Annotated in this window: 51 protein-coding genes (1 of these 51 only partly in view); 22 read left to right on the top strand and 29 right to left on the bottom strand. The window is 71.0% G+C overall.

The genetic code is table 11. The annotated features are described in order from the left end of the window. Nucleotides 1–659: the 3' portion of an ROK family transcriptional regulator gene (locus ACFSVL_RS41040; RefSeq protein WP_378312649.1), read on the top strand. It extends 568 nt beyond the left edge of the window; the window shows 659 of its 1,227 coding nt (coding positions 569–1,227); its start codon lies beyond the left edge, outside the window; it ends in the stop codon at nt 657–659. Nucleotides 660–783: 124 nt separating this feature from the next. Further along, nucleotides 784–2,058 carry an MFS transporter gene (locus tag ACFSVL_RS41035; protein WP_378312647.1) on the top strand — a complete coding sequence of 425 codons (1,275 nt, stop codon included), beginning with the start codon at nt 784–786 and terminating at the stop codon, nt 2,056–2,058. Between the two features lie 421 nt (nt 2,059–2,479). Here the strand turns inward: ACFSVL_RS41035 and ACFSVL_RS41030 are convergent, their stop codons facing one another. Then, on the bottom strand, nt 2,480–2,737 hold the full coding sequence (locus ACFSVL_RS41030) for a hypothetical protein (protein ID WP_378312645.1): 258 nt from the start codon (nt 2,735–2,737) through the stop codon (nt 2,480–2,482). A gap of 55 nt (nt 2,738–2,792) precedes the next feature. Between ACFSVL_RS41030 and ACFSVL_RS41025 the strand changes: the two genes are divergently transcribed. Further along, the gene (locus ACFSVL_RS41025) at nt 2,793–3,557 is read left to right on the top strand and encodes a MerR family transcriptional regulator (RefSeq protein WP_378312643.1); all 765 of its coding nucleotides are present in this window, start codon (nt 2,793–2,795) and stop codon (nt 3,555–3,557) included. On the opposite strand, the gene ACFSVL_RS41020 is transcribed toward ACFSVL_RS41025, so the two are convergent. Further along, nucleotides 3,499–4,089 carry a putative quinol monooxygenase gene (locus ACFSVL_RS41020; RefSeq protein ID WP_378312642.1) on the bottom strand — a complete coding sequence of 197 codons (591 nt, stop codon included), beginning with the start codon at nt 4,087–4,089 and terminating at the stop codon, nt 3,499–3,501. The genes ACFSVL_RS41025 and ACFSVL_RS41020 overlap by 59 nt on opposite strands. A gap of 84 nt (nt 4,090–4,173) precedes the next feature. On the opposite strand from ACFSVL_RS41020, the gene ACFSVL_RS41015 reads away from it, so the two are divergent. Beyond that, entirely contained in the window at nt 4,174–5,127 is a 954-nt protein-coding gene (locus ACFSVL_RS41015) for a helix-turn-helix domain-containing protein (protein ID WP_378312640.1), read from the top strand. On the opposite strand, the gene ACFSVL_RS41010 is transcribed toward ACFSVL_RS41015, so the two are convergent. Continuing rightward, the gene (locus tag ACFSVL_RS41010; protein ID WP_378312638.1) at nt 5,072–6,391 is read right to left on the bottom strand and encodes an MFS transporter; all 1,320 of its coding nucleotides are present in this window, start codon (nt 6,389–6,391) and stop codon (nt 5,072–5,074) included. The two genes, ACFSVL_RS41015 and ACFSVL_RS41010, sit on opposite strands and share 56 nt — an antisense overlap. Before the next feature lie 95 nt (nt 6,392–6,486). Here ACFSVL_RS41010 and ACFSVL_RS41005 point away from each other — a divergent pair, with 95 nt between their 5' ends. Beyond that, complete coding sequence (locus tag ACFSVL_RS41005; RefSeq protein WP_378313189.1) at nt 6,487–7,434, top strand: Lrp/AsnC family transcriptional regulator; 948 nt, start codon at nt 6,487–6,489, stop codon at nt 7,432–7,434. On the opposite strand, the gene eccD is transcribed toward ACFSVL_RS41005, so the two are convergent. From eccD to ACFSVL_RS40975, 6 genes are read right to left on the bottom strand one after another with little or no spacing between them, the layout of a single operon-like run. Continuing rightward, a complete protein-coding gene (gene eccD, locus ACFSVL_RS41000; protein WP_378312636.1) occupies nt 7,424–8,800 on the bottom strand; it encodes a type VII secretion integral membrane protein EccD in 1,377 nt (458 codons plus the stop codon). The genes ACFSVL_RS41005 and eccD overlap by 11 nt on opposite strands. Then, on the bottom strand, nt 8,797–9,120 hold the full coding sequence (locus ACFSVL_RS40995; RefSeq protein ID WP_037809598.1) for a YbaB/EbfC family nucleoid-associated protein: 324 nt from the start codon (nt 9,118–9,120) through the stop codon (nt 8,797–8,799). Before ACFSVL_RS40995 ends, eccD begins: the two co-directional genes overlap by 4 nt. Further along, nucleotides 9,113–9,604, bottom strand: coding sequence for a hypothetical protein (locus tag ACFSVL_RS40990; protein WP_378312633.1), 492 nt, complete (start codon nt 9,602–9,604; stop codon nt 9,113–9,115). Before ACFSVL_RS40990 ends, ACFSVL_RS40995 begins: the two co-directional genes overlap by 8 nt. A gap of 5 nt (nt 9,605–9,609) precedes the next feature. Further along, the gene (locus tag ACFSVL_RS40985) at nt 9,610–10,956 is read right to left on the bottom strand and encodes a hypothetical protein (RefSeq protein ID WP_378312632.1); all 1,347 of its coding nucleotides are present in this window, start codon (nt 10,954–10,956) and stop codon (nt 9,610–9,612) included. Nucleotides 10,957–10,959: 3 nt separating this feature from the next. Beyond that, a complete protein-coding gene (locus tag ACFSVL_RS40980; RefSeq protein ID WP_378312630.1) occupies nt 10,960–12,000 on the bottom strand; it encodes a WXG100 family type VII secretion target in 1,041 nt (346 codons plus the stop codon). Between the two features lie 27 nt (nt 12,001–12,027). Further along, the gene (locus ACFSVL_RS40975) at nt 12,028–12,804 is read right to left on the bottom strand and encodes a WXG100 family type VII secretion target (RefSeq protein WP_378312628.1); all 777 of its coding nucleotides are present in this window, start codon (nt 12,802–12,804) and stop codon (nt 12,028–12,030) included. Between the two features lie 136 nt (nt 12,805–12,940). Here ACFSVL_RS40975 and eccCa point away from each other — a divergent pair, with 136 nt between their 5' ends. Next, a complete protein-coding gene (gene eccCa / locus ACFSVL_RS40970; RefSeq protein WP_378312627.1) occupies nt 12,941–16,885 on the top strand; it encodes a type VII secretion protein EccCa in 3,945 nt (1,314 codons plus the stop codon). Here eccCa and ACFSVL_RS40965 read toward each other — a convergent pair. The 3 genes from ACFSVL_RS40965 to ACFSVL_RS40955 all read right to left on the bottom strand — a co-directional run bounded on the left by ACFSVL_RS40965 (nt 16,866) and on the right by ACFSVL_RS40955 (nt 21,928). After that, on the bottom strand, nt 16,866–17,255 hold the full coding sequence (locus ACFSVL_RS40965; protein ID WP_378312625.1) for a hypothetical protein: 390 nt from the start codon (nt 17,253–17,255) through the stop codon (nt 16,866–16,868). The genes eccCa and ACFSVL_RS40965 overlap by 20 nt on opposite strands. Before the next feature lie 108 nt (nt 17,256–17,363). Continuing rightward, nucleotides 17,364–17,933, bottom strand: coding sequence for a hypothetical protein (locus ACFSVL_RS40960; protein WP_378312623.1), 570 nt, complete (start codon nt 17,931–17,933; stop codon nt 17,364–17,366). After that, nucleotides 17,933–21,928, bottom strand: coding sequence for a polymorphic toxin-type HINT domain-containing protein (locus ACFSVL_RS40955; protein WP_378312621.1), 3,996 nt, complete (start codon nt 21,926–21,928; stop codon nt 17,933–17,935). Before ACFSVL_RS40955 ends, ACFSVL_RS40960 begins: the two co-directional genes overlap by 1 nt. A gap of 378 nt (nt 21,929–22,306) precedes the next feature. Between ACFSVL_RS40955 and ACFSVL_RS40950 the strand changes: the two genes are divergently transcribed. The 3 genes from ACFSVL_RS40950 to ACFSVL_RS40940 all read left to right on the top strand — a co-directional run bounded on the left by ACFSVL_RS40950 (nt 22,307) and on the right by ACFSVL_RS40940 (nt 26,361). After that, the gene (locus ACFSVL_RS40950) at nt 22,307–22,792 is read left to right on the top strand and encodes a hypothetical protein (RefSeq protein ID WP_378312619.1); all 486 of its coding nucleotides are present in this window, start codon (nt 22,307–22,309) and stop codon (nt 22,790–22,792) included. A 107-nt stretch (nt 22,793–22,899) separates the two neighbouring features. Beyond that, entirely contained in the window at nt 22,900–24,465 is a 1,566-nt protein-coding gene (locus tag ACFSVL_RS40945; RefSeq protein WP_378312618.1) for a tachylectin-related carbohydrate-binding protein, read from the top strand. A 12-nt stretch (nt 24,466–24,477) separates the two neighbouring features. Next, nucleotides 24,478–26,361 (top strand): FG-GAP-like repeat-containing protein, encoded by a 1,884-nt coding sequence (locus ACFSVL_RS40940; protein ID WP_378312616.1) that lies wholly within the window; start codon nt 24,478–24,480, stop codon nt 26,359–26,361. A gap of 54 nt (nt 26,362–26,415) precedes the next feature. On the opposite strand, the gene ACFSVL_RS40935 is transcribed toward ACFSVL_RS40940, so the two are convergent. After that, a complete protein-coding gene (locus ACFSVL_RS40935) occupies nt 26,416–26,853 on the bottom strand; it encodes a WapI family immunity protein (RefSeq protein WP_378312614.1) in 438 nt (145 codons plus the stop codon). Between the two features lie 67 nt (nt 26,854–26,920). On the opposite strand from ACFSVL_RS40935, the gene ACFSVL_RS40930 reads away from it, so the two are divergent. The 3 genes from ACFSVL_RS40930 (at nt 26,921) to ACFSVL_RS40920 (ending at nt 28,365) form a co-directional block, all read left to right on the top strand. Beyond that, nucleotides 26,921–27,337 (top strand): hypothetical protein, encoded by a 417-nt coding sequence (locus tag ACFSVL_RS40930; RefSeq protein ID WP_378312612.1) that lies wholly within the window; start codon nt 26,921–26,923, stop codon nt 27,335–27,337. Then, nucleotides 27,286–27,597, top strand: coding sequence for a hypothetical protein (locus ACFSVL_RS40925; protein WP_378312610.1), 312 nt, complete (start codon nt 27,286–27,288; stop codon nt 27,595–27,597). The genes ACFSVL_RS40930 and ACFSVL_RS40925 overlap by 52 nt, the downstream gene beginning before the upstream one ends. Before the next feature lie 63 nt (nt 27,598–27,660). Next, nucleotides 27,661–28,365: a S1 family peptidase gene (locus ACFSVL_RS40920; protein ID WP_378312608.1), complete on the top strand. Its 705-nt coding sequence runs from the start codon at nt 27,661–27,663 to the stop codon at nt 28,363–28,365. Nucleotides 28,366–28,420: 55 nt separating this feature from the next. Here ACFSVL_RS40920 and ACFSVL_RS40915 read toward each other — a convergent pair whose 3' ends face one another. Continuing rightward, on the bottom strand, nt 28,421–29,863 hold the full coding sequence (locus ACFSVL_RS40915; protein ID WP_378312606.1) for a class I adenylate-forming enzyme family protein: 1,443 nt from the start codon (nt 29,861–29,863) through the stop codon (nt 28,421–28,423). A gap of 49 nt (nt 29,864–29,912) precedes the next feature. Beyond that, nucleotides 29,913–30,887 (bottom strand): hypothetical protein, encoded by a 975-nt coding sequence (locus tag ACFSVL_RS40910; RefSeq protein WP_378312604.1) that lies wholly within the window; start codon nt 30,885–30,887, stop codon nt 29,913–29,915. 213 nt (nt 30,888–31,100) lie between these two features. Between ACFSVL_RS40910 and ACFSVL_RS40905 the strand changes: the two genes are divergently transcribed. The 6 genes from ACFSVL_RS40905 to ACFSVL_RS40880 all read left to right on the top strand — a co-directional run bounded on the left by ACFSVL_RS40905 (nt 31,101) and on the right by ACFSVL_RS40880 (nt 35,188). Next, nucleotides 31,101–31,442, top strand: coding sequence for a WXG100 family type VII secretion target (locus ACFSVL_RS40905; RefSeq protein WP_378312602.1), 342 nt, complete (start codon nt 31,101–31,103; stop codon nt 31,440–31,442). A gap of 16 nt (nt 31,443–31,458) precedes the next feature. Further along, nucleotides 31,459–31,758: a hypothetical protein gene (locus tag ACFSVL_RS40900; RefSeq protein WP_037809581.1), complete on the top strand. Its 300-nt coding sequence runs from the start codon at nt 31,459–31,461 to the stop codon at nt 31,756–31,758. A 97-nt stretch (nt 31,759–31,855) separates the two neighbouring features. Next, nucleotides 31,856–32,239, top strand: a complete 384-nt coding sequence (locus ACFSVL_RS40895; RefSeq protein ID WP_378312600.1) for a hypothetical protein — start codon at nt 31,856–31,858, stop codon at nt 32,237–32,239. Then, the gene (locus ACFSVL_RS40890) at nt 32,236–33,540 is read left to right on the top strand and encodes a WXG100 family type VII secretion target (RefSeq protein WP_378312598.1); all 1,305 of its coding nucleotides are present in this window, start codon (nt 32,236–32,238) and stop codon (nt 33,538–33,540) included. The genes ACFSVL_RS40895 and ACFSVL_RS40890 overlap by 4 nt, the downstream gene beginning before the upstream one ends. Further along, on the top strand, nt 33,537–34,814 hold the full coding sequence (locus ACFSVL_RS40885; RefSeq protein WP_378312596.1) for an alpha/beta hydrolase: 1,278 nt from the start codon (nt 33,537–33,539) through the stop codon (nt 34,812–34,814). Before ACFSVL_RS40890 ends, ACFSVL_RS40885 begins: the two co-directional genes overlap by 4 nt. Next, nucleotides 34,811–35,188 (top strand): hypothetical protein, encoded by a 378-nt coding sequence (locus ACFSVL_RS40880; RefSeq protein ID WP_378312594.1) that lies wholly within the window; start codon nt 34,811–34,813, stop codon nt 35,186–35,188. Before ACFSVL_RS40885 ends, ACFSVL_RS40880 begins: the two co-directional genes overlap by 4 nt. A 42-nt stretch (nt 35,189–35,230) precedes the next feature. Here the strand turns inward: ACFSVL_RS40880 and ACFSVL_RS40875 are convergent, their stop codons facing one another. From ACFSVL_RS40875 to nadA, 4 genes are all read right to left on the bottom strand, one after another. Further along, complete coding sequence (locus tag ACFSVL_RS40875) at nt 35,231–36,403, bottom strand: S8 family serine peptidase (protein ID WP_378312592.1); 1,173 nt, start codon at nt 36,401–36,403, stop codon at nt 35,231–35,233. Between the two features lie 62 nt (nt 36,404–36,465). Further along, entirely contained in the window at nt 36,466–37,359 is an 894-nt protein-coding gene (gene nadC / locus ACFSVL_RS40870; RefSeq protein ID WP_378312591.1) for a carboxylating nicotinate-nucleotide diphosphorylase, read from the bottom strand. Next, nucleotides 37,356–39,008 (bottom strand): L-aspartate oxidase, encoded by a 1,653-nt coding sequence (locus tag ACFSVL_RS40865; protein ID WP_378312589.1) that lies wholly within the window; start codon nt 39,006–39,008, stop codon nt 37,356–37,358. Before ACFSVL_RS40865 ends, nadC begins: the two co-directional genes overlap by 4 nt. Then, a complete protein-coding gene (gene nadA, locus ACFSVL_RS40860; protein WP_378312587.1) occupies nt 39,005–40,015 on the bottom strand; it encodes a quinolinate synthase NadA in 1,011 nt (336 codons plus the stop codon). Before nadA ends, ACFSVL_RS40865 begins: the two co-directional genes overlap by 4 nt. A gap of 134 nt (nt 40,016–40,149) precedes the next feature. On the opposite strand from nadA, the gene ACFSVL_RS40855 reads away from it, so the two are divergent. Continuing rightward, on the top strand, nt 40,150–40,803 hold the full coding sequence (locus ACFSVL_RS40855) for an NUDIX hydrolase (RefSeq protein WP_378313187.1): 654 nt from the start codon (nt 40,150–40,152) through the stop codon (nt 40,801–40,803). Nucleotides 40,804–40,845: 42 nt separating this feature from the next. Beyond that, a complete protein-coding gene (locus ACFSVL_RS40850) occupies nt 40,846–41,562 on the top strand; it encodes an LON peptidase substrate-binding domain-containing protein (RefSeq protein ID WP_378312585.1) in 717 nt (238 codons plus the stop codon). A 336-nt stretch (nt 41,563–41,898) separates the two neighbouring features. Here the strand turns inward: ACFSVL_RS40850 and ACFSVL_RS40845 are convergent, their stop codons facing one another. The 6 genes from ACFSVL_RS40845 to ACFSVL_RS40820 all read right to left on the bottom strand — a co-directional run bounded on the left by ACFSVL_RS40845 (nt 41,899) and on the right by ACFSVL_RS40820 (nt 48,833). Further along, nucleotides 41,899–42,498 carry a DUF2567 domain-containing protein gene (locus ACFSVL_RS40845; RefSeq protein ID WP_378312583.1) on the bottom strand — a complete coding sequence of 200 codons (600 nt, stop codon included), beginning with the start codon at nt 42,496–42,498 and terminating at the stop codon, nt 41,899–41,901. Between the two features lie 221 nt (nt 42,499–42,719). Beyond that, entirely contained in the window at nt 42,720–43,445 is a 726-nt protein-coding gene (bioD, locus tag ACFSVL_RS40840; protein ID WP_378312581.1) for a dethiobiotin synthase, read from the bottom strand. Nucleotides 43,446–43,530: 85 nt separating this feature from the next. Further along, the gene (locus ACFSVL_RS40835) at nt 43,531–45,705 is read right to left on the bottom strand and encodes a bifunctional SulP family inorganic anion transporter/carbonic anhydrase (protein ID WP_378312579.1); all 2,175 of its coding nucleotides are present in this window, start codon (nt 45,703–45,705) and stop codon (nt 43,531–43,533) included. A 140-nt stretch (nt 45,706–45,845) separates the two neighbouring features. Beyond that, nucleotides 45,846–47,126, bottom strand: a complete 1,281-nt coding sequence (locus ACFSVL_RS40830) for an adenosylmethionine--8-amino-7-oxononanoate transaminase (protein WP_378312577.1) — start codon at nt 47,124–47,126, stop codon at nt 45,846–45,848. A gap of 45 nt (nt 47,127–47,171) precedes the next feature. After that, the gene (locus tag ACFSVL_RS40825) at nt 47,172–48,401 is read right to left on the bottom strand and encodes a cytochrome P450 family protein (RefSeq protein WP_378312575.1); all 1,230 of its coding nucleotides are present in this window, start codon (nt 48,399–48,401) and stop codon (nt 47,172–47,174) included. A gap of 24 nt (nt 48,402–48,425) precedes the next feature. Continuing rightward, nucleotides 48,426–48,833, bottom strand: a complete 408-nt coding sequence (locus ACFSVL_RS40820; RefSeq protein ID WP_378312573.1) for an SRPBCC domain-containing protein — start codon at nt 48,831–48,833, stop codon at nt 48,426–48,428. Between the two features lie 53 nt (nt 48,834–48,886). Here ACFSVL_RS40820 and ACFSVL_RS40815 point away from each other — a divergent pair, with 53 nt between their 5' ends. Continuing rightward, nucleotides 48,887–49,501 carry a uridine kinase gene (locus tag ACFSVL_RS40815; RefSeq protein ID WP_378312571.1) on the top strand — a complete coding sequence of 205 codons (615 nt, stop codon included), beginning with the start codon at nt 48,887–48,889 and terminating at the stop codon, nt 49,499–49,501. A gap of 22 nt (nt 49,502–49,523) precedes the next feature. Here the strand turns inward: ACFSVL_RS40815 and ACFSVL_RS40810 are convergent, their stop codons facing one another. From ACFSVL_RS40810 to ACFSVL_RS40795, 4 genes are all read right to left on the bottom strand, one after another. Then, entirely contained in the window at nt 49,524–50,681 is a 1,158-nt protein-coding gene (locus ACFSVL_RS40810; RefSeq protein WP_378312569.1) for a glycosyltransferase family 4 protein, read from the bottom strand. A gap of 245 nt (nt 50,682–50,926) precedes the next feature. Next, a complete protein-coding gene (locus tag ACFSVL_RS40805; RefSeq protein WP_378312567.1) occupies nt 50,927–51,988 on the bottom strand; it encodes a C40 family peptidase in 1,062 nt (353 codons plus the stop codon). A 427-nt stretch (nt 51,989–52,415) separates the two neighbouring features. Next, nucleotides 52,416–52,637, bottom strand: coding sequence for a hypothetical protein (locus tag ACFSVL_RS40800; protein ID WP_037358162.1), 222 nt, complete (start codon nt 52,635–52,637; stop codon nt 52,416–52,418). A 780-nt stretch (nt 52,638–53,417) separates the two neighbouring features. Continuing rightward, the gene (locus ACFSVL_RS40795) at nt 53,418–54,815 is read right to left on the bottom strand and encodes an NYN domain-containing protein (RefSeq protein WP_378312565.1); all 1,398 of its coding nucleotides are present in this window, start codon (nt 54,813–54,815) and stop codon (nt 53,418–53,420) included. A 121-nt stretch (nt 54,816–54,936) separates the two neighbouring features. Here ACFSVL_RS40795 and ACFSVL_RS40790 point away from each other — a divergent pair, with 121 nt between their 5' ends. Continuing rightward, nucleotides 54,937–56,655, top strand: coding sequence for a DEDD exonuclease domain-containing protein (locus tag ACFSVL_RS40790; RefSeq protein ID WP_378312564.1), 1,719 nt, complete (start codon nt 54,937–54,939; stop codon nt 56,653–56,655). The last annotated feature ends 69 nt before the right edge of the window (nt 56,656–56,724 follow it).

Raw genomic sequence — 56,724 nt, 5'->3', positions numbered from 1 at the left:
GCGAACGGCTTTCCTGCGCCGTGCTCGTCGACAACGACGTGAACCTGATGGCGCTCGGCGAGGCACGGGCGCGGCCCGCCGAGGCGAATCCGTTGCTGTTCCTCAAGATCGGCACCGGGATCGGCGGCGGCCTTGTCCTCGCGGACGGGCGCATCCACCGCGGCTCCGACGGCGCGGCCGGGGACATCGGGCACGTGCGCGTCCCCGGCGACGACCACACCGTCTGCCAATGCGGCAACGTCGGCTGCGTCGAAGCCGTGGCGTCGGCCGGAGCGGTGCTCCGCCTCGTCCGGGACGAACTGCCCGCGCTGGAGTCCATTGAGGACCTCGCCCGCGCGCTCCGCGACGGGGAACCGACGGTGGTGCGGCACGTCCGCACCGCGGCCGAAACGATCGGCGAGGTCGTCGCGATGCTGGTGCACTTCTACAATCCGCGGACGATCGCGCTCGGCGGCCTGATCACCGCGGCGGGAGACGACGTGCTCGCCGGGATCCGCAGCGTCGTCTACCGCCGCGCGCTGCCGCTGGCCACCCGGAACCTGGTGCTGACGCACAGCGAACTCGGCAGGCACGCGGGCGTCGCGGGCGGGATCGTCTCAGCGGTGGAACACACGCTTTCGCCGGCCGGAATCCGGTCGCTGAAGGGAATCCGGGCTTGACAGCACGCTTCGCCGAGGCGAACATCCTTGCTGTCTCACGCCCGAGAACGTCGGAACCGCCACCACGGGTGGCGTCTGCGTCGCCCCGGCGACCCGCGGAACCGATCCCCTCTCGGAGAAAGCCATGACGCACACGGTCAGTGCAGACCGGTCCGTTCGCACCGCAGGCCCGAAGTTCGTCGTCGCCTACATCGCGGCGCTGCTCGGTTGTTACTTCGCGCTCATCACGCCGGCGTCGGTCACCGTCGCCCTCCGGCTCCAGCAGATCGACCCCGAGCACAAGGTCGGGGCCCTCGCGCTCGCGCTCGGCCTCGGCGCACTGCTCGCCGTCGTCGCCAACCCGCTCTTCGGCCACCTGTCCGACCGCACCGCGTCCCGGTTCGGGATGCGCAAACCCTGGCTGATCGTGGGCATCTTCGGCGGCACGGCGGGGCTGCTGGTCGTCGCGTTCGCCACCACCACGACGACGGTCGTGCTCGGCTGGTGCCTGACCCAGGTCCTGTTCAACGCCGGACTCGCCGCGATGGTGGCGCTGCTGCCCGACCAGATCCCGGCTGAACGGCGCGGCGTGGTGAGCGCGCTGATGGGCGTCTGCTTCCCGATCGCGATGATCGGCGGCAGCTTCGTCGCGCAGGCCGTCGCCGGGCTGCCGCCGTTCTGGATGTTCCTGCTTCCCGCGATCGCCGCGCCGATCACCGTCGTCATCCTGTGCGCCGTCCTGAAAGACCGGCGCCTCGACCCGGCCGACCGGCTCCCCTTCGGGGTGCGCGACCTCGCCCGGATGTTCTCGTTCCGGCCCCGGCACAACCCGCCGTTTGCCTGGGCCTGTCTGATGGTTTTCCTGCTGTCGACCGGGTTCTCGACCTTCACCACCTACCTGGTCTATTACCTGTCCGACGTGCTGGGCGTCGGCGGCGGCGAAGTCGCGCACGCCGCGTTCGTCGTGAACCTGATCGCCTTCGGCATCGCCCTGCCCGCGAGCCTGGCCGGCGGCTGGATCACCGACCGGTTCGGCCGGCGCGGGCTGATGATGCTCTCGTCGGCGGTCATGCTGGCGCTGGCTCTGGCGGTCATGATCGTCGCGAGGAGCGTCCCGATGCTGTACCTCAGCGCCGCGATCGCCGGGGTCGGCCTCGGCGGGTACTTCTGCGGGCATTTCGCGGTGCCGGCCGCGTTGCTGTCCGGGGACGGGGAGGCCGCTCGGGAGATGGGGGTGGTGAATATCGCCCTTACGCTGCCCAGTTCGCTGGTTCCGGTTTACGGTCCGGTGCTGTTGTCCGTGGGTTCCGGGACGAGCCCGAATTACCCGGTGTTGTTCGGGTCGGGGGTGGTGGCTTGCCTGCTGGCGATTCCGGTGATGCGGAAGATCCGCGGGCTCAACCGGAGGTCAGCGGGGTAGGCGGCTCACCTGACGTCCTGGGGTGGCGGAACGTCCGTGAGGGGAACCCTGGCGGACACTGATTCCGCGAGGGGAACCCTCACGACCCGCGCGTCCGACGCCGGGGACTTAAGCCGCGCGACCTCAGCCTGGCGACCATCCACAAAGGACGCCCACGCCGCCGAAATGACCGGTTTAATCCCGCATGACCATATTCGGAGGTCCGTGAGGGGAACCCTGAGGGAATCAGAGTCCCTCAGGGTTCCCCTCACGGACGGCCAAACCCCGCGCGAGCCAGCCCGCCAGCCCGCCAAGAGCGGCACCGGCCCTGACCAGCTCCTTCGGCCTGGACAAGACGAGCCTCAACGGCACCCACAGCGCCGCCTCAAGTCCCTGGCGTTGGAATCAGGGTCTGTGAAGGTTCCCCTCACGGACGTTGGCCCTAATCCGCGCGCAGCAGCCGCTCCAGCTCCGTCTCCGCCTCGCTACTCCCCGCATCCGACAACCGCTGCAGCTCCCGCAGGTCGCGGTTCGCCACCGCCCGGCGGGTCAGCAGGCGGCCGGCCTGTTCGCTGCCCTCGTCCAGCAAGTCGGACAGTTCGGCCAGGTCGCCGCGGCCGTCGGCGAGGTCGGCGAGGCGGTCCAGTGCGGTCTCGTTCCCCTCGTCGGCGAGTGCGCGCAGGGTGTCGTAATCGTGCATGCCGCCGAGTCTCCAACCTTGCCCCAGGGACAAGGTCAAGCGCGATACTGGAGGCATGCTCACCATCGGGCAGCTCGCCCGCCAAGCCGGGGTTTCGGCGAAGGCCGTCCGCGTCTACCACGCCAAAGGGCTGCTGCCCGAGCCCGAACGCGACGCCTCCGGCTACCGGCGCTACGACGCGCAGGCGGTCATCGACCTGGCCCGTATCGTCACGCTCGCCAAGGCTGGGGTCCCACTGGCCCGCATCCCGGACGTGCTGCGGGGAAGCACGGGCCAGATCGAGCAGATCGACGCCGAGTTGCGCGACCGGATCCGGCAGCTCGAACAGCGCCGCGTCCGGTTGCGGCATCTCGATCAGCCGGACCGGCTCTGCCTGCCGCCCGAAGCCGTCTCGTTCATGGAGCGGCTCCGGCCGATCGGGCTGTCCGAGCGCCACGAGCACGCGATCCGCGACGGCTGGATTCTCGCCTGTGCGCTGGCCCCGGAAATCAGCCGCGCGATTCTCGCCAGCCGCAGTGCGTTGCTGGACGATCCGGAGTATGTCGCCGTTCTCCGCGCGTATGACGAGGCGATCGATTGGCCGCCGGACGATCCTCGGCTGGAAGGGGTCGCGGAGAAGGCCGCCGCGCTCGGGCGGCGGATGACGTTGCCTTCTGATCTGCCGGACTTCCGGAAGGTCCCCCATCAGGTCGTCGAGTTGCTCACCGGGCATCTCGACAGCCCGGCTTGGCATCGGCTCGACCAGCTCGTCGCCCAGCGGCTCAGCGAAGCGCCGAACGTGACGTCGGGGTCAGGCGAAGCCGCTGTGTCTGGTTTGTAGGCAACCCGCGTTCGAAAGCCTGCCGCGCGGCCAGGTCAGGGAAAACCCAGACTCCCACCCGGACGTTCTCCCCTTCCCGCACCGGCAGCGCGCGGAAGGTGTTCTCCGCTGGTTCGGTCACGAAAGAAGCGAAAGGCTCGACGAAGTCGCTGGAAGCCGGGCCGATGAGCACCAGGATCCGGGAGGGCGAGGAGACAGAATCGAGCGGCCGGGACAGCGGTGGAAAGTCAGCTTCGGGGCGGAGCAGCAGGACGTTGTCGCTGTCGAGCATGGTGGCGTTGGCGGCGTCGCGGTGTTTCCGCCAGGCCTCGCCTTCGAGGTAGAACGCGGTCAGCGCGGCGTGCCGAGCCTCCATATCCGGGAAGGAGCGGAACCACACGAAGCGGTCCGGGTCGTCCTCGTCGCGGAATTGGCCGACGACGGCGCAGCCCGCGGCTTCCTGCGGTTCCAGCAGCTCCCGGTCGAACAGGTCGATCAGGACGTCCCGTTGCCCGGGCCGGAGGGTGTACTGGCGAAGCTCCACAACGGTCACGCAGGCGAATCTGCCACCGCGCCGACGACGGAGCGAGTGGCAGGACTGACTGCTTCCGCAAAATTCCTGCCGTATCCTCGGACCATGCGAACCGTCGCGGTCGCGCTGGTCGACGACATGCCGCTGTTCGAGCTGGCCATCGCGGCGGAGGTGTTCGGACCGGCCAGGACCGACCTCGCCGATCCCTGGTACGAGCTGCGGTTCTGCGCGGCGAAGCCGGAAACCCGCACCGAGTTCGGCTTCCGGCACCACGCCGGGCACGGGCTCGACGCGCTCAAGGACGCGGACACCGTGCTGGTGCCCGCCTTGCCGTACGCGTGTGTCCAAAATGGACAACCAGTCCCTGCGCACCTGGTCGACGCCATCCGCGAAGCGGCGGACCAAGGCGCGCGGATCGTTTCGCTGTGCACCGGCGCGTTCGCGCTCGCGGCGGCGGGGCTGCTCGACGGACGGCGCGCGGCGACGCATTGGATGTACGCGGCCACGCTCGCCATGCTTCATCCGCAGGTTCAGGTGGACGCGTCGGTGCTGTACGTGGACGACGGGCCGGTGCTCACCAGCGCCGGCCGCAGCGCGGGCATCGACCTCTGCCTGCACGTCGTGCGCAGCGACCTCGGCGCGCATGTCGCCAACGAGGTCGCCCGCCGGATGGTGCTGCCCGCGCACCGCAGCGGCGGGCAGGCGCAATACGTGTCCGCGACGGTGCCGGAGACCGACGACGCCGGGCTCGGTCCGGTGCTGCATTGGGCGACGCGCCACCTCGACCAGCCGCTGACCGTCGAGCAGCTGGCTCGCCAGGCCGGGGTCAGCCCGCGCACGTTCGTCCGCCGGTTCCACGAGGCCACCGGCACCACGCCGCTGCAGTGGCTGCTCGGCCAGCGCGTCCTGCACGCCCGCAGCCTGCTGGAAACCACCGACCTGCCGATTGAGCTGATCGGCGAACGCAGCGGGCTCGGTTCGGCGGCCAACCTCCGCCGCCATTTCACACTCCGGCTGGGGACGGCTCCGACGGACTATCGGCGCGCGTTCCGCGGATGAGCCCAAGCGCGGTCACTCCGGCCGCCGCAGTGAGCCCGACCGCGGTCCAGCACGCGACCGTCACGTCGGTGGCGAGGAAAACCGTGGTCAGCACAGAGACTCCGACGGTTCCGCCGAGTTGCTGCACCGCGTTCAGCAGCCCGGCCGCCGAACCGGTTTCCGCAGGGCGGACGAGCGCCAGCGCAGCGGTGAAGAACGGCACGGTGAACAGTCCGGTCCCGGTTCCGGCGATGGCCAGCGAGAGCAGCAGCGGCCAGCCCAGCGCGATACCGGCAATGCCCAGAGCCAGGAAAGCCACGCCAGCGAAGAGAATCCGCGAGCCGTAGCGCGGGACGAGCCAGCGTCCGGCCACAAAGGACGATACGGCCAGCCCGCACGACCATGGCAGCAACGAGAGTCCGGCGGTGCGGGCATCGGCGTGCTGGGTCAGTTGCAGGAACAACACGACGACCTGGGTCAGGCCGCTCATCACGGCGAAGAACAGCAGTGACGTCACCAGCCCGGCGGGAAAGCCAAGGCCGCGGAACAGGCTGCGTTCGACCAGGTTGCCGTGAAACCGTTGCTGCAGAACGAAAACGACGAGAACCGCGATCCCGGCGGCGACGAGGTAGCCGTTCCAGTGCGTCAGGAGCGGATAGACCACGAGCCCGGCGCCGACGACGACCAGGCCGGTCCCGAGCAGGTCGAGCCGGGGCCGGGTGGCCGACCGGTCCTCCGCGAGCAGTCCGGACGCGGCGAGCACGGCGAGCCCGAGCGGGACGTTCACCAGGAACACCGACCGCCACGACCAGGCGTCGGTGAGCAGTCCGCCGAGCACCGGACCGCTCACCGCGGCCAGTCCCATCACCGGGCCGATCATGCCGAGCGCCCGCGCCCGGGCCGCGCCGTCGAACAGGACGCGGATCAGCCCGATCGTCTGCGGGATGATCAAGGCCGCCGAAGCTCCTTCCAGCGCGCGGAAAATCAGCAGGAACGCCGGGTTGGTCGCGGCCGCGCACAGGGCCGAGGCGAGCACGAAACCGGCCACGCCGAGCTGGAAGGTGCGGCGACGACCGAGCACGTCGCCGAGGCGGCCGCCGGTGATCAGCAGGAGCGCGAAGGGCAGCGTGTAACCGGCGGTGTAGAAGGAGATCGTGCTGGGCGCGCCGCCCAGTTCGGCGTGCACCGCGGGAGCGGCGACCTGGACGATGGTGGTGTCGAGGAGGTTCATCGCCTCCGCGACGAGCAGGACCGCCAGCGCGGCCCAGCGGCGGGAATCGTTCATGCCGCCAGCCTGGACAGTGGTCGCGAAGGATTCCAGTCACCAGCGTGAACGAACAGAAATCTTCCATCAAGGCCAGCATGGTGCAGAATCAAGCCATGCTCGACGACCTCGACCATGCCCTCGTCCACGCGCTCCAGATCGACGGCCGCGCCCCGTTCGCGCGGATCGGCACCGTCCTGGGCGTCTCGACGCAAACCGTCGCGCGCCGTTACCGGAAGCTGTGCGCCGAGGCTGGGCTGCGCGTCGTCGGGCTGGCCGCGCCGCATCGCGCCGGGCAGACGCAGTGGCTCGTGCGGCTCACGGTCGTCCCGGCGGTCGCGCAACGGGTGGCCGACGCACTCGTCCGGCGCACCGACACGACCTGGGTCAAACTCGCCGGCGGCGGGACGGAGATCTGCGTCATCGTCCACACCCCCGACGGCTCCGGGCACGGCCTGCTGCTGCACGACATCCCGCGCACCAACGGCATCACCGCCGTCTCCGCGCACCAGCTGCTGCACCTCTACCACGGCGGCCCCACCGCCTGGCTGGGCCGCGCCGAAGTCCTGACCGACGCCCAGCGCCGCCAGCTGGAACCGGAAACCCGCGCCACGAACGCCGAAGCGACGCCCGCCGACGAACCGCTGCTCACCGCGTTGCAACGCGACGGCCGCCTCGGCCAGACCGAGCTGGCGAGCGTCACCGGCTGGTCCGCCGCGACCGTCGCACGCCGGATCGCCGACCTGCGCGCGGCGGAAACTCTTTATTTCGACGTGGAAATCGACGCCCGGCTCTTCGGCGCGACCACGCAGGCACTGCTGTGGATGGCCGTGGCCCCAGCCGATCTCGACGCCGTCGCCACCGAGTTGGCCACCCACCGCGAGCTAGCCGTGGTAGCCGCGACCACCGGACCGACGAACCTGCTCGCGCACGCCCTCTGCGCCGATCCCCCTGCCCTGCACCGCTACCTCACCCACCGGCTCGGCGCACTGCCCGGCATTCGCTCCTGCGAAACCGCACCGGTCCTGCGCACGTTGAAAGCCGCGAGTCCGCTCAGCCGCTGACCGCCTCATACACCCCGGCGATCAACGCCACGAACGGCACCAGCGAGAGCAGCACCAGGAACTCCGAAATATCCAGCAGCCGCGACCAATACGGCGACCGCACCCCGCGCGCGACCCGCGTCGCGTAGAACAGCGACACCACCGCGGCCAGCACCAGCGTCAGCCCGACGGCGAGCAGCGCGATCCGCTGGTTGCCCGCGATCAGCCAGAACCCCGCGGCCAGCAGCGTCACGAGGCCGAAGGCGACCAGCACCAGCCGCTGCGTGCGTCCGGCGTAAGCGCGCGAACGCTGGATCCACGCGACTCCGAGTAGCCCGGCCAGCCCGGCTTCCCACGCCCCGCCGGTGGCGAGCACGACCGAAGAACCGACGACCACCAGCCCGAGCGCCACCAGCAGGCTGGTGAGCAACGCCTGCGCATACGTGGTCCGGCCGGCCATTTCCGCGCCGAGCGACGGCTGTTCGTTGGCGCGGAAGGATTCCATGTCGTCCGGCACGCGCGGCAGCGGCATCCGGCCCAGCCGCAGCGCGAGCATCGGCGCGACGGCCGCCAACGCGGTCGCCAGCACTGCCGCGACGGCCGCGGCGGCGACCGGCTTCGCACCGGTCAGCAGCACCACGCCGGTCGCGATCGCGCCGATCCCGGCCGAACCGACGACAGCCACGAAGAACGGCAACCGGTCAGCCACCGAAACCGCGGCCAGCACGCCGTAAACGGTCACCGCGGCCAGCCCGGCGGCGAGCGGCCCGGCAGAAAGCGAGAACACCGAATGCGGTGGCAGCAAAGACATCCCGGACAGGAACGCCACGCCGACCCCGGCCAGCGCACCGGCCGCGCCCGCGCCCGAATCGCCGTACGCCCGGCTCAGCGCGCCGCCGGCGAGCAGCAGCACGATCGCGAGCAGCCCGGTCCCGATCGGCGCGAGCACGCTGCCCGCGAGCGACGCCTGAATCAGCAGCCCGCCCATGAACAACAGCACCGCGGCCGCCGTGATCCCGGCCCGCCGGGCGATCTTCGGCCCCCAGGTGGTGGACGCGGATTCGCCGACGCTCGCGATCGAATCGACCACGTCGTCGAACAGCAACGGACCCCGCGGCCGTTCGCGCGGGGTCAGGTGCAGCACTTCGCCGTCGCGCACCTGCGCGGCGGCCACGGTGAGGCCGAGTGCGAGCGGGGCGCCGCCGAGCCGCGAAAGCACCCAGCCCGGATGCTCGGCCGACGCCTGCCCTGCCGCCCCGGCGAGCCGGACCAGCTGCGGCACCAGCTCGGCGAACGTGCTCTGCTGCGGCAGCGCGACGTCCACCCTGGCGCGCGGGGTGACGATCGTGACGCGCCGGGTCGACCCGGCGACGGCCGGCGCGCTCACTGCTGGGACCTGGACGCCTCGATCACCGGGGCGAACTTCGCGCTGCTCGCCTCGGCGAGCTTCTGCAGACCGGCGTTCACCGCTTCGAGGACGATCTCCGACAGCGTGCGCGCGTCGTACTCGCGGATCGCCCGCTGGTCGATGTCGACCGAGGTGAACCGGCCGTCGCCGCGCAGCGTCACGGTCACCTCGTTCTGCCGCGAGGCGGCCTTGACCTCCATCGCCTCGACCGTGCGCTGGATCCGCTGCACCTCTTCGGTCTGCTTGCGGACCTGCGCGAGCAGCTCGTCCATGTCCGGCACGGCATACGGTTCAGTCACCGTCGTTCTCCTTCTCCTGCGGGGTTTCCCGGCGGACGTGCACGCTGGCGACGAACTTCCGGAAATCGGGGACGAGCGTGCGCGCGTCCTGCGGATCGGCCGTGCACACCAGCTCCAGCACGACCCGCCCGGCCGGACCGGGCACGGTCAGGAACACCTGGATCTGCAGCAGATCCTGGCCTTCGCCGGTGCGCAGCCGCAACGTCTGGGTGCAGCCCGGCGCGGCGGGGCTGCCGACGTCCTGGCGGTCGAGCACGTCCAGCAGCGCCATCGTGCGGCCGAGCCGTTCGACGGATTCGTCGGCGATCTCCTTCAGCGGCAACGAATCCTCGCGCTGCTGGATGCCGAGGGTGATGTTCGGCGTGAAGTCCGCCTTCGGCTTCGGGTGCACCGCGACGAAGACCAGGCCGGGCGCGATCGGCGGCACCGGCGTCCAGCCCTCCGGGACGTCGAAGCCCAGCGGGAGCGTCACCAGATCGGCCATGGCGCTCACCACGAACCCACATACTGCGCGGCGTCGTCCCAAGCCCCGCCCAGCGCGTTGGCCGCCTCGCTCGCCGCGTCGCCGACCGCGTCGACCGCCGCGCCGCCGTATTCGGTGACCGCCGCGCCGACCTTCGGCAGGTCGATGTCGATCTTCGCGCCGAGCCCCGCGCCGAGGCCCAGCGCGGCACCGGCCTTGAAGTTCATCTTCAGATGCCCGTTGTCATAGACGAACTGACCGTCGAGCTGCGCCCCGATTCCATATTGGACACTCCCGCTCGCGCCGACGCCGACCCCGGCGACGTCCGCCGCGACCTGGCCCTCCAGCTTGCCGCCCGCGAACGCGTTGGCGTGCACGCCAAGCCCGTGCACGCCGAGCTGTGCCGAACCGCTGACCTCGCCGCCGGCGAACGCGGAACCGCGAGCGCTGCCGTGCGCGACGCCGTAGCTTCCGCTGGTCCCGACGTCCTCGCGGAACCCGAGTTCGGCATGGCCGGACGCCTTCGCGTCCCAGCCCTGCGAGGAGATTTTCCCGTCGTACTCCGGAATGAAGCCGTCTTGTTCGTGCGCTGTCTTGTAGTAGGTGATCTCGGTGCCGCGGGCGATCGCGCTCTTCGGCTTCGGCTGTCCGAACGGAGTGTCAGCCTTCTTCGGTGCGCGAGTGCCTTCCAGCCCGTTCCAGGTCAGCTTCTTCCAGCCGGAATTGCCGAACCACGACGGCGCCGAACGCGGCCGCTTCCGTCCGTCGAGCGTGTCGCCGTTGACCCAGGACAACGGGCCGTAGCCGCGTTTGCCCAGCTTGCCCGGCTTGCTCATCGGGCCGGCCCACGGCGCGGGGAACAACTCGGCCAGCGCGTCCGACAGCTCATCCGCGACCTGCCCGGCCGCCGCAACCGCTTGCTCGCCCAAATCCCTTGCGGCAGCGATAAAAGCGCCCACCGCATTCGGGTCCGCCGCCCGCGCTTGGTTGGTGAGCTGCGCGCCGTACTGATCGAACTGCGAAAGCACCGAGTCGACGCCAGAACGCGCCCAGCGCAATAGCTGTCCGGCCATCGACAGCCGCTTGCCCTGATCAGCCAGCTTCGTGCCGTCTTCGGTCAAGGCGTGCGCGACGTCGGACGCTGCTGTCGCGTACGCGGTGTACGCAGCGCCGTCCCAGTCAGCGTGCAGTGCCGTGGCAGCGTCCGCGATTTCGGTGGCCTTGCCGGTCATCGTGGACGCGTTGGTGCCACAGCGGTTCGCGGCCGCCTCCAGCGCCGCCGGGTCGCCGGTGACCCGGCGCTGGTATTCGACCAGCACCTGCCGGTAGTCCGACAGCACCGAGCTGACGACTCCGGACGCGTCCACGGCCACCGGCTACGCGCCCTTCGCGTCGATGTCGACGTGCTGCTGGAAGTGTTTGCCCTGGTAGGTGACGTCGACATCGATGTCCACGTCCTGCCCGGCCGGAGCTTCGACGGTCGACTGGCCGGTGTTCAGATCGGTGTGGATCACGACCTCGTGCGCGCCGGTCGACGGGGCGGGCACCGAAGGCGCGGGGGCGGGAGCCGGGGCCGGGTCCACCGGAATCCAGCTGTTCCCCGGGTTGGCGCCCGCTCCGGCACCGCCGCCGGACGGCCAAGCTCCCGTTCCGCTGCCCGAGGACCAGCCGCCGCCGTTGGACAGCGCGGGCGGCGTGTAGTTCGTGAACGACGGGTTGCCACCAGGCACTCCCCCGCCGCTGCCGCCGATGGCCGCCTGCCCGGACGCGCTCGCGACCGGCGCGGGCAGCTGCGGCGCGGTGACCGGAGTGCCGGACACCGCTGCGTTGCCCGCCGCACCGTTGGCGTCGGAAGAACCGTGGTGGAACAGCTTCTCGATGTCGCCGATGATCGTCGCGACCTGAGTGATCTGGTTCGCGAGGTCGCCCGCGCCGAGCGCCTTCAGCAGACCGCCCACCGCGGTGATGAATCCGCGCAGCGTCGCGCTGGTGGCGGTGGAAAGCGCGACCGCCGCCCCGTAGGTCCACCAGTTCGACATCAGCGACGCGACGGTCGGGTTCACCGCCGAGACCACCGACCGGTACGCCTCCTGCGCCGCCTTCACCAGCGTGCCCGAGACGCCCAGCAGCTCAGCGCCCTTCTCGATCACGTTGATGATCTTGGTGAGCTGTTCGAGCGAGTGGGAGATCTTCTGCAGCGCCGATTCCGACGCCCCGCCGGACCAGACCTTGCCGAGCTGGTCGGCGGCCTTGCTCAGCTCGGTGTAGAGCGAGGTCAGCTCGGCGGCCTTGTGCAGCAGGTCGAGGACGTGCTTGGCGATCTGCTCAGGCTGGCCGGTGACGATCTGCGGCAGCACGGTGATCGGGCCGCCGCTGGAGGCGGTGGCGTCCATCGCGCTGGAGTTCGGGAAGAGCATCGGACCTCACTTGGTCGGGGGTCGGGGTCAGACGGAGGCGGGCCGGTAAACGCTGACCTTGGCCAGTCCGCCGAGGCCCGGGTCGACAGGGCCGTGGTTGTAGAGGGCGCCGCCGTCGCCGGCGACGCCGATCACCGGGTTGTGGTCGGCGAGCAGCAGCGGCTCGACCACGACGACGTCGCCGCTGTGCACACCGCCGGGCACGTCGCCGAAGGTGCGCGCGGTGCCGGAGTAGACCTCGATCAGGCCGACGCGCGCCTGGTTGTCGGCGTCGCCGGCGAGCCAGTCGTTGAAGTCCGCGACGCCGTGGAACCGGGCGTCGGTCAGCGGATGCTCGGCGAGCCGGCCGAGGTCCGCGTCGCCGAGGTAGCGCAGCACATTGCCGACCGAGGACGGTTCGCCGTGCGCGCCGGTGCTGTCGGTGATCGCCGCCGCGGCCAGGTGCGCGGCGTGCGGGGTTCCCCAGATCGACGTCAGCGACCGCGCGGAGCTGCCGCCGCCACCGCCATAGCCGTCGGAAACGGCTTCGTCGGCGCTTTGGTAAGCGTCCGCGCTGTGCTTGACCAGGCCGTTGATCTCCTGCAGCAGCTGCAGCAACGAGCGCACCGCGGTCACCTGCTGCGAGTGCAGCGCCTCGTTCGCCGCCGCGACGACGCTGCCGAAGCTGGCGAACGTCGTCGGCTGCAGGACGAGTTTTTCCAGGTCTGCGACGGCGTTGATGCCGTGGGCGATGATGCCGCCCACGTTGCCGACGGTGGAGCGCATGGCCTCCGGCTCGGCCCGGTACTCGCCGGTCGTGCCCATGGCTCTCCCTCCCGGTGTCGTGCGGTCGACGCACCGGTGCGGGGCGTCTGCCCGAGAGCGTAAGTTCGCGCCGCCGGGCGAGCGGACGGCAAAAGTACCCACCGCGACCGGACAACGGACGGCCAAAATACGGGGCATGAGTTCCGCCCGCGACCGCCTTGGCCTGCTCGGCGAGCAGCCTGGGGAGATCATGCTGCAGTCCCCGCCCATGCTGCCCAAGAGCGGCTCCGGCGGAGTGATGCAGCTCATGATGTTCCTGCCGATGATGCTCGGCATGGGCGCGATGTCGTTCGTCTACATCGGACGCGACGGCGGCGTGATGACCTGGATCTTCGGCGCGCTGTTCGTGACCGCGATGGGCGGCATGATCGTGATGTCGCTCGGCCGCGGCGGCATGGCGAAGAAGGCGCAGATCAACGAGGAACGCCGTGACTACCAGCGGTATCTCGCCGGTCTTCGCACGCGCGTGCGCGCGGTGGCCGACGCGCAGCGCGCCACGCTGATCGCGCAGCAGCCGGACCCGGCGGACCTGTGGGCGTACGTCGAAACCGACCAGCACTGGGACCGCCGCCGCGGCGACCGTTCGTTCGCGATGGTGCGCGCGGCCACCGGCCCGCAGCCACTCGCGACGCCGTTGCGCGCGCCGCAGATCGCGCCGTTGGAGGAGCTGGACCCGGTTTCCTCCACCAACCTCAAGCACTTCATCCAGACCTTCTCGACCGTCGAAGGCCTGCCGGTTTCGGTGTCGCTGCGGTCGTACGCGGCCGCGACGCTGTCCGGCCGCCGTCCCGACGTGCTCGGGATGACCCGCGCGGTGCTGGCGCAACTGGTCACCTTCCACTCCCCGAACGATCTGCGGGTGGCGTTCTGCGTCGCCCCGGACCGTTCGCACGACTGGGAATGGGCGAAGTGGCTGCCGCACGCCACCGCGCCGGTGCTCGCCGACGCGACCGGCCCGCGCCGGCTGTTCGCCGACAGCGCCGCGGAACTGGCGCGGCTGCTCGGCCCTGACCTCGGCGACCGTCCGGCGTTCTCGCGGCGCGGCGGGTCGGCCGACCTGCCGCACGTCGTGCTCGTCGTCGACGGCGGCGATTCCCACGGCGAACCCCGGCTGCTGGCCGAGGAAGGCCGCCTCGGCGTGACGGTGCTGGAGGTCGGCGGCGACCAGCCGCGCGCGACGTCGACCGACCGGTTGCTGAGCCTGCACATCGCACCCGATCAGCTCGGCATGGTGGTGCTCGACGGCACCGAAGCCCGGCTCGGCTTCCTCGGTATGCCAGACCGTCTCGACCACGGCGCGGCCGAAGCGCTGGCCCGGATGCTGACGCCGCTGCACCAAGGCGGCGCGGTGGTCAGCGAACAGCCGATGTCCTCGACGTTCGGTCTGGCCGGACTGCTGGGCATCGGCGACCCGCGCGACACCGACACGACCGTCACCTGGGCCCCGCGCCCGGCGCGCGACCGGCTGCGGATTCCGCTGGGCGTCAACCCCGAAGGCCGCCCGGTCGACCTCGACCTCAAGGAGTCCGCCGAGGGCGGCATGGGCCCGCACGGGCTGGTGATCGGCGCGACCGGGTCCGGCAAGAGCGAACTGCTGCGCACCCTGGTCACCGGGCTGGCCGTCACGCATTCGTCGGAGAAGCTGAACCTCGCGCTGATCGACTTCAAGGGCGGCGCGACCTTCGCCGGCATGACCAACCTGCCGCACACCTGCGCGGTGATCACGAACCTGTCCGACGACCTCACGCTCGTCGACCGCATGGCGGACGCGCTGAACGGCGAACTGCTGCGGCGTCAGGAACTTCTGCACGCAGCCGGCAATTACGCGTCGGTGCGCGATTACGAGAAGGCGCGCGCGGACGGTACGCCGCTGCAGCCGTTGCCTTCGCTGCTGGTGATCATCGACGAGTTCTCCGAACTGCTGTCGTCGCGGCCGGAGTTCATCGACCTGTTCGTCGCGATTGGACGGCTCGGCCGCTCGCTGGGGATCCACCTGCTCCTCGCGTCGCAACGGCTGGAGGAAGGCCGCCTGCGCGGGCTCGACTCGCACCTGTCGTACCGGATCGGCCTGCGGACGTTCTCCGCCGCGGAAAGCCGTGCCGTGCTGGGTGTCGCGGACGCCTACCAGCTGCCGCCAGTGCCCGGTTCGGCGTACCTGAAGTCCGACAACGACACCCTGATCCGCCTGAAAGCCGCTTACGTGTCCGGCGAACTGCCGCCACGCAGCCGCATCGTGCGCTCGGACGGACAGCAGCTGGGCGTCCTGCCGTTCACCCTGGCCCCGGTGGAAGTGCCGGTCGCCGAACAGCCCGCCGCCGAGGATCCGGTCAAGGGCACCGGCGAAACCATCATCGGCGCGATGCTGTCCCGGTTGGAGGGACGCGGCCCGGCCGCGCACCAGATCTGGCTCCCGCCACTGGCCGAACCGCCCACTTTGGACCAGCTGCTGCCGCCGACCGGCGAAGACCCCCGCCGCGGCCTGTGCCCGCTGGGCTGGGGCGGCAACGGCAAACTGACCATCCCCGTGGCGCTGGTGGACAAGCCCTTCGAACAGCGCCGCGACATGCTGTGGGCGGATTTCTCCGGCGCGGCGGGCAACGCGGTGATCGTCGGCGCACCGCAAAGCGGCAAGTCGACATTGATGAAGGACATCGCGGCGATGCTCGCGCTCACCCACACCCCCGCCGAGGTGCAGTTCTTCATCCTGGACATGGGCGGCGGCGCACTGGCCCCGATCGCCGGCCTCCCGCACGTCTCGGGCTACGCCACCCGCCGCGACCCGCAACGCTGCCGCCGGGTCGTCGCGGAGCTGGTGACCTTGCTGGAACAGCGGGAAGAATTCTTCGCCGCACACGGAATCGAATCGATGTCCGCCTTCCGCAGCCGCCGCGGCGAGTTCACCGAAAGCAGCGACGACCGCGAGTTCGGCGACGTGTTCCTCTTCGTGGACAACTGGACCACCATCCGCTCCGAGTACGAAAAACTCGAAGAGCAAATCACCGCGCTCGCCCAGCGCGGCCTCGGCTTCGGCATCCACGTCCTGGTGTCGCTGAACCAATGGATCGGCGCCCGCGCCCAGCTCCGAGACGCCATCAGCACCCGCTTCGAACTGCGCCTGGGCGACCCGGCCGACTCGTCGATCGACCGCAAGGTGGCCCAGAACGTCCCCGCCGACCGCCCCGGCCGCGGCCTGACCGCGGACAAACTGCACTTCCTCGCCGCCCTCCCGCGCATCGACTCCGACCAACGCCCCGAAACCGTCGGCGCCGGCGGCCTGGACCTGGTTCGCCGGATCTCCGCCGCGTGGACCGGCCCGCGCGCCCCTCAAGTCCGCCTCCTGCCTCCCGAAGTCCCCTTGGACTCCTTCCCCGCCGCCCCTTCCGGCCGGATCACCCTGGGCCTGGCCGAATCCACCCTGCGCCCCGTCCACCTGGACTTCCGGACGGACCCGCACTTCCTGGCCTTCGGCGACGTCGAGTCGGGCAAGAGTTCGCTGCTGCGCGCCCTCATCACCGGCATCTGCCAAACCCACACCCCCGACGAGGCCCTAATCCTGGTCGGCGACTACCGCCGCGGCCTGCTGGGCGTAGTGGACCAGCCACACCTGCTCGGCTACGCCGGTGCCGAAAACACGCTGACGGACTTGGTAAACCAATGCGCGACCGCGATGCGCAACCGGCTCCCCGGCCCCGACGTCACCCCCGACCAGCTACGCAACCGCTCATGGTGGCGCGGCCCGGACCTGTACGTGGTCATCGACGACTACGAACTAGTCGCGACGGCGGGCCGGAACCCGGTGGCGCCGCTGCTGGAATTCCTGCCGCAGGCCCGGGATATCGGCCTGCACCTGATCCTGGCCCGCTCCTCCGGCGGCGCTGGGCGAGGGCTGTACGAGGCGGTGATCCAGCGGGTGCGAGAGCTGGGCTCGCCGGGGTTGGTGATGTCTGGCGGGAAGGAAGAAGGCGCACTGCTGAGCGATGTGAAGCCTTCGCCGCAGCCAGCCGGCCGGGGGACGCTGGTGTCGCGACGGCATGGGGCGGAGCTGGTGCAGGTGGCTTGGACTAAGCCGGTGGAGGATTGAGATTCCGGCCGTCGTCGGTTCTCGCGCGCTCCTGGAAGAAGCGGCTCGGCGGGGGTGGCGGCGGGAGGGTGAGCTGTCGCACCTCAGCCAGGAACTCCCTTACCAGCGCGAAGAATTCGCTCAGTTCGTCCGTTTCGCCTTCCCGCTTCGCCATCCTCGCGGCGACCACTTTCGCCGCCTGATTCGGCCAGGCGATGTTGGCTCCCGGGCCGCCGTTGCGAGCCAGCCATGCCCCGAACCCGCGAAAGTACGCCAGCTCGGCCGCGGCGTCGAAGCCGCCGAAGAACGAGAGGGCTTGCTCAAGGGTGTAGATCCCGTACACGCCAGGACGGTTCATCACGTCGGCCATGCGTTCGTTCCTGGTCAGCATGGTTGCCTTTCTCTGAGCAAGTTCCCTTCCACCGCAAGCCATCCGGCAGCAAAAGGAGAATGGCCTGGCGAGAACAGTCTCGCCAGGCCACACCTCCTGATCACCGGTTCACGGCAGGACCGAATACAGCGGTTCCCATCTCGACACCGCCGCCACCGCCTCCGGATCGGTGACGTAGTCCCGCAGGTCCACGGCGATCCGGACGAGCTGCTTGGCCCGGTGCAACCGCGCGATCTCCGGTTTCGGCAGCGTCGTCCACACCGGGGCGAGCCGTTCGCACTCCGCGACCCGCTCCGGCGTGAGCACGGCGACGATCCGCTGCACCGCCTCGTCCGGCGAATACCCGCTGCCCGGCAGCGAAACGGCGTGCTCGCCCATCGCCAGCGACAGCAGCAGCCGCCGGTTCAGCACGTCGTCCTCCGCGATCAGAGCATGGTCCTCCAGATAGGAATACAAGTCTCCGACCGCGCCGAGGTACCGCTTCTTTTCCGTCTCCGTCAGTGCCGGCTCGCCCTGCTCCGGCGATTCGAGCGCGGCGATCAGGCCCGGGACCAGCAGCTGCACCAGCGCGTTCCACAGCCCCGGACCTGATCCGGCGGGCAGTCGTCCGCCGCCGATCCACCATTCGAACCGTTCCCGCAGCGGCAGCCCGTCCAACGGCTCGAGTTCCGGCCACATCAGAAGTGGATGCCGATCTTCCCGAAGGCGTCCATCCCCATCCGCCGCACCGGCTCCCACAACGACTGGTCGTCGCCGACGAAGTGCCCGCTCCGGCTGTTGATCTCGAGGCCGAAGTATCCGGTCTCCCGGGAGCCGGCGATGGTCGCCTCGCCCGCGGCGCGCACGGACTGCCCTCCGCTGAGCACAGCGTGCGAGAACTCGACACGACCGACGGTGTGCGGCATGACCACGAGGCTACCGTCTTCCAGGAGCGCCCATTTGATGTGTCCTTCCAGGTCCGACCGGGCCAGCACGGCATCCAGTTCGGCGCCCTGGGCGGCCCGGACCGGAGCGACGTTGTTCCTCGCCGCCGTCGCCAGTTCCTCCTGGAGGGAACCGCCCATCCGGTTCGGCAGCGGCTTGCACATGTTGTGCACCAGCAGCCCGCGCGGCGACACCCGGTAGTCGTGGTCGGTCTCGACCTCGAAGTTGTAGACGAAGGCGGCAGTGGCTTCCCGGGTCAGGGAAGCGACCTTCGCCGGCGCGCCGTCGCCCGCGTCGAGCGCGTCCCCGGGATGCAGGTCGGCCGCCGGGGTCCAGCCGCGGCCGGCCACCCAGTAGGGATGTTCGGCGGTCGACCGGACCACCGTCGCGCCGACGTGCACCGCGACGAGGGAATCGGCCTTGCGCTTGAACGCCGCGACGACCTTCCGCAGCTGCGACCGCCCGGTCACCGGGTCCTTCGCCCACACCCGTTCGCCCGCCTTGACGGTTTCGATCGCCCTTGGCCCGGACTCGGTCTGCACGATCGTCCCCGCCGGGAAGCAGTTACCGGCCCGCGCGGCCTGGATGACCTCGTCGCCCCGGCCGAGGAGCTTGCGGGCGCGGGCGACGTCCTCGACGAATTTGCCGATCCCCGACAGCACCCGCCACAACGCCTTGCCGACCTCGAACGCCTTGGTCACCGCGAGGCCGAGGGACGCGATGTCGACCGCGCCCATGATGCAGTTGACGAGGTTGGGGTCGCTGATGCAGGCCTTGATCCCGCCGATGAACAGGTCGATGAGGATCTGGCCGCCGTTTTCGATGATCCAGTCGATGATGCTCTTTTCGGCCAGCGCCTTCGCCTGGTTGTACTCGTCCACGAGAGCCTGGCCGCCCGCGGCGCGCAGCGCGGCCTCGTCGTCCGGATTGAGCGGACCGCCGGAAGGCGCGTTCGCCTGGTTTTTCGCGTCCTCGGCGGCGCGTTTCTCGGCAGCGATCCGCTTGGCGTCCTCGGCTGCCTGCGCCGCCTCCTGCGCGTCCTTGCCCGCGGCGACGGCCGCTGCCCGCGCCTGTTCGGCGTAGGTGCTCGCGGCCGCCGCGGATTCGTTCGCCCGTACGGCCGACGCCCGAGCGCGAGCGGACGAGGCCGCTGCCGCCCGTGCGTCGTTCTGGGCGTTCTGGGCCGCGGAGCGCGCCTGCCTCGCCGACTGGGCCGCCTGATCGGCGGACTTCTGCGCGTCCTCGGCGGACTTCTGCGCCTGTGCGGCGTAGGTCTTGGCCTGGTCCGCCTGCTTGTCCGCCTCCGCGGCGGCTGCCGTTGCTTCGTCCGAGGCGTTGCGCGCCCTGGCTGCCGCGGCGGCGGCCAGCGCCGCGTTGGCCCGCGCGGTCGCGGCGATGCTCGCGGCCTCGGTCACGAAGCGGTGGACGTCCGCGGCGTGCGTGGTCGTGTCGATGTCCCGCTGTTCGGCCCGGTACTGCTCCGTCTGCAGGAACTTGCCGAGGTACGAAGCCGGACCGGACAACGCCGCCTGTGCCTCGGCCTGGACCTCCGGCCCGCCGGTGCTCAGCGTGCGGGTCACCGCGATCCGGTTGTCGTGCTCGGCGGCGACGTACTGACCGGTGCGCAGGAACTCGGCCACGTCCGCGGGGGTGCCGTTCAGCGCACGGTTGGCGGCCTCCTTCGTGGCCGGTCCGCCGTTGTTGAGCAGCAACTGCGCGGCGACCCGGTCGTCGTCGGCTTTGCCCGGGTAAGCCTTTGCCCGCAGAAACTCGGTCACCTGCGCGGAGGCCCCGGCGAACGCTTCGCTGGCGGCCTGCTTGAACCGCGGGTTGTCCGAGGTGTCGCGCAGCGCCGCGACGCTCGTCCGGTCGTCTTGCTCGGTCGCCGTCGCGAGACCCGACCTGAGGAACTGCCGCAGCCCCGCCTCGTCCCCGCCCAATGCCGCCGCGGCGGCGGCCTTCGTCCACGGGCCTCCCGACTGCAGGAGCTGGACCGATGCCTTCCGAAGGTCCAGGGTCACCGTGTCCGCAGGGGTTTCCGGCTTCGCCGCTTCGTCGAGCAGACGCTGGGTCTCCGCCGAGCGCTTCGCCGCCTCACCTGCCTTCCACTCCGCTGAAGACTGGCGGTCCGCCTCGACCCGCTTCGCTTCCTCCGCGTCCGCGACCGCCGCGTCCTTCCGGGCCTCCAAGCGGGCCACGTCCGCGTCGCGGGACGTCTTTTCCAGCTGGGCTGCCTGGTTGGCCGCCGTCGTCGCGGTGTTCGCTGACACCTGTGCCGCGTCGGCGTATTTCTTTGCTTCGGCGGCATCCTTCTTCGCCTCGTCGGCCGCCGCCGCTGCTCGGTCGGCCGCCGCGGCCGCCGCATCCGCGTGTGCTGCCGACGCGTTCGCCGCGTCGCGGGATTCACGCGCCGCCGCGGCAGCCTCGCTCGCCAGCGCTTCCGCTCGGTTCGCGGCCCGGTTCGCCCGTGCGGCAGCGGCCTTGGCCGTCGCGGCCGCCTGCTCCGCCTGGGCCGCGTTCGCTCCGGCCGACCGCGCGTAACCCGCTGCCTGGCTGGCCGCTTCCGCTGCCGCGTCCGCATTCGCGGAGGCACTCCGGGCCGCGCCCGACGCCGCACCTGATGCCTGCGCCGCCTGTCCAGCCGCATCCGCGGCAGCCGCCGCAGTACGTGCCCCAGCAGCGACATTCCGAGCGTCAACCGCCGCCTTCCGCGCCTCAGCCGCGTGCGCCCCATCAGCCGCCGCGTTCGAAGCCGCGTTATACGCCCGCGCGCAAGCCTGCTCCGCCAACGAAGCAGCAGCCGCAGCCTGCGCCGCAGCGTTCGCCGCGACACGAGACGCCCGGTTGGCCTCCGCAGCCGCCCCGATCGCGGTCTTAGCCGCCTCCGCAGCACCACGCGCCGCCGACGCCGCACGCGCGGCCGCACCAGCGGCCTGTACCGAGGAATCCTTGGCCTTCTCGGTTTCGTCGCGCGCCTGTTCAGCCGCTTCCTTGGCTCGCTGCGCGGCCTGGATAGCCCGTTCCGCGGCCTCCTGCGCCTGCTTGGTCTGCTCCGCCGCCTGCGCACCGGCATCGCGGGCGAGATCGGCGAGGTGCGCGACGGTCGTGGTCTCCTGATCCCGCTCCGCCGCGAGCGCGTACCCGGTTTCCAGGAACGCCTGGACGTCCTCGACCGTCCCGCTCAGCGCCCGGTTCGCCGCCTTCTTGACCTCCGGCCCGCCGGTCGTCAGGAGCTGGGTGACCTTGATCCGGTCGTCGGCGTTCTGCGCCTGCTGGCGGCCGGATTCGAGGAACTTGCGGATGTCCTCCTCGGTGCCGTTGAGCGCTTTCTGGCCGGCGTCCTGCACCCAGCGCCCGCCGGTCGAGATGTAGCGCGAAACCTGGGCGCGGTCGTCGTCGCGCCACGGGCCCTGCCAGCCGGTCGCGAGGAACGCCCGCACGTCCGCCGCGGTGCCGCTCAGCGCCGTCTGCGCCGCGCGCCGCAGGCCGGGCCCGGCGACGGTCAGCAGCTGGCTCGTCTTGATCCGGTCGTCGTGTTCGGCGGCGACGTCCTTGCCCTTGCCCAGAAAAGTGCGGACCTCGTCGTCCGAACCGGTGAGCGCCGCGGCCGCGGCCTGTTTCGTGGCCGGGCCGCCGTTCTGCCACAACGCGACCGCTTGGGCCCGTTCGCTCGGCCCGGCCGGTTCGGCGGCCCGTGCGGGCGCCGTCACCGCCCCTGAGGCCACTGCCGCGACCAGCGTGGTCACCATCGCGGCCCGCGCTCTTCGCGCGGCTGACTTCCAGATTCGCACCCGACCTGCCCTCCCGTGCGTACGCCGAAGCAATTGCCGGACAGGGAGCGAAAGGGCAGCGGGAAAAGAAAAGAAAGGCATGCGCCGCACCGGTCGAATCCCCCCGGAGACCGGACGAAAATTAGCAGAACGCCGATACTTCCGGTAAGGGGCAACCGGGTGTCAGCCACGCCCGCACCGTTCAGCGGGACACCGCCGCGCGCACTCGTTGACCTTCCCCCGGCGCGATCGCTAAAGTCCTGTTCGTGTCCGCTCGGGGTCGGACGCACTTCCATCACTCTTCTGCCGCAGTGCCGCGGGCTTCGCCACGTCCGCTTTCGACCTCAGGGGGAATCAATGCGCACGCGCCTGCTCGGGCTCGCCACCGCCGCCACCGCCGTCGCATCGGGAAGCGCCCTCGCGCTCGCCGGCCCGGCGCACGCCGACGACACGCCGCCGCCGATCGTCGAGGACTACGCCTACCCTGGCGCGGCGCAGATCTTCCAGGACCGCGCGATCAAGCTGATCAGCGGCGACGGGCACATCCTGCTCGCCAAGTGCGGCAGCGAGGCGAACATGGTCGAGGTGCACGCCTACAACTCGGCCGACCACGACCCGGACCCCGGCCACTACTGCTTCCGGATCACCGGGGCCGCCGGCCATCTCCGCATGGAGGTGCCCTACGCCTACCAGGCCTGGGCGGGCAGCCACACCGCGCAGGCCACCGTCGCGGCCAACGGCAAGAACACCACCGTCCCGCTGGTCAAAAACGGCTGGACCGGCATCGGCGAGGGCACCGGAACCGATCCGGCCACGCTGCTGGAACTGAACACCTCCTCCTGACGATTCGACGGCCGTTCGCTTTTTCCGAAACGAATCATCGGCTCGCTCCGGATTCGCGGGCAAACCCGTCCGCGAATCCGGTTCCGAAATCATGAGAGGTCACTTCAGTGCGCCCGAAAAAAGGCAGACCCGGCGCGGCGTCCGCAATCGCCGCGATCCTCGTGACCACCACCATCGGCACTGTAGCCACCGCCGCCCCCGCTTCCGCCGTTTCCGGCGGAACCGCCGTCCCGCTCGGTTCCCACCCCTATCTCGCCCGGGTGACCACCGCGACCAAAGCGTGTTCCGGCGTCCTGGTCGATCCCTCCTGGATCCTCACCTCCGCCACCTGCCTCACGCCCGATGACCTGGGCAAACCCACCGAACCCGCGACCGTCCTGTCCGGCGACGTCGACCTCGGCGCCGGCACCGGGAAGTCCGCCAAGGTCGCCAAGGTCGTCCGCCGGGCCGATCGCGACGTCGTGCTCGCGAAGCTCGACACTCCCGCGACCGGCGTCGCCGTGGCCACAGTGAGCAGCACCGCCCCGCAGGCCGGGGAAACCTTGCAGCTGGCCGGTTTCGGCCGCACCGCGACCGAATGGGTGCCCGCCCGGCCGAGGATCGCGCCGTTCTCCGTCGTCAGCAGCACCGGTTCGACAGTCGCGACCAAGTCCGCGGACGGGGTCGACACGTGCCTCGGCGACGCCGGCGGCCCGGCACTGCGGACGACCGGGCAGAACGTCGAAGTCGTGGCCCTGCACAGTGCTTCGTGGCAGCACGGCTGTCTCACGGTCACCGAAACCCGCCAGGGCAGCAACGAAACCCGCGTCGACGACCTCGGCGGCTGGATCCGGAAGAGCATCGTCCCGACCCCGGTGTCCTGCCCGAACGGCGCGCCCGTCTGGGCGGCCCGCGCCGACGGCACCCTCTGGCGCTACGTCCACAACGATCCGGCGGGCGGAACGGTCGCCTGGACCATGCCGAGCGCCGACATCGGACAGGGCTGGGACGGCCGCGTCCTCGCGGGCAAGGGCGGCGCGATCTGGGACATCCACCGCAACCACGGCGCGGGCGACCCGTGGGGCAACGGCATCCTCAAGCGCTGGGTGTACTCCCCGGCCACCGGATGGAGCGGCAACCTCGAGGTCGGCAGCGGCTGGGAGCGCTACCTGACGCCGGAGTACCGCAACCGGGTCACCGTCGACGAGCAGGGCCGGATCTTCATGATCGACGACCAGGCCCGGCTGAAGGTCTACGCGTGGAACGACGCGACGAACACCTGGGTCAACGGCGGCGGCGACGTCGTCGACACCGGCTGGGGCGGGTTCGACTCGATCACCGCGGCCGGCGACGGCGTGCTCTACGCGCGCAAGCCGAACGGCGACCTGTTCCGGTTCAAGTACGACTTCGCGGCCGCCAAGTGGACCCAGCGGAACAAGCCCGCCGGCGTCGGCTGGCAGATGTTCAGCGAGATCTTCTCGCCCGGCGGCGACATCATCTACGGCCGCGGCAGCTACGGCAAGAGCCCCTGGGACGGCTCCACCGGCCCGGTGCTGCGCTGGTACCGCTACTCCGACAACACCGACACCTGGGGACCGGGCGCGCCGGACGGCGGCGGCCTCAGCGTAGGCACCGGCTGGAACACCGAGATCCACGTAACCGCCGCTCCCGACTCCTGCAAGCTCGCCGGCTGACCAAGGACGATCATGAAACTGCACTCGAAAACCGCCGCGGTGGCAGCCGCCGTCGCGGTGGCCGGCCTGGCGACTGCATTGCCGGCGTCCGCCGTTTCCGCTGGCACCACAGCGAAACTCAGCTTCGCGGCCAAGCTCACCGCCGACGGACGCGCCTGCAGCGGCTCGCTCGTCGAGCCCACGCTGGTGCTCACCGCCGCCAGCTGCTTCCCGGAAAACCCGCAGGGCGGAACACCGGCCAAGCCGACCACGGTCACCGTCGGCGGGCACACCGCCAAGGTGGCCACGCTGATCTCGCGGACCGACCGCGACGTCGCGCTCGCCCGCCTCGACACCACCATCACCGACGCCGCGCCGCTGAAACTCCCTGCCGCAGCAGGGATTCCGGCGGGCGAACTGTCCCTGGCCGGCTGGGGCCGGACGTCGACCGAATGGCTTCCGGCCGACGCCAGCGTCGCGAAGTTCACCGTCTCGTCCAGCACCGCGACGTCGGTCTCGCTCACCGGAGCCAACGGCGCCGACGCCTGCAAGGGCGACGCGGGCGGCCCGGTCTACAGCCAGGACAACGTGCTCGTCGCCGTCGCGGGCGCGTCGTGGCAGCACGGCTGCCTCGGCGAAACCCAGACCCGCCAAGGCACGAACGGTGCCAGGGCCGACGACCTGACCGGCTGGATCCACGAGCAGGCCATCGTCGGCACGGCGAAGGCGGCCGGCCACGGCGTCACGGTGTCGTGGACCCCGCTGGCCGCGTCCGACAACGCGACCTACTCCGTCTACGCCAACGCGAGCGGGCCGGCCAAGGCCGTACCGGAGCAACTCGTGGGCACGACCGCCGAGACGTCGCTGGTGCATTCCGCCGCCGCGCGGCAAAACTGGTCGTATCTGGTCGTTTCTTCGACCGGCGTCGCCAGCCAGGCGTTCTCCGCGAAGACCGGAAACCGCTCGCTGACCGACTTCACCGGCGACGGCAAGGCGGACATCGCGACCTTCGTCCGGGGCAGCGCGGGCACGGTCTTCGTGGCGAACTCGGACGGCGGCCAGTTCGTCGGCCGCAGCGTCAAGTGGCACGACCGGTTCTCCATCGGCGACGAGATCCCGCTGACCGGCGACTTCAACGGCGACGGAAAGGCGGACGTCGCCACCTTCACCCGCGGCGACACCGGAGACGTCTACGTCGCCCTGTCGGACGGCACCAAGTTCAACGGCAACGGCACCCTGTGGCAGGACGACTTCGGGCACGCCGACGACCGTCTCGCCATCGGCGACTTCAATGGCGACGGCAAGGACGACGTCGTCGCCTTCACCACTCGCGGCGCGGTCTACGTCGTGCTGTCCGAAGGCACGAAGTTCGGCCCGGCACAGGTGTGGCACACCGGATTCGGCTTCGGCAGCGAGATTCCGATGGTCGGCGACTTCAACGGTGACGGCAAAGACGACATCGCCACCTTCACCCGAGGCGACACCGCGGACGTCTTCGTCGCGCTGTCCGACGGGTCGAAGTTCACTGGCACCAGCGTCAAGTGGCATGACAACTTCGCCTTCAACGACGAAATCCCCGCCATCGGCGACTTCAACGGCGACGGCAAGGACGACATCGCCGTCTTCACTCGCGGTGCGGCCGGGGATGTCTTCGTCGCACTGTCCGACGGCACGAAGTTCACCGGCACCAGCGTCAAATGGCACGACAACTTCGCCTTCAACGACGAAATCCCCGCCATCGGCGACTTCAACGGCGACGGCAAAGACGACATCGCCACCTTCACCCGAGGCGACGCCGGAGACGTCTTCGTGTCCCTGTCGGACGGCGGTCAGTTCACCGGCATCAGCGTGAAGTGGCACGACAACTTCGCGTTCAACAACGAAGTCCCCGCTCCCCGGGCGATCACCGTCCTGTAAGCACACTGTCCGTGAAGGGAACCCTGAAGGAATCTGATTCCCCCAGGGTTCCCCTCACGGACGGCCCAGCACCGGAAACTCCGTCTCGACTGCGGTCAAAGCCGCAACCGCCTCTGCCAGCTGCGAGTACGCGATCCCCTCGATGCGGAACGACAACCGGTTCCCGCTCGAATGATCAGCCACCGCAACCCCTTCCGCCTCGGCCCGCCCATCGGCGCCGACGGTCACGGTCAGGTCCAGCCAGTCCTCCAGCGACGTCAGCCGCGCGCTTCCCCCGGACTCGCCGCACGCCGCCAGCTCCGCCCGGAACGCCTGCAGTTCATTGGCCCGCAACCCGGCGGCCAGCCGCGCGGTGAACCCGCCGGACACGATCTCGATCGGGCTGACCAGCCAGTTCCCGTCCCAGAAATCGTCCGCCCCGGGATGCATCCGCCCGTGCACCGCGATCACCACCCGATCGCCGCGCGCCGACCCCAAAATCACCGTGTGCATCCCGCTCCCCGCTAGCCCCGTATTGCCGCTCTGCCAGCATATGCAGTCCATGATCGAAGGGGACGCGATGCCCGGACTGGCAGAACTGGCCTACACCACCGGCGGAGGCGTCATCGGCGCCGCGCTCACGACGTACCTCGCCAAAACCCAGGAACGCCGCCAGCTCCGCGCCGAGGTCTACCGGCAGCTGGAGGCGGCCCGCGCGGTCTCCGGCGGGGTGCACGACATCCGGATCGGCCTGCCCCCGAACACCGCGGCCAGCCGGAAATCCCTCGCCGACGCGCTCGGCATCGCCGCGGTCCTGGAAGACGGGACAGACGCCCACCGCGCCCTCCGCGAGGCGCTGTCCGAACTGCTCACCGCCGTACTGGTCGCCGGAGTCCCCCGCCGAGTCGCCGATTTCGCCGCCGGCGCCCACGAACGCGTCCTCGAATGCGCCATCGCGGCCACCGTCGCCCAGCGGCTCGGCAAGCCCCGGACCTGACCCAGCTGGCCCGAGCAGCCGGGGACTACCGCGCCGAAACCACCGGCCTCCTGCTCGCCGTCCTCTGGCGCCCGTGGCGCGCCCGGCTCCGTACTCGCGGCCGGATCCGCAAACTCCGCGCCGCCGTGCACGCACTGCACCTTCAGCAGGACGCCGCCGTCGCCACGCTCACCCGCCCGGCGCAAGCCGAAGCCCTCCGCCAGCGGCTTGACCCCGGCGGAACGCTGCGCGAAACGTGGACCGAAGACCGACTTCCGTAGGTTACCCGATTTCCACCCGCCGCCTACGGTCGGGAAATCACCACCGAGGCGGAGGGATTTTCCATGCGTTACGCGAAAGCGGCGGCCGTCGTCGCAGGGGCTGCGATGGCGTTCGGGGTCGCGGCGACCGGGGCGGCGAGCGCCGACACGTACATCATCGGCGGCGACACCGTGTCGTCCGCCCCGTGGGGCGCCCAGATCTTCTGGGACGACGTCACCGAAAACGGCGGCTTCGAATGCTCCGGCACGATCATCGCCTCGGAATGGGTGCTCACCGCGCAGCACTGCCTCAACAAGCCGGGCATGCACGTCAAGGTCGGCGACGTCGCGCTCGGCAAGGGCACCGAGGCCGCGGTCGACGAGCAGAAGGCCTCGCCCAACGGCGACATCGCGCTGCTGCACCTCAAGACCGCCGTGGACGCCACGTTCATGAAGCTCGCCGACAAGGACCCGGAAAACGGCGCCACCAACCAGATCTACGGCTGGGGCCGCGTCAAGGACCAGAGCCCGCCCTCGGACACGCTCAAGACCGCGGACGTGCAGGTCACCGGCGAGAGCACGGACGCCTTCAACGGCAAGGCGATCGCGAGCAAGGGCGTCACCGGTTCGGCGTGGCACGGCGACTCCGGCGGCCCGCAGCTGGCCGACGGCGTCCAGGTCGGCGTCTGCTCGACCGGCGAGAACTCCGGCAGCGACGAGCACGGCACGCAGAACTACGCCAGCGTCGCGAACAGCCGCGACTGGATCAAGCAGACCGCGGGCGTCTGATCCGCGCGTTCCGGCCCGCCGCCCCCGTGCGCGGCGGGCCGGAACCTCGCGGGACCTACCGGGCGAGGGCGCGCAACGCGGCCTTGTCCGGTTTTCCCGAGTCCGCGACCGGAACCTCGGCCAGCACGGCGAACGAAGCCGGAACCGCGGCCTCCCCCAATTCCGCCGCGACCGCCGTCCGCAATTCCGCCGGATCCGGCGTACGCCCCGGCGCGGCGACCACGAATGCGTGCGCCGCCTCCCCGGTCCGTTCATCCGGAACCGCGACGACATAAGCCTGATCCACATCGCGATGCGCGGCGAGCGCGCGTTCGATCGGCCCGGTGTAATGAATCACCGCGTTCACGATCACCACGTCCCGCGACCGCCCGGTCAAATACAAAAACCCGCGCTCGTCCAGCCGTCCGACGTCCTGCGTGCGCACCCACCCGTCGGCCAGCACCGTCCCGCTCTGCGCGGGATCGCGCCAGTACCCGGCGAAAGACCTTGCGGTGCGGGCGAAAACCTCCCCGGACACCCCGGCGGGCACCGCGCGGCCGGAAGCGTCCCGCACCTCCAGCGAAACCCCGTCGACCGGATATCCCACCGACGCGATCGTCTCCGGATATTTCGCGACATCCGCGGTATCCAGCACAGTCAGCTTTCCGGTCTCGGTCTGCCCATACCCTTGCCGCAACGCCGGTCCGATCCGCTCGAATCCTTCCGCGAGCAATCCCGGTTCCACCGGAGACCCGGCGACAGTAAGCGTCCGCAGCCCGGAAAGATCGACTTTTTCCTCCCGCAGCACATCGAGGATCCGATACAACCGCGGCACCGTCACCAACGCCGCCGTAATATCCAACCGCGGCAAAATCCAGGGAAAGTCCGGCAGCCCTTCCGGAATCACCGCGGTACCCCCGGCAAGCAGGCAAGCCTGCAAATGCAGCACCATCACCGCGCTGCTGAGCGTCCCGAAAAGCAGAAACCGCCGGTACTCCCCCTCCGGAACCGGCCCCCGCTGCTCAAGCCGGAACTCGGCCAGCGCGTCGAACCGGTACGTGACCCCCTTCGGCACCCCGGTGCTCCCGCTGGTGAACACCACCCAGCCCAGGTCCTCCGGCCTCCCGCACGGCACCGGTTCCTCATACGCGGCAAGGAGTTCAGGCCCGATCGGCAGCGTCGGCACCCCCGCCAGCTCCGGCCGCTCGGCGTCCGTCACCACCGCGACCAGCCCGTCCAGCACCGCGGCCAGATGCGCAGGCGGCAGCCCTTCCCGCACCCCGACCGCGCGGGCCCCCAGCGTCTGCGCCGCGATCTGCGCGGCCCACCCCTCCGGCGTCACCCCGGTCGCGATCCCGACCCCGTCCCCCGGCCGCACCCCGGCCGCCCGCAGCCCGGCGGCGAACCGTCCGATCAGGTCGAGCACCTCGCCCCGGCGCACCCGCCGGTCCCCGTGCTCGAACGCGATCGCGTCCGGCGCGCGCCGCAGCGAATCCAGCAGGTCTTGGGGAAAAGCCATCACGCCGTCCTCCCGTCGGGCCAACCCGCCAACAGGTACCGGAGAGATCTCAGAATCCCCTCAGCGCGTGCCGTTCACCGGGAACGGCCGCGCGAGGCCGCACCGACAGCACCCCGGCGAGCGCCACCACCGCGATCAGCCCGGCCGCGGCGGAGAGCGTCCAGAAGTCCGGGCGCACGATCGACTGCCCGCGCATCGCCTGCCACGCGGTGAGCGCGATGACCCCGGCGTACCCGAACGTCGCGGTCCACACCAGACGGCGGCGCACGAGTTCGCTGGCCAGCACCGGATACCGCCGGGAAAGCGCGACCAGCGCGAGCGCGATGAGCGGCAGCGCCTGGATCGCGTGGATCCCCACGAAGTGCGTGATCCGCATGTCCCCGCCGACCGTGCTCCAGCCCAGCAGCGGCAACCCCGGCCCGCCGTCCTCCAGGCCGATCGTGTGCCCGCCGATCATCGACGGCGTCCCGCCGCCGTCCAGCACCCGCTGCTGCGCCGGGCTCGCCGAAAACATCAGGAGTGCCAGCCCCATTCCGCCCGCCGCGAGCGCGGTCCCCCACCGCAGCGCGGACGTCAGCGCGCGGTCCGGCAGCTTTTGGAACAGCAGCAGGACGACCACCGCCGCGGTCGCGGTCCACGCGACGAACGCGCCGGTGGCCAGCAGGTTGCCGATCAGCACGTCGGCCGGGGTCTCGTGGTTGAAGTGCAGCGGACGGTCCTGGAGAAGCACCTGCCACACCAGCAGCGCCATGTCCGTGCCCATCCCGACCGCGAACGCCGTGCCCATCCACCAGCCGGCCCGGCGGCCGCGTTTCACGAGCGACAACAGCCACGCCAGCGTCGGCGCGTACAGCGCCACCGAAACGGCGAACTTGAACGGCTTCGCCCACAGCGGCGCGTTGACGAGCGTGCGATCATCCAGCAGCAGCCCGAACACGCTCGCGACGAGCACCAGCAGCATCGCCCCGGCCAGCACGCCCAGCGGGCGGTGCAGCCGGAACAGTCGCAATCCCCAGGAAGTCATGCGGCCAGCCTGGCCGCCCGCGGCGCCCGGAACACTGGCGTCGTCCCCCGTCTCCGGGGTAGGGCGGTCCCCACCTGTGGGTAATAGTGCCGTCAAAGAAACCGGCAGTTGTGCCGTTTGACCGCACCCGCTCTTTTTCTAGCGTGACATTCACACCGCGCGGCCCGCCGCGCACCGGGATTTTCCACGAGAGGGAAGGAGGTGGCCCGTCAGATGTCCAGTCCGGGATTCCAGGCAGATTCAGCTGCCATGACGCGCGCCGTCCAGGGCTTCGAGGAGACCGCGTCGAGCGCGAAGACGACGATGGCCAGCTTGGAGTCCGAGCTGACCGAGACGCTGCGGAACTACAAGGGCGACCAGGCCGTCGCGTTCTGGGACCTGCAGCGCAGGCTCCAGGAGAAGATGACGGCCGCCGTCCGCGAGCTCGACACCATGTCGCAGCTGGTGCACACCAGCCACACGAACTACAACGCGGGCGACTCCGACGTGCACCAGAGCTTCCAGAGCGTCAGCCACACCGTCGAGGGCAACGTCATCCCTCGCCTCAACCCCTGAGAGAGGACAAGACCCCATGGCTGACGTCGTAGAAATCAGCTTCGGCGCCCTGCAGCACAGCTCCGCGTCGCTCGCCGCCAAGGCGAAGGCGCTGACCTCCCAGCTGGAGCAGCTGCACCAGAACCTGCAGCCGATCACCCAGACCTGGTACGCCTCGGGCAGCTCCGCCGGTGAAGCGGCGCGCGCGTCCGAGACCCGGCTCCGCCAGGCGACCGCCGACATCGTCGCGATCATCGCGCAGTTCGGCACCAAGGTCGGCGACGCCCACGATCTCCAGCACCAGCTGGAGAACCGCAACCAGGGCCTGTTCGCCTGATCCGGCCCCGACGCCGGCCGTCCGGGACGGGACCACCCCCCGCCCGCTCCGGACGGCCGGCTTTCCCGCGTCCTGCCGCACGAGAGGTCACCGGCCGATGCCCGACCAGTCGTACTACGTCCACCTGGAATCGCTGACGGACTTCGTCCGGGAACTGGAAACCCAGATCCACGCGATGTCCCGGCCGAACGACTTCCTGCGCACCCTCGGCGAGCATCCGCTGCTGTTCGGGGAGTTCGGGGAAGCCGCTTCGCTCGCCGACGCCCACCGCGCGGCGGTCGCCGAGATGCAGGGCCTGCTGGAGCAGGTCCGCGGGGCGATCACCTTCGCCCAGGACGTCACCACCACCGTCGCCGACGGATACGCCCAGGCCGACCAGTCGGTCGCGGGCGACCTGCACCACTCGGGTCAGCAGACCGGTCTGCTCGACCCGCTTTTTTCGTTGCTGGGCCTTGATTCTTCAGGGGGTAAGAAGGCATGAACGGCCCTCGCACCAACTTCGCCGGCTACACCCACCAGCAGCTCTACGCGATGCTGCAGGCGGGCGACCCGACCACCGCGCGCGCCGCGGCCGAACAGTGGAGTTCGGCCGCGCGCGGGCTGCACGACCAGGCCGAGAACCTGTCGGACGAGCTCACCGACTTCTCCAGCGCGTGGACCGGCGGCGCGGCTGACCAGTACCGGCACATGATGGTCGATCTGGTCGGCGGCATCCGCAAGGTCGCGGTCACCGCGCAGGGCATGCGCGACATGCTGGAGGACGCCGCGGACGCGCTGGTCAAGGCGAAGGCCGAGATGCCGCCGCCGGTCGCGGTCCCGGACGTCTCCCCCGCCGACGTCGCGCTGGCGGTCAACCCGCCGCTGCTCCCGTCGGACTCCTCGCCCGCCACCGTCATCGCCGCGACCCAGCAGCGGCAGCAGGCGATCGCGAACGTCGAAGCGCAGCAACAGGCCGCCAACGCCGCCGGCTCCGCGCACGCGAAAGCGATCGTCGTGATGAACAACCTCGCGACGAACTACGACACCGCCGAGGACTCGATCCCGGTCTCGCCGAACGCGGCCGCCCCGCCGCCCAAGCCGGTCCCCGGCGGCGGCGCCTCCACCGGCGGCACCGGCGCGGTCGGCAACAGCCCGGACGGCGGCACGTCGGTCGGCGCCCCGGTCGACTCGCATCCGCTCCCCACCGACGGCACGCAGGTCCCCGGCTCCCAGCCAGGGCACCCGAACCAGCCGGCCGGCAGCCCGCTGTTCGGCGACATGTTCACCGCCGGTCTCGCGGCCGCGTCGGCCGCCGCGTTCGGCCGCTTCGGATCGATCATGCCGAAGGTGCCGCCGTGGGCCTCGGGCAAGGACAAGAACGGCAAGGACAAAGAGGAAGAGGCTCCGGGCACGAAGCTCGGCGGCGGCGCTGCCCCCGAGGGCGGTGGCGGCGGCGGGATCCCGGTCGGCGGCGGAGAAGCCCCGTCGATCGACGGCGGCGGCATTCCGTCCGGCGGCGGGCTCAGCGGCTCCGGGGAAGCTCCGGCCGCACACTCCGGGCTCGCCGGCAACGCGCCGTCGAACGTCCTCAGTGGACTCGCGGGCGGCGCGGCCGGTGCGGCGGGCGCGGCGGCCAAGAGCGCGATGCCGATGATGCCCATGATGCCGATGGGCATGGGCGCGGGCGCCGACATGGGCTCCGGCCGCCGGATCCCCGCGTGGCTCGTCGAAACCGAGAACGTGTGGGGCCAGCAGGCTCCCGTCGCGCCCTCGGTCATCGGGGAAGAGACCGACCAGGCATGACTGGCGGATACCGGGTCGCCCCGGCGAAACTCGCCACCGCGGCGTCCGAATTGGACGCTCGCGCGGGCGCGCTCCGGACCGTGCAGCAGGCCGTGGCGGGCGAACGAGTGCCCGCCACGGCCTTCGGCCAGGTATCCGCGTCGTCCGGCTGTGCCGCCGGGCTGGCGAAAACCCTCGAAGCCCTCGCCGCGGACGTCGACCAGCGCATCGTTCGCGCCCAGGTCCTCCGCGACGGACTCACCGCGTCGTCGGCGGGGTACCGGCGCGCCGACCAGCAGGTAGCGGCGATGTACCGCTCGCTCCTGCCGGAAGAAGCCGTTCCCTCCGCCGGAAAATCGGCCAGCAGCGGCGGCTGGGCCGGAACCATCGCGGCCAACCGCGGGAAGGTCTCCGACGCGCTCGCCGCCGAACGAACCCGCCTCGCCGGACTGTCCGACGCGGACGCGATCGCCCGCTCGAAGCGGCGAATCGCGCTGTACCAAAGCATTCTCGACGACCACCGGCAGATCCTGCGCTTCGACCCGTCGGGCAACGGCCGGATCGCCGAACTCGTCGGCTCGATCCAGCCGGGCACCCGCAACGTCGGGCTGTTCGTGCCCGGCGTGCACACCCGGATGGACACCTTCCAGTCCTACGCCGACCTCGGCCGCAGTCTCGTCGCCGCCGACCCGAGCGGCCGGACCGCGATGGTCGTGTGGGCCGACGGGGTCTTCCCGCAGAACGTCACCACCGAGGGCGCCGAAGCCGGCTACGCGCAGACAATGGCCCCGAACCTCAAGGCGTTCGGCGACGAACTGCGCGGCCAGGTCGACTCCCAGACCGGCGGCGCGGCCACGATCACCGCGATCGGCCACAGCTACGGCGGCGCCACCGTCGGGCTCGCTGACCAGCAAGGCTTGCCAGTGGACCGGGTGCTGCACGTAGAGTCGGCGGGCATGGGACACGGCGTATGGAGCCCAGCGGACCTGCCGCCCAGCCAAGCCGGCGTGCAACGGTACTCGATGACCGCCCCGCTGGACCCGATCATCCTCGCCCAGGGCAACGCCGGGGTACTCGAATGGACCGGCATCGGCCACGGCGCCGACCCGGACACCTTCCCCGGCGTCACCGAACTCACCACCGGCCGCGACGCCGACGGCGACGTGCAGTGGGGCCTCTCCTCGCACAGCGGCGTGCTCAAGCCGGGCTCGGATTCGTGGGAGAACATCTACGGCGTGCTCACCGGCGGCCACGTCACCGAGGCCCCCGTGCCGGTCCCGGCGGTGCTGCCGTGATCACGCGCGAACTGGAAGATCTGGCCGCCGAGCTGACGAACGTGATCGACAGCGTCGCCGCGGCGTTCGGCTCCCGCGCACTGCCCACAGTGGACGGTGAACTGGACTGCGATCCCGCGCGGCCGGGGCAGCTGGTGTGCTGGCAGTACGGAGTCCGGCTGGAGGACAGCGCCGCCGCCCTGCGGGTGCTGGCCGAAGCGGTGCGGCCGACGCTCGAAGAAGCGGGCTGGGAATCGTATGACCGCAGCACCTACCGGGAAGTGATCGCCCGCTTTTCCCGCGAGGGCGCGGACTTCAGCGTGCACCTCGCCCGCGACGGCCGCGGCGTGGCCATCATCGGCTCCACCCGCCTCGTCAGCGTCAACCCTGAGTAGCGCCTCGTGAGTGCTAATCCCGGTTCTAACCGGGATTGCCACTCACGAGGCCCGAAACCGAGACGGCCGCCACCCACGCCGCCGCCCCCGCCGAAACGCCGCCACCCCAACCCCCGCCGCAGCAGCCACCACAACCCCGCCCACCGCAACAACCCCCGCCGCCACATCCGACGTCGGCCGAGCTTCCGCCGCCGCCGGAACCACCGCAGGCAGCTGAGTCCGCACCGCCGCCGCCCCAGGCCCCGGCGCATCAGCGGGCAACGTCGACGACACCGCCGCGTAAGCGTCGACCATCCCCCAGCCCCGGCGCGGATCGTGCGCCCCCGACGGCGGCCGGGAAGCGGTCAGCATCAACCGGTTCACGACCTGCTCGCCCTTCAGCTCCGGATGCGCCGACCGAACGAGCGCCGCCACCCCGGCCACATACGCCGCGGCCAAACTCGGGTCGGTAATCGGCCACCGATGCGCCACCGCACCCCCGCCACCCGCCGACGTGCTCACCAAATTCGCCCCAGGCGCGGCAATCCCGAGATAATCCCCGCCCTCAGTCTGCACCGGCGCCCCGGATTCGTCCGTCGACCCGACCGCCAGCACCCCCGCCGAAGCCGTCGGATAGGTATGCGCCCCTTGCTGAGTAGCCGCCGCAGCCGAAACCACGACCGCCCCGCGCGACTTCGCGTGTTCGAGCGCCGCACCGAGCGCCGGACTGTCCGACCCCGCCGGAACCGCCACGAGAATCACTCCCGCGCCACGGTCGACCGCCGTGTCGATCGCCCCCGCCAGCGCGCCCGGATCGCCGCCGCCGTCCGAGGACGAACCGTTGCTTTCGGTGTACCGCAAGGGAAGCAGCTTCACCCCGGGCGCGACACCGGTGAAGGTGGTCTGGTTCGCCGGCTGCGCGCCGACGATGCCCGCGGCGATCGTGCCGCGTCCGTCGCAATCGGAATCCGCGGTGCCCGCCCCGCCGAGCACCTGTCCCGGCCCGAACTGCGCGTTCTGCTTGTCGACCCCGGTGCCGATCACCGCGACGGTCTGGCCCTCGCCCCTGGTCAACGCCCACAGCCGCGGCGGGTTCACCAGCCGCTGCCCCCAGGACACCGCCCCGGGGTACGGGCCGGACGGGTTCGCGCACGCGGCCGCCCCGGCCGAGGTCGCCGTAATGGGCAGGCCGAGCGCCACGAGCGCGGCCACCGCTCCGGCGGAAACTCCCCGCACCGCGGCCCCCTCCCCTTGTCGGACAAGGAGATTCTAGTGGAGAGCGGGCCGCGGCGACAGGGTTAACGCAGGTCCATCCCGAGGTCGAGAGCGGGCGAGGAATGCGTGAGCCCGCCGACGGAGAGATAGTCCACACCGGACTCGGCGTACGGCCGCGCACGCTCGAGCGTCAGCCCGCCGGACGACTCCAGCCGCGTCTTCGGCGACACTTCATCCCGCCGCGCGACCGCCTTCACGCACTCCTCCGGCGTGAAGTTGTCCAGCAGCACCTCGTCCGCCGCCGCGGCCAGCGCCTCGTCCAGCTGAGCCAGATCGTCCACCTCGACCTCGCACGGCAGCTGCGGCGCGTGCTCCCGGGCCGCCGCCAGCGCCGCGGTGACCGAACCGGCCGCGACCACGTGATTGTCCTTGATCAGCACCGCGTCGCCGAGCCCCATCCGGTGGTTCACGCCGCCGCCGCACCGCACGGCGTACTTCTGCAGCAGCCGCAACCCCGGCGTCGTCTTGCGCGAATCCCTTACCGCGGCACCGGTTCCCTCGATCGCGGACACCCACGCCGCGGTCGCCGTCGCCACTCCGGACAGCAGGCACAGCAGGTTCAACGCCGTGCGCTCCGCGGTCAGCAAGCCGCGCACCGGACCGCGCAGCACGAGCACCGGCTCCCCCGGGACGGCAGGCGAACCGTCCTCGCGGATCGAGACCACCTCGTAGTCCTCGCCGAGCACCTCGTCGAACACCGCCAGCGCCACCGGAATCCCGGCCACGACACCCGCGACGCGCGGCGTCAGCTCCGCCACCGCCCGCGCGTCCGCCGGGACCGTGGCCGCCGTCGTCGCGTCCGGCCCGTACCGCAGATCCTCTTCCAGCGCGGTGGTCACGACCCGCCGCACGTCCGCGACGTCCAGCCCGTCCACCACCAGCGACCGCACGACCGCTTCGGAGAATTCCCCGCTCATGCCACCCCTTCCAACGATGTCGCCTCGACCAGCACCGGCTGTCCCGACGGGCTCAGCCGGATCAGCTGGCTCCGCCGCCACTGCGCCTCGTTCCGCTCCGGGAAGTCCGTCCGCACGTGGCATCCCCGCGATTCCGTCCGCCGCGCCGCCGCCGCGAGCAGCGCCTGCGCCACCACCGTGAGCGCCGCGTCCTCGACCGCGGTGTGCGTCCACAACGGACTGTCCGTTGTCGACAAATCGAGTACCGATCCCGCCGCGGCGAGCCCGTCCGCGTCCCGGCCGATCGCCGCGTACCGGCTCATCACCCGTTGCAGCGCATCGCGTTCCGCGGCCGGAGCCACTGTCCTTTCCGGAATCCGCCCCCGCGAGGGATCCGGCAGCAACCCCGCGGCCAGATCCGCGGCGACCGCCTCAGCGGCCCGCTGCCCGACGACCAGCCCTTCGAGCAAACTGTTGGACGCCAGCCGATTCGCCCCGTGCAGACCGGTCCGCGCCACCTCGCCCGCCGCGTACAGCCCGCGCACGCTCGACCGTCCGTCCACAGTGGTCACCACGCCGCCGCACGCGAAGTGCGCCGCGGGCGTCACCGGGATCGCGTCCACCGCCGGGTCGATGCCGAGCACCGCGCACGCCGCGTGCACCGTCGGGAACCGCTTCGCGAAACCGGGGATTCCCGTCGCGTCAAGGAAAACGTGATCGTCGATGCCGCCGGGAGCCAGCGTCTGCCGCCGGGTGATCGCCGCCGCCACGACATCGCGCGGAGCCAGATCGCCCAGCGGATGCACCCCGGCCATCACCGACGCCCCCGCGCCGTCCACGAGCGTCGCGCCCTCGCCGCGCACCGCCTCGGTGACGAGCGGGCACCGTCCGCGCGCGCCCGGCGTGTACAGCACCGTCGGGTGGAACTGCACGAACTCGATGTCCGCCACCGCCGCTCCGGCGCGCAGCGCGAGCGCCAGCCCGTCGCCGGTCGCGATCTCCGGATTGGACGTCGCCTGGTACAGCTGCCCGAACCCGCCGCTGGCCAGCACCACCGCGGACGCGCGCACCACCCCCGGCACGCCGTTGCGGTCGAGCACCGTCAGCCCGGCCACCTCGCCCGCGGGCGTGCGCAGCGCGTCGACCGCGATGTGGTGCTCCAGCACCGGAATCCGCCGTTCGCCGGCCTGCGCGACCAGCGCGCGCTCGACCTCCGCGCCAGTCGCGTCGCCGCCCGCGTGAATCACCCGGAACGCACTGTGCCCGCCTTCGCGGGCCCGCGACAGCCCGCCCGAACCGTGGTCGAACACCGCCCCGTTCTGCCGCAGCTCGGTGACCGCCGCCGGACCTCCGCCGACGATGGACCGCACCGCGTCCTCGTCGCAGATCCCGGCGCCAGCGGTGAGCGTGTCCGCCGTGTGCTTCTCGACCGTGTCGCCCTCGTCGCGCTCGCCGTCGAGCACCACGGCCACGCCGCCCTGCGCCCACCGGGTGTTGCCGTCGGCGACCGCCGCCTTCGTCACGACCAGCACGTGCAGCCCGAGTTCGCGGGCCCGCAGCGCCGCCGACAACCCGGCAACGCCGCTGCCGATCACGACGACGTCGGCGCGTGCTTCCCAGCGTGGCTCCGGTGAGGTTTTCGCCTCATCGGCGTTAACTAGGCCGCTCATTCCCCACCGCCAGGCTGCCCGATTTCGATCATCCGCCGCACCGAAGCACGCGCCCGCGAAGCCGTCTCCGGGTCCACGTGCACCTCGTCCGCGCCCTCGGTGAGGCTCCGCAGCAGCGCCGCCGGGGTGATCATCTTCATGTACCGGCACGACGCCCGGTCGTTCACCGCGCGGAAGTCGATCTCCGGCGCGGCCTTGCGCAGCTGGTGGATCATGCCGATCTCGGTGGCCACGAGCACCGAGGTCGCCTTGGTGTCGCGCGCGGCGTGCACCATGTCGCCGGTGGACAGGATCTTGACCCGCTCCGGCGCGACCGCACCCTCGCCGGCCAGGTAAAGCGCCGACGTCGCGCAGCCGCATTCGGGGTGGATGAACAGGTCGGCGTCCGGGCTCTCCTCGGCCCGCGCGGCCAGCTCGGCCCCGTTGATGCCGGCGTGCACGTGGCACTCCCCCGCCCAGATGTGCATGTTCTCGCGCCCGGTCACGCGCTTCACGTGCGCACCGAGGAACTGGTCCGGCAGGAAGAGAACTTCCTGGTCAGCCGGGATCGAAGCGACCACGTCGACCGCGTTCGAGGACGTGCAGCAGATGTCCGTCTCGGCCTTGACCTCGGCCGTCGTGTTCACATACGAGACGACCACCGCGCCGGGGTGCTCGGCCTTCCACTCGCGCAGCTGCGCGCCGGTGATGGAGTCCGCGAGCGAGCAGCCCGCCCGCGCGTCCGGGATCAGCACCGTCTTCTCCGGAGCCAGGATCTTCGCCGTCTCGGCCATGAAATGCACGCCGCAGAAGACGATCGTGGACGCGTCGCTGCTGGCCGCGATCCGGCTGAGCGCGAGCGAGTCGCCGGTGAAGTCGGCGATGTCCTGGATCTCCGGGACCTGGTAGTTGTGCGCGAGCAGCACCGCGTCGCGCTTCCGGGCGAGTTCCCGCACCCGGGCCGCCCAGTCCGCGTCCGCCTCGACCCCGCCGTACGGGGTCAGATCCTGGTCAAGCGTGGTGGTCATGTCTTCGGCCCTCTCGACTTTCGCCGGCCTAGGAACCGGATCGACCCCGGTTCCGCCCCATCCCGGTTTTCGCCTTATAATCGAAAACCGTGCGAAGCCATCTTAACACCCGAGCCCCCCTCGCCCACGAGGTTCTGGCGGCAGTCCTTCAAGTGCGCTCGGACACACTGCGCGTCCTGCTGTGGCGCCGGGCCCTCGATCCGCACCTGGGCCGCTGGTCGCTTCCGGGCGGCCGGCTACGCCCCGACGAGGACGTCGAAACCTCCATCCGGCGGCAGCTCGCGGAGAAGGTGGACGTACGCCAGCTGAAGCACGTGGAGCAGCTGGCCGTCTTCAGCGCCCCCGACCGCGTCCCCGGCCCGCGCGTCGTGGCGACGGCCTTCCTTGGCCTGGTCCCCTCCGACGTCGACCCCGCGGTCCCCGAAGACACCGAGTGGCACGACGTGAACGCACTGCCCCGCGCCGCGTTCGACCACGAGGCGATCGTCCTGCGCGCCCGCGACCGCCTGCGGTCGAAACTGAGCTACACCAACCTGGGTTTCGCGCTCGCCCCAGAGGAATTCACCATCTCCGCCCTGCGGGGCCTGTACTCCGCCGCACTCGGCTACAAGGTGTCCGCGACGAACCTGCAGCGCGTGCTCCAACGGCGTGGTTTGCTCGTGCCAACCGGGCACACCGCCGCCCCGGGCCGCACCGGCGGACGACCTGCGGCGCTGTTCTCTTTCGCCGCCAAAGACATGCACATCACCGACCCGTTCGCCGTCCTGAAGCCCCCGCCGCGACGGTAAACACGAACTGCGCCAGCGCTCCGCAGCCCGTACCGTGGACGCGTGACCGAGCCAGAGCAGTGCCCCAGCGGAACGGCGACCCTGCCGTTGTTCCCGCTGCAGACAGTGTTGCTCCCCGGCACGCACCTGCCGCTGCACATCTTCGAACCCCGCTACCGGCAGCTCACCGCGGACCTCGTCACCGGCAACGTCCCGGAACACGAGTTCGGCGTGGTCGCCCTGCGCGCCCCGCTCGTCCGCGAGGTCAGTGGTTTGGACCACGTGTACAGCATCGGCTGCAGCACGGTGCTGCGCGAAGCAAAACGCCTCCCCGACGGCCGCTACGACGTAGTAACCCGCGCCGCCCGCCGCTTCCGCCTGCGCGAACTGCACCGCGCGTCGGCGCCGTACCTGATGGCCGTAGTCGACTGGCTCCCCGACGACCCAGTCCCCACCGCCGCGGAGTCCACCGCCCGCCAGCTGGCCGAGGTAGCCCGCACCGCCCACCAGCGCTACTGCGAAGCCGCCTGGCACGCCGACGACTGGCACCCACCCCACGACGACGCCGACCTGGGCGAACTCGCCTACCAGCTAGCCGCGGACTGCCTGCTTCCGCTGGAAGACCGCCAGCTGCTGCTAGAGGAAACGCACCCCCTGCGCCGCCTGCGCATAGTCTGCCGCCTGCTCACCCGAGAAGCAGGCTTCCTGGAAACCCTGGGCGCAGTCCCCCTGCCCCCCACCGAACTGGCAACCTTCACCAAACCCTCAGACCTGAACTAACAGGTTCCCCCGCCGTCCGTGAGGGCCACCTTCACAGCCCCAGATTCCCTCAGGGTTCCCCTCACGCCCCCAACGGTCCGTGAAGGACCCCTTCACATACTCAGATTCCCTCAAGGAGTCCTTCACAGACCACCCCGCCGCCAACGCACCCAAACCAGCGAGGCACCCAGCCCCTCCCCCGCACCCCGATACGAAGCCTCCCTGCGGTTCGGGGGTGCTTGTCAAGGCATCTTTCCCGCCTTGACAAGCACCCCCGAACCGTCAGCACACTCGGGCTTCGGGGTGCCCCACGCAACCGACCGAGCGCAACGTCGCCGCCAGGCGACGAGCAGCCCCTCAGCCCAACCGCCGCCCAAGATCCTCCCGGCCGTTCCAAGCCGTCATCAACGCATAAACCAAACAAGTCACCAACGGCGCGGCCAGCACCACCCACCCCGTCTCAATACGGGGAGCCTGCTCGATCACCGCCCCCAACGCAGGCGGAGCATCCACCGAATACCTCGAATTGGCGAACGCGGGCCCCATCTGCGTCCCCAGCCACGCCGCGAGCAACGCCCCGCCGGCAGCCGCCACCAGCACCACCGGCCCCCGCCGCTCCCGCAAAAACCACACCACCAGCCCGATCAGCAACCCGGCAGCCATCGCGAGAAACCCGAACACCGCCAGATCGTCGAACCGATGCCAGCTCTCCAGCTCCAACGGAGCCAGCTGCCCCTGCGAGCCGATCACCCGCACCCGCTCGGCCGGAGCCAGCAACGACCACAACCACCCCATCGGAATCCCCAGCAACGCGGCCGTGGACAGCACGCTCACCGCAGGCAGCAGATCAGCCTTCACCACCACCCGCGGACGCTGAGCCGGAAACAACACCGGCACCGACCAGCCCTCAACCGCCTCCGACGACCGATGTGCTGCCTTGCCCGCGGAATCGACCACCCGGGGACTCCCTTCTGCGTGGTGTGCGGGACCGAGAGTAACTGTGTTGGATGGCCGCTGTGTTGATGGCCGCGACTTCGTCGCGGCGGAGAAATCGCCTTTACCCGGTTTCTTCCCTCCCGATCCGCTCGGCCCGGGGGGCCGATCGGATCGCTCAGTCCAGAAACCGGGGCGATTTCTCGGGGAGCGTGAGTTGGGAGCGGAAGGTGGCCAAGAGGGTGCTAGTTCTGGGTGGAGGCGGCGGCGGTGAAGGCTTCTGGATCAAACTCCCCGCCGAACCACGGCGACAGACCCTGCCGGGCCTGCTCGGCGAAGGTGTCTTGATCCGCGGCGCCCAGTCCGGCGGGCAGGGCCCCCAGCAGAGGGGCACCGGCGGCAACCGGCAGGTCGCGGAGGTTTTCCAGCGCGGCCAGGTCCGGAACAGCGGGCCAAGACCCGATCACCACGCCGACGACATTGAGACCACGGCGGGTAGCGACCTCGGCGGTCAAGGCGGTCGTGTTGAGCGTCCCCAGGCCAGCCTGCGCGACCAGGACCACCGGAGCACCCAGCGACCACGCCACGTCGGCCAGCGTGCTGCCTTGCGGGTCGAAGCGGACCAGGAGGCCGCCCGCGCCTTCGACCAGGGTCAGGTCGTGGTGGGCGTCCAGGTCGCTCGCCGCGGCGGCGATTTCGCCAGGGCCGACGGTGGGCAGGCCGCTGCGGCGGGACGCGGCTTCCGGGGACAGCGGGTCGGGGTAGCGGCGCAGTTCGCGGACGGTCAGGTCCTTGCCCGCCAGGCGCACCACCTCGGCGAGGTCGCCTTCCTCGCCGGGGAGCACTCCGGTCTGCGCGGGTTTCAGCACCGCGACGCGTTGCCCCTGTGCGAGGGCCAGCGCCGCGATCGCCGCGGTGGCGACCGTTTTGCCGACGTCGGTCCCGGTTCCGGTCATCACGAGCGTCGTCACGAGCCATCAAGATATTGACGTGCTCCCCGATGTCAACACTCGGGGTTCCCTCGCGCGCACCGCCGGGCACGCGCGAGGGCCCGGGTCAGCCGGCCGGGGTCGCGGCGGGGGCCCCGGCGGCCGTGAACTTCCCGCTCGCCGGGTCGGCGAGGTACACCTGCGCCGCGCCCACGTCGAAGTACAGCCCGGTCAGCGCCAGCTCTCCGCGCGCTTCCGCCTCGGCCACCAGCGGGTACCGCCGCAGGTGCGTCAGCTGCTGCAGGACGTTGTGCAGCGCCAGCCGGTCCGGCTCGCGCTCCGGCCGTTCCCCGTCGAGGGTCACCGAACCGGCCCGCCTGCGGCTCGGATCGGCGTGCACCAGCCACTTCGCCAGCGCGGTGCCCTCGGGCGGACCGCTGGCCAGCGCGCCCATCGCGCCGCACGAGGAATGCCCGCACACCACGATCTCCCGCACCTGCAGCACCCCGACCGCGAACTCGATCGCCGCGTTGGTCGACGGATCGGCCTGCCCGGGCGGCACCAGGTTGCCGATGTTGCGGATGGTGAACAGATCGCCCGGACCGGACGTGGTGATCAGGTTCGGCACGATCCGCGAATCACCGCAGGTGATGAACAGCGTGTGCGGCTCCTGAGCGTGTGCCAGCCCGCTGAGGACGTCCTTGAGCAGCGGCGCGGCCCGGCGCTGGAATTCGGTCGCGCCCCGGTGGGTGCGCTGGCCAGGCACCCGCACGTCCACCGCCTGCCAAGCCGACCACGGAGCCAGCCACCTCGGCATCGCCCCGGCCGCGGCCGTCCGGCGCACCGTCGGACGGCCTTCCTTGCCCTTGGCGAACCAGGGATGCCCGATCTCGTCGACGACCACCGTGCCGCCGGTCCGTTCGTGCGCCTGCTGCCAGGCCGAAAGGCTTTCGAACGCCGCGTGGTCGAGATAGTCGGCGACCAGTTCCAAAGTCACCTTCGATCCCGCCGGAATCGTGCCGAGCACCTTCGTCAGCCGCGGCACCGAAAGGAACGTCAGGACACCTTCGACAATCACGCGCCATTCGCCGCCGTGGTGCTCGGCATGCACGCCCGACCACACGGTGCGGCGCAGCATCAGCAGCACGGCCAGCACGATGCCGGCGAGCACCCCGGTCAGCAGGTCGAACGCGACCACCCCGGCGACCGTCACCAGGTAGAGCGGCAAATCGCCGTGGCGCAGCACCTGCCGCAGATGTCCCGGATTGACCAGCTTCGCGCCGACGTGCACGAGCAGCCCGGCCAGCGCGGCCAGCGGAATCGACTGCAGCACCCCGGCGAGCGCGACCACGAACACCAGCACCCACACGCCGTGCAGGATCGCCGACGCCCGCGTGCGCGCCCCGGCCGCGACGTTCGTGGAGCTGCGCACGATCACGCCGGTGACCGGCAGCCCGCCGAGCGCGCCGGACACCATGTTCGCCGCGCCCTGGCCGATCAGCTCCCGGTTGAGGTTGGCGCGCGGGCCGTTCTGCAGTTTGTCGACCGCGACCGCGGACAGCAGGCTCTCGACGCTGGCGATCAGCGCGATGGTGATCGCCGCGACCGCGATCTGGCCCCAGCCGCTGTCCGGCAGCTGCGGCGCGAAGCGGATCTGCAGCAGGTCGCCGGACAGTTCGACGCGCGGCAGCGTCATCCCGGCGGTCACCGACACGAGCGTCGCGACCGCGATCGCCGCCAGCGGGCCGGGGATTTTCTTGACCGCGGCGGGCAGTCTGGGCCACGCCAGCAGGATGGCCAGGGTCAGGACGCCGATCAGCGCGGCGGCGTCGTGGTGGGCGGCGATCTGCGCGGGCAGCTGGACGATGTTCTCCAGCGCCGAACTCTGCGCCTTCCCGCCGAACAGCACGTGCAGCTGGCCGAGAACGATCGTGATGCCGATCCCGGCGAGCATCCCGTGCACGATCGCCGGCGAGATGGCGAGCGCCGCCCGGGCGACCCGGCTCAGGCCGAACACGATCTGCAGCGCGCCGGCGAGGACGGTGATCAGGCAGGTGACCGCCCAGCCGAAGGTGGAAATCGTCTCGGCCATCAGCACGGTCAGCCCCGCGGCTGGCCCGCTGACCTGCAGCGGAGAGCCGCCGAGGGCGCCGGCGACCACGCCGCCGACGACGGCGGCGATCAGCCCGGCGACGATCGGTGCGCCGGACGCGAGCGCGATCCCGAGCGAAAGCGGGACCGCGACAAGGAAAACCACGAGCGAGGCGGGCACGTCGTGGCGAAGCACGGCAAGTCGTCTCATGCTGACCAGGAAACCGGGATTGCTGTGAAATGTCCGCTATGTCCCACCCTATGGAGTGGATCTTCGTCGAATTACCCACGATCGGGTTGCGTGACTCCGCAAGATCCACTACACGCAGCCACGCCTAACCCGAAGTAACCTCAGGCCTTCGCCGCGGCGGCGAGCATCGCCCCGGTGATCACCGCCAGGTCGGCGTCGGTGCTGACATACGGCGGCATCGCGTAGATCAGGTCCCGGAACGGACGCAGCCACGCCCCTTCGGCCGTCACCACCTCGGTCGCGACGCCCATGTCCACCTCGTGGTCGAGCTGCAGCACGCCGATCGCGCCCAGCACCCGGACATCCACGACGTGCGGCAGCTCCCGGGCCGGTTCGAGCCCTTGCCGCAGCGCGGCCTCGATCCGGGTGACGTCGGACTGCCACTGGCCGTCGGCCAGCAAGCCCAGCGAAGCGTTGGCGACCGCCGAAGCCAGCGGATTCCCCATGAACGTCGGGCCGTGCGCGAGCACCGGCAGTTCGCCGCGCGTGATGCCGTCGGCGATTTCGGGCGTGCACAACGCGGCGGCCATCGTGAGGTAGCCGCCGGTGAGCGCCTTGCCGACGCACAGCACATCGGGCGTCACGCCGGCGTGCTCGGCCGCGAAAAGCCTTCCGGTACGGCCGAATCCGGTCGCGATCTCGTCGAACACCAGCAGCACGTCGTGCTCGCGGGTCAGCTCGCGCAGCGCGCGCAGGTAGCCGGGATGGTGAAACCGCATCCCGCCCGCGCCCTGCACCACCGGTTCCACGATCACCGCGGCGAGTTCGTCCGCGTGCTGTTCGAGCGTCTTCGCCAATTCGTCCACATAGGACTGATCGACCGGCGCGCCGAAGCCGGAAGGCGGTGCGGGCACGAAGATCTGCTCCGGCAGCACCCCGCGCCACAGCGAATGCATGCCGCCGTCCGGATCGCAGACGCTCATCGGCGTGAACGTGTCGCCGTGATAGCCGCCGCGCCAGGTCAGCAGCCGGTGCTTGCCGGGCAGCCCGCGAGAACGCTGGTACTGCAAGCACATTTTCACCGCGACCTCGACCGACACCGAGCCCGAATCGCACAGGAACACGTGCTCGAGCCCGTCCGGGGTGAGGTCGACCAGCGTCTTCGCGAGCGTGATCGCCGGTTCGTGGGTGAGCCCGCCGAACATCACGTGGCTCATCCGCCCGGCCTGCTCGGCCAGCGCCGCGTCGAGCACCGGGTGCCGGTAGCCGTGCACAGCCGCCCACCAGGACGACATGCCGTCGACCAGCTCCCGGCCGTCGGCGAGCCGCAGCCGCACCCCGCTCGCCTCTTCCACGAGCAGGGGCGGCACGCGGCCCGGCATCGGCGCGTAGGGATGCCAGACGTGCGCGGCGTCAAGGGCGAGGAGTTCGCTGGGTTCCACCCGCCGACCCTAACCGGGCGGCGGGCGGCTCCGCAGTGACTGCCGCTACGCCCCCTTCAGCCGCACCGGCAGCGCCAGCACGCCGTGCACCAGCGAACTCGGCCGGTAGACCACGCTTTCGGCAGGCACGGCCAGGCTCAGCTCCGGGAACCGCGCCAGCAGCGAGCCCAGCGCGATCTCCGCCTCCAGCCGGGCCAGCGGCGCGCCGACGCAGTAGTGGATCCCGTGCCCGAACGCGAGGTGCCCGCCGGGCGGCCGCGTGACGTCGAGCTTGTCCGGATCGGGGAACCGTTCCGGGTCGCGGTTGGCCGACAGCAGCGAAATGTTGAGGAACTCGTCCACCGGGATGGTGACGCCGCCCGCGTCGACTTCCTCGACCGTGTACCGCAGCGTCGCGAAGTTGATCGGCCCGTCGAACCGGAGGAACTCCTCGACCGCGCCCGGCATCAGGCTCGGGTCGGCACGCAGTTTTTCCAGCTGATCGGGCGCGCGCAGCAACGCGAACGTGGCGTTGGCGATCAGGTTGACCGTGGTCTCGTGCCCGGCGATCAGCAGCAGGAACGCCATCGAGATCAGCTCGTCCGCGTCGAGCGAATCGCCTTCGTCGCTGGCGTGCACGAGGTCCGACAGCAGGTCTTCGGCCGGTTCGGTGCGCTTGCTCTCGACCAGCTGCTGCAGGTATTCGTGCATCTCCCGCGCCGCGACGGCCTGGGACTCCTCCTCCGCGGCGAACGACAGCAGCGTGTGCGACCAGGCGGTGAACTCGCCGCGGTCCTCGATGCGCACGCCGAGCAGCTCGCAGATGACGGTGATCGGCAACGGCTCCGCGAACGCCTGCACCAGGTCGACCTCTTCGTGCCGGGCCATCTCGTCCAGCAGCGTGTCGGCGATCTCCTGGATCCGCGGCCGCAGCCGGGCGACGGTGCGGCCGGTGAACGCCTTGTTCACCAGCTTGCGCAGCCGCGTGTGCACCGGCGGGTCGCTGTTGAGCATGTGCCGGGTGAGCAGGTTGCCGAAGTCCGCTCCCTGGAAGCCTTCTCCGACCTTCGCCGTGATCACCCGCTGCACGTCCGTGCTGTCCTTGCTGACGCGCGGATCGTTGAGCAGCTCGCGCGCCTGCTCGTATCCGCTGACCAGGTAGGACGGGATGCCGCGCCGGGCGACCATCGGGCACACCGCGCCGGATTCCCGCCGCTGCGCCAGCCATTCGTGCGGGTTCTGCCAGAATTCCTCGCCCGCGTAAGGGAGATCCCCGGTTTGTTCGTCGACGCTCACTGCGTGACCCCCTGAGCAGTTCGGTCAGCGTTCGGCCAATGCCGCCTCGACGCGCTCGACCACTTGCTTCCAATATGCCCGCTGCTCGGCCTTCTCTGCCACGTCCGCGAGCTGTTCCTGGCGGATCTTCAGCGTGCTGCGCTTGCCGAGGTCCGCGACCTCGAGCTCCAGCACGGAATCGTGGTCCCAGTCCGTCGGCCGCCAGGTGAGCCGCAGCCGGTCGTCGGCGTAACTGCGGATTTCGCCGGTCGTGCCGTGTTCGGTCTCGTAGCCCGCCCCGCGTTCGCGCGGCAGCTCGACGCCGGGGCCGAGCCAGATCTCCACCCCGTCCCCCACCAGGAACTCCCACACCCGGCTGCCCGGGTACGGCATCGTGCGGGAAACGGCTGTCTCCCAACCACTCCGCCCGGTCTTGCCCGCCTCGTCGCCCATGCCGTCATGATGGCATCAGGGACCGGCGGAAACCGGTGCGGGATCATGCGATCGTGCGTTACCGCCCCATCTCCCCCGACGCGCTCGCCGCCGAGCTGACCGAGCGCGTCGACGCGCTCACCCACCGCCGACGAATCGCCGTCGCCGTCGACGGAGCAGCCGGAACGGGCCCGCTCGCCGAGGCGCTGGTCGCCCCGCTGAAGCTGCTCGGCCGCGCCGCGCTGCACGTGCCCGCCGCCGGATTTTTGCGACCAGCGTCACTCCGTTTCGAGCACGGCAAACAAGATCCGGACGCGCGCTATACCGATTGGCTCGATTTGGGCGGTCTGCGCCGGGAAGTCCTGGATCCCCTCGCCGACGACGGCACCGGCGAGGTGCTGCCCGCCCTGTGGGACGCCGAACGCGACCGCGCGACCCGGCTGGCCCGCGTCCCGGTCCCGGACCGGGGCGTCGTCCTGGTGGACGGGGAATTCCTGCTGGGCGCCGGGCTGGCCTTCGATTTCGTGGTGCACCTGTGGCTTTCGCCGGGAGCCCTGCGCCGCCGGGTGCCCGACGAATGGGCCCTGCCCGCCTACGAACGCTACGAGAACGAGGTCGATCCGACCTCCCTCGCAGACGTCGTGGTCCGCGTGGACGACCCGCGCCACCCCGCGATCTACGAGCCCTGAACCTCGCTTGCCGCCGGAGAGGTCAGCGCACCGCTGCCACCGGATCGCCGTCCAGAAGCGTCGACAGGCGCTGCGCCATCGTGTCCCAGCGCCAGTTCTCGGCCACCCACGAACGCCCCGCCTCGCCCATCCTGCGGGCGCGGACCGGGTCGGACAGCAGCGCCGCCAGCGTCTCCGCGAGCTGCGCCGGATCGCGCCCGTCGACGACATGCCCGGTCACCTCGTCCAGCACCGCCTCCGGCGCGCCCCCGGACGTGCCCGCGACCACCGGCAACCCAGTCGCGGACGCCTCCAGGTAAACGATCCCGAGCCCTTCCACATCAAGCCCCTTGCCGCGGGTACGCGCAGGCATCGCGAAAACGTCGCCCGCGTTGTAATGCGCGGGCAGTTCCTCCCACGGCACCGAGCCAGTGAAAACCACGTCGTCGGTGACGCCGAGCGCCTCGGCCAACTGGTGCAAACGCTTGCGATACGGACCGCCGCCGACCAGCAGCAACGCCGCCCCCGGCACCCGCTCGCGGATCGCGGGCAGCGCGGCGATCAGCATGTCCTGCCCCTTGCGCGGAACCAGCCGCGAAACACACACGACGGTCGGCCGGTCCCCGAGCCCATGCCGCGCGCGGATTTCCTCCCGCCCATCCGGATCCGGCGCGAAAACCGTGGTGTCGACCCCGCTCGGCAGCATTTCCAGCCCAGCATGCCGACCGAACGCCGCCGCGAACCGATTCCGCGTGTACTTGCTGACGTACGTGACCACATCGACCGTCTCACCGATGCGCCGCAACGCTTGCCGAGAGCCCGGCAGCATCGACCAGCCGACTTCGTGGCCATGCGTAGACGCGACGATCCGGCGCGCGCCGGCCTGCCGCAGCGGGTGCCCGAGCAGCGCGAGCGGGGCGGCCGCGCCGAACCACACGGCCTCGCAGTCGCGGGCCCGCATGATCTGCTTCGCGCGGCGCAGGACGTCCGGCGTGGGCAGCATCAGCGACGTCGGATGCCGCACCACTTCGAACGGCGCCGCGGCGTCGAACTCGACGTGCGAACCGCTGCTGCGCTCCCAGGAGGGCGCGTAGACGACGAGGTCGTCCGCGGGCAGCCGGGTGGCCAGCGAATTGAGGTAGTTCTGGATACCCCCGGGGCGCGGCGGGAAGTCGTTCGTCACGAGCAGGGTCCTCAGCACCCCCGCAGGCTACCGACGAGCGATTCCGCCGAAGACGACACCGCCCCGGCGAAAACCTCCGGCCAAGCACCCATCCCGCAAACGGCACCGGCCCAGCGAAGGCCCCCTCAAACGACACCGGGCGGCACCGCGTCATGCAACACCGCCCAGCGAAACGTCAGATCAGGAGCCCGCCCGCCAGCCCCCGGAAACGACACTGGGGCGGTGCCGCAGCACGCGGCACCGCCCCAGCGAAAATCGAACCGTCAGGCGACCCGGCGGGCGCCCACGTACTGGCTCTGCAGCGGCGAGACCTTGACGACGTCGCCGGTGGTCGGCGCGTGCACCATCATGCCGTTGCCGATGTACATGCCCACGTGCGAGACCGGCGAGTAGTAGAACACCAGGTCGCCGGGCTGCAGCTGGCTGCGCGGGACCGGCGTGCCGGTGGTGCTCTGCGCGCGGCTCGACCGCGGCAGCGAAACGCCCGCCTTCTGGTAGGCCCACTGCATGAGACCCGAGCAGTCGTACGAACTCGGGCCGGTGGCACCCCACTCGTAGGGCTTGCCCCGCTGGCTGAGCGCGGCCTGGACGGCCGCGGCCGCCGCCGGGCCCGCGTTCGCGAGGTCCACCGAGATGTCGCCGCCGGTGTCCTTCTGCGCGTTCCGGTCGGCGAGGCTCAGCTGCGAGGTGGTCTTCTTCAGCTCGGCGACCTGGTCGTCGAGCGTCTTCTTCTTGGCCGTGATGTCCTCGGTCAGCTTCGCCGCCGCGTCGCGCGCCGCGGTGGCCCGCTGCGCGGCGTCGGAGGCCAGCTTCTCGGCGGCCTTGGCCTGGTCGACCGCGCCCTGGAGCTTGCCGAGCGCGGCGGCCTTCTGGGACGCGATCTGGTCCAGCGCCGCCGAACGGTCGAGGAACTCCTGCGTCGACGTGCCCGCCAGCAGCGCGGACAGCTTGTTCATCTGCACGCCGGACAGGAACGACGCGTTCGCGAACTTGTCGACGTCGACCTTGTACTTCTTCTCGTTCTCGGCGGCCTGCGCGGAGAGGTTGTGGGCGTTGCCCACGTCTCCGTTGGCCTTGTCGAGGTCGCCCTGCCGCGCGGACAGGTCGTCTTTGGCTTTCAGGAGGTCCTCGTTCGCCTTCTCCGCCTGCGCCGCGAGGTCGCGGTACTTGGCGAGAGCGTCCGAACCGGAGTCCGGCGGGGCCTGGAGGACGGGGAGGGGGGAAGCGGCTGCGGTGCCCGCTGGCTGCGCCACGGTGACGACTGCGATCACCGAGGCGGCCGCGAGGGCGCCTGACACCACGCGCTTGACTGGATGCGACTGCACGGCCGCGCGGGTCTCCTTTGCTCGTCGGGCCGCCGTGGCCGGAACCTCGGAACGGAAGAGGTCGGGGGCCCTCTTCGCGCACGCTGTCCGTCCGCGTTCCGGCCGTCGTGTTCCCCAACAGCTTTTCCGCGCACGGTTTCGGTTCCGGTCCTGACTCCCCGACAAAGCCGAACCGGCGGCGATCCCGCGTCGCCGTCGTCCGACGGCTGCCTGGCGCGAGATCTCGGCCAGGTTACGAAAAGACCGTCGGCGCGTCCACCGGGCCCCCCGTAAAAACTCTCCGTAGTCCGGCGAAACACCATCGGACCAGCACGGCAGTAATCAGTGACTTAGGTCACACGCTGTGGCAGCACAAACGACCCTCTCCGTTACTTACCGTTCACCGCACCGAGGCGACCGCTCAGCGCGCCAGTGTCACCCACCGGTGTCACGCCGACCTACTGTCGGTCTCCGGAACCAGGCGCAGCCGCGGCACCATCCCCGCCTCGGCGAGCGCGTCGACAGCCCGCCGCTCGTCCGCGTCCCAGACGAGGCCGACCGGCGGCCCGAGCAGCACGCTGACCACGCAATCGGCACACGCCGCCCCGCGCACCGCACACCGGTCGCAGTCGACGACGAACGTGTCGATGTCCTCGACCGCGACGTCCACCGCACCGGCCGGCCGCCGCTCTTCCCGGCGGGAGGCAACGGGTTTCGCCCGCTTCGCGCTTCGCGGCGCTGCCGAATGCCGCCGCGCCGAGCGCCTTCGGCGGACCGCTTCCGCACACTCGTCTCCGCTCGACGAGTCCACGGCGTCCGGATCCCCGCCGGAGCCAGCCGCACCCGGGCTTTCCCGGCGCGCCTCCAGATCCCGGCCACGCACCTCACCTGCGCCCCGATCCCCGCCGGAACCGGCCGAAACCCCGCTTTCCCAACGCGCTTCCAGGTCCCGGTCACGCATCTCACCCGCAGCCGGACTCCCGCCGGGGCCGGCCGAACCCCTGCTTCCCCGACGCGCCTCCAGATCCCGGCCACGCGCCTCACCTGCGCCCTGATCCCCGCCGGAACCAGCCGAAATCCCGCCTCCCCGGCGCGCCTCCAAGCCCCGGTCGTCCGTCTCCCCCGTGGCCGGATTCACGCCCGTGGCAAGACTCACCGCCGAACCCGCCCCGCCCGGATGACCACCCCGGTCCGGCGGCCGGGACCGCTCCGCAGCACCGTCACCGCCGCGAACCCCCGAACCGGCCTCAGCCCGGACTCCCATCGGCCCCGAAGCACCGGCCCGCGCCCCAAACCCGTTCCCGGCCCGCTCGTCCCCGACCCGCTCGTTCCCGCCCATCGCCCAGCCTCCGTTCGTCCGCGAGGCCCCGGACCGGTTCCGGGAATCGCCTCGGGAACAAACGGTAGGAAGCACCACCGACAATTTCGGACGCCCGCACTCGCGGCAGGCTCAGACTCGACCCAATCGGCTGACGAGCACCGCCGACGGCGCGGGATGCGCACCGGCCGCGCGGACCGAATCCGCCACCGCCCGGTCGGACGTCGCGACGACCATCGGACGGCCCTTCGGCTCGGCCGCGACCAGGGACCGGATCACGTCGTCGGCCAGCACGCCACGCTCGGAAAACAGCACGCGCACCCCGCGTGGCACCGCGGCGGGCACCGAGAGCACACCGGCCCCGTCGAACACCACCGTGACCTCCGCCGACGTGCGCGCCGCCAGCGCCGACAGCTGATGCACCAGCCGGTCCCGCTGATCGGCCAGCGCCAGCTCCGGATAACCCGTTTTGGTGACGTTGTAGCCGTCGACGATGAGATGGACGTTCGGCAGCGCCAGATGCCGGTCGAGCGCCGTGACGTCCTGGATGCGCCCGCCGGGGCCGAGTCCGGACCGCGCGCCGCTCACCATGTCCGCGGGCCGTGCGCCGCGGTCGCCCAGCGCCAGTTCACGGCGCAGGCCGTGCACCGCGCCGTCGATGGTGTCCACGAGCAACGCCAGCCGGACCTCGTCGGCCTCTCTGGCCTCGCGCGCCGACTGCCGGGCCATCTCCGCGTCCGCGACCGCCCGTTCGGCACGGGTGCGTTCGGAAGCGACCCGGCGGCGTTCCCGGTCGAGCTGGACGTTCAGCATCTCGATTTCGCGTTCCCGCGTCGCCCCGCCGTCGGCCAGCTCGGTGCGCGCCGCCTCGGCCGCGTCTTTGGCCTGCCGCAGCAGCACGCCCTGCTCGCGCAGCCGGCGCAGCAGCTTCTCGACCTCGGCCTCGCGTTCGCCGCGCGCGCTCTCCACCGCCCCGCGTGCCTCTTCCAGCTCGACACGCAACTCGGCGATCTCGGCTTCCAGGCGCTGATTACGGGCCAGCGCCGCGTCCCGCTCAGCGCGCAGCGCGGTTTCCTCGGCGTTCTTCGCGACCAGCCGTACTCGCCCGGCCGCGCCGGACTCGCCGAGCAGCACCGCGGCGGCAGCGGCCGCGACGGAATCCGAAACGTTCGGGTCCAGCGCGTCGGTCCGGTGCTCCCGCAGCCACTCCAGTACCGCGGTGCGGAACTGCGCCGAGTCGCCCAGCGCGGTCAGCAAGGCGGTGCCGCCGAGCTTCGCGCGCTTGGCCGGGGCGAACTTCGCGACCGGCCGCAGCTGCCTCGGCACGTCCGCGACCGGCAGTTTCGCGACCGCGGCCGCGGCCAGTTCGGCGATCCGCTCGCGCACCGCCTCCGGCAGGCCCGTCCACGACGCCGGTTCCGGACACGACCCCGCTTCCGGGACCGCGGCGTCCTCGTCCGCCCGCGCCGGAACCGCCGAGGGGCCGACGGCCTCCGCGGCTTCTTCCGGTTCGACGGGCTGAGGGTGCATTGGTCCAGGGTAGGCCCCGCCGCCGGATCCCGCGCCGCACCGGCCCGTTCCGCTGGTCACCATCGGGCCACGGGCCCGCGGCGGCGAAGATTGTCGGTGGTCGGCCCTACTGTGCGCGATCATGGAGACGCGACCGAGGCCGGACCAGGCTCAGCTGGCGTTCGACGAACTCGGCACCCCGCTGCGGGACACCACGTTCGTCGTGTTCGACCTCGAGACCACCGGCACGAAGCCGGGCCCGGACGGCATCACCGAGATCGGCGCGGTCAAGGTGCGCGCCGGCCAGGTGCTGGGCGAGTTCGCGACGCTGGTCAACCCGGGCACGCCGATCCCGCCGCAGATCGTCGAGCTGACCGGGATCACGCAGGCGATGGTCTACGACGCGCCGCGGATCGAACGCGTGCTGCCCGCCTTCCTGGAGTTCATCGCGGGCACCGTGCTGGTCGCGCACAACTCCGGCTTCGACACCAGCTTCATGAAAGCGGCCTGCGAAGGACACGGCTACGTCTGGCCGCGCCCCACCGTCGTCTGCACGGTGAAGCTCGCGCGCCGGGTGATCCCGCGCGAAGAAGCGCGCAGCTACCGGTTGTCGTCGCTGTCGATGCTGCTCGGCGCGCGCACCCGGCCGACCCACCGCGCGCTCGACGACGCCCGCGCCACCACCGACGTCCTGCACGCGCTGCTGGAGCGCGTCGGCAACCTCGGCGTGCACACCGTCGAGGAGCTGATCGACTATCTCCCGGACGTCACGCCAGCCCAGCGGCGCAAGCGAAATCTGGCTGCGGACCTCCCGTCGCGGCCCGGCGTGTACTTGTTCAAGGGACCGCGCGACGAAGTGCTGTACGTCGGCACCGCGCGGGACCTGAGGCGGCGCGTGCGGACGTATTTCACCGGTTCCGAGAGCCGGGGCCGGATCCGGGAAATGGTCGCGCTGGCGGAGCGCGTGGACGCCATCGAGTGCGCGCACTCCCTCGAAGCCGAGATCCGCGAGCTGCGGCTGATCGCCGCGCACCGGCCGGCGTACAACCGGCGCTCGAAAAACCCGCACCACGGCTGGTGGATCAGCCTCACCGACGAGGCTTTCCCCCGCCTTTCGGTGGTCCGGCTTCCCCGCGCGGGCACGCTCGGCCCCTTCCGCAGCCAGGCCGACGCGCGCAGCGCCGCCGAAACCCTCGCCGACGCCTCCGGCCTGCGCACCTGCACGCAACGCATCTCCGCCACCGCCGCGTCCGGCACACCCTGCGTGCTGGCGGAACTCGGCCGCTGCGGCGCCCCGTGCGCGGGCAGGCAGACCGTCGCCGACTACTCCCCCGCCGTTGAAGCGGCCCGCGGACTCATCGCAGGCCACGACGGCCGTCCGCTGCACCTGGCCGCGGCGAGACTGGAGGAGATGTCGGAGCGACGGCACTACGAACAAGCCGCCCGCCACCGCGACGAACTGGCCGGGCTGGTCCGCGCCGTCGGCCGCGCGCACCGGCAGGCCGCGCTCGCGTCGGTCGCGGAACTCATCGCCGCCGCGCCGGACGGCAACGGCGGCTGGGAACTGTCCGTGATCCGCTACGGCAGGCTCGCCTCGGCCGGGGTCGCCCGCCGCGGCGTGCCGCCGATGCCGGTGGTCGAATCCCTGGTCGCGGCGGGAGAAACAGTGCTGCCCGGCGACGGCCCGCTGCGCGGCGCTCCCGGCGAGGAGGTCGGAATCCTGCTGCGCTGGCTCGCCCGCCCCGGCACCCGGCTCGTCCGCACCACCCGGCCGTGGGCCGAGCCCGCCGCCGTCGCCGGTTGGCAGACCTGGCTCGCCCAGGTCGCCGACGCCCGTTCCCTCGAACACGTCGCGGGCTGAGCCTGTCCGTGAAGACATCCCTGGGTTTTGGTTGTCAAGCGGCGGTGTGTTGTTGTGTGTTGTGGTGGG

It is taken from the genome of Amycolatopsis silviterrae, from assembly GCF_042684085.1.
GTDB lineage: Bacteria > Actinomycetota > Actinomycetes > Mycobacteriales > Pseudonocardiaceae > Amycolatopsis > Amycolatopsis silviterrae.
This window is presented reverse-complemented; position numbering and strand designations above follow the sequence as displayed.

Bases quoted from the DNA above. Each gene is read 5' to 3' on its own strand.
- ACFSVL_RS41035 (WP_378312647.1), top strand. From the start codon at position 784: ATGACGCACACGGTCAGTGCAGACCGGTCCGTTCGCACCGCAGGCCCG.
- ACFSVL_RS41030 (WP_378312645.1), bottom strand. From the start codon at position 2,737: ATGCACGATTACGACACCCTGCGCGCACTCGCCGACGAGGGGAACGAG.
- ACFSVL_RS41025 (WP_378312643.1), top strand. From the start codon at position 2,793: ATGCTCACCATCGGGCAGCTCGCCCGCCAAGCCGGGGTTTCGGCGAAG.
- ACFSVL_RS41015 (WP_378312640.1), top strand. From the start codon at position 4,174: ATGCGAACCGTCGCGGTCGCGCTGGTCGACGACATGCCGCTGTTCGAG.
- ACFSVL_RS41010 (WP_378312638.1), bottom strand. From the start codon at position 6,391: ATGAACGATTCCCGCCGCTGGGCCGCGCTGGCGGTCCTGCTCGTCGCG.
- ACFSVL_RS41005 (WP_378313189.1), top strand. From the start codon at position 6,487: ATGCTCGACGACCTCGACCATGCCCTCGTCCACGCGCTCCAGATCGAC.
- ACFSVL_RS40990 (WP_378312633.1), bottom strand. From the start codon at position 9,604: ATGGCCGATCTGGTGACGCTCCCGCTGGGCTTCGACGTCCCGGAGGGC.
- ACFSVL_RS40980 (WP_378312630.1), bottom strand. From the start codon at position 12,000: ATGCTCTTCCCGAACTCCAGCGCGATGGACGCCACCGCCTCCAGCGGC.
- ACFSVL_RS40975 (WP_378312628.1), bottom strand. From the start codon at position 12,804: ATGGGCACGACCGGCGAGTACCGGGCCGAGCCGGAGGCCATGCGCTCC.
- eccCa (WP_378312627.1), top strand. From the start codon at position 12,941: ATGAGTTCCGCCCGCGACCGCCTTGGCCTGCTCGGCGAGCAGCCTGGG.
- ACFSVL_RS40965 (WP_378312625.1), bottom strand. From the start codon at position 17,255: ATGCTGACCAGGAACGAACGCATGGCCGACGTGATGAACCGTCCTGGC.
- ACFSVL_RS40960 (WP_378312623.1), bottom strand. From the start codon at position 17,933: ATGTGGCCGGAACTCGAGCCGTTGGACGGGCTGCCGCTGCGGGAACGG.
- ACFSVL_RS40955 (WP_378312621.1), bottom strand. From the start codon at position 21,928: ATGGTGACCACGCTGGTCGCGGCAGTGGCCTCAGGGGCGGTGACGGCG.
- ACFSVL_RS40950 (WP_378312619.1), top strand. From the start codon at position 22,307: ATGCGCACGCGCCTGCTCGGGCTCGCCACCGCCGCCACCGCCGTCGCA.
- ACFSVL_RS40940 (WP_378312616.1), top strand. From the start codon at position 24,478: ATGAAACTGCACTCGAAAACCGCCGCGGTGGCAGCCGCCGTCGCGGTG.
- ACFSVL_RS40935 (WP_378312614.1), bottom strand. From the start codon at position 26,853: ATGCACACGGTGATTTTGGGGTCGGCGCGCGGCGATCGGGTGGTGATC.
- ACFSVL_RS40930 (WP_378312612.1), top strand. From the start codon at position 26,921: ATGCCCGGACTGGCAGAACTGGCCTACACCACCGGCGGAGGCGTCATC.
- ACFSVL_RS40925 (WP_378312610.1), top strand. From the start codon at position 27,286: ATGCGCCATCGCGGCCACCGTCGCCCAGCGGCTCGGCAAGCCCCGGAC.
- ACFSVL_RS40920 (WP_378312608.1), top strand. From the start codon at position 27,661: ATGCGTTACGCGAAAGCGGCGGCCGTCGTCGCAGGGGCTGCGATGGCG.
- ACFSVL_RS40915 (WP_378312606.1), bottom strand. From the start codon at position 29,863: ATGGCTTTTCCCCAAGACCTGCTGGATTCGCTGCGGCGCGCGCCGGAC.
- ACFSVL_RS40910 (WP_378312604.1), bottom strand. From the start codon at position 30,887: ATGACTTCCTGGGGATTGCGACTGTTCCGGCTGCACCGCCCGCTGGGC.
- ACFSVL_RS40905 (WP_378312602.1), top strand. From the start codon at position 31,101: ATGTCCAGTCCGGGATTCCAGGCAGATTCAGCTGCCATGACGCGCGCC.
- ACFSVL_RS40900 (WP_037809581.1), top strand. From the start codon at position 31,459: ATGGCTGACGTCGTAGAAATCAGCTTCGGCGCCCTGCAGCACAGCTCC.
- ACFSVL_RS40895 (WP_378312600.1), top strand. From the start codon at position 31,856: ATGCCCGACCAGTCGTACTACGTCCACCTGGAATCGCTGACGGACTTC.
- ACFSVL_RS40890 (WP_378312598.1), top strand. From the start codon at position 32,236: ATGAACGGCCCTCGCACCAACTTCGCCGGCTACACCCACCAGCAGCTC.
- ACFSVL_RS40885 (WP_378312596.1), top strand. From the start codon at position 33,537: ATGACTGGCGGATACCGGGTCGCCCCGGCGAAACTCGCCACCGCGGCG.
- nadC (WP_378312591.1), bottom strand. From the start codon at position 37,359: ATGAGCGGGGAATTCTCCGAAGCGGTCGTGCGGTCGCTGGTGGTGGAC.
- ACFSVL_RS40865 (WP_378312589.1), bottom strand. From the start codon at position 39,008: ATGAGCGGCCTAGTTAACGCCGATGAGGCGAAAACCTCACCGGAGCCA.
- nadA (WP_378312587.1), bottom strand. From the start codon at position 40,015: ATGACCACCACGCTTGACCAGGATCTGACCCCGTACGGCGGGGTCGAG.
- ACFSVL_RS40835 (WP_378312579.1), bottom strand. From the start codon at position 45,705: ATGAGACGACTTGCCGTGCTTCGCCACGACGTGCCCGCCTCGCTCGTG.
- ACFSVL_RS40820 (WP_378312573.1), bottom strand. From the start codon at position 48,833: ATGGGCGACGAGGCGGGCAAGACCGGGCGGAGTGGTTGGGAGACAGCC.
- ACFSVL_RS40795 (WP_378312565.1), bottom strand. From the start codon at position 54,815: ATGCACCCTCAGCCCGTCGAACCGGAAGAAGCCGCGGAGGCCGTCGGC.
- ACFSVL_RS40790 (WP_378312564.1), top strand. From the start codon at position 54,937: ATGGAGACGCGACCGAGGCCGGACCAGGCTCAGCTGGCGTTCGACGAA.